This is a genomic window from Flavicella sp., assembly GCF_029238425.1.
In the GTDB taxonomy this organism is placed as follows: domain Bacteria; phylum Bacteroidota; class Bacteroidia; order Flavobacteriales; family Flavobacteriaceae; genus Flavicella.
The window spans coordinates 1-44,551 of record NZ_JAQWGB010000076.1 but is presented as its reverse complement, the minus strand read 5'-3'; the positions used below and the strand labels follow the sequence as shown (position 1 = coordinate 44,551).

The 44,551-nt window shown below is 33.8% G+C and carries 28 protein-coding genes and 1 pseudogene; 21 read left to right on the top strand and 8 right to left on the bottom strand.

The features are described from left to right. Positions 1 to 178: 178 nt before the first annotated feature. The 9 genes from P8H68_RS05670 to P8H68_RS05630 all read left to right on the top strand — a co-directional run bounded on the left by P8H68_RS05670 (position 179) and on the right by P8H68_RS05630 (position 14,409). Complete coding sequence (locus tag P8H68_RS05670) at positions 179 to 1,552, top strand: MFS transporter (protein WP_300322411.1); 1,374 nt, start codon at positions 179 to 181, stop codon at positions 1,550 to 1,552. A gap of 2 nt (positions 1,553 to 1,554) precedes the next feature. After that, entirely contained in the window at positions 1,555 to 2,208 is a 654-nt protein-coding gene (pgmB, locus tag P8H68_RS05665; RefSeq protein ID WP_300322410.1) for a beta-phosphoglucomutase, read from the top strand. Positions 2,209 to 2,341: 133 nt separating this feature from the next. Next, positions 2,342 to 4,666, top strand: coding sequence for a glycoside hydrolase family 65 protein (locus P8H68_RS05660; protein WP_300322409.1), 2,325 nt, complete (start codon positions 2,342 to 2,344; stop codon positions 4,664 to 4,666). 58 nt (positions 4,667 to 4,724) lie between these two features. Next, positions 4,725 to 6,545, top strand: a complete 1,821-nt coding sequence (locus tag P8H68_RS05655; protein ID WP_300322408.1) for a glycoside hydrolase family 13 protein — start codon at positions 4,725 to 4,727, stop codon at positions 6,543 to 6,545. A 3-nt stretch (positions 6,546 to 6,548) separates the two neighbouring features. Beyond that, on the top strand, positions 6,549 to 7,517 hold the full coding sequence (locus tag P8H68_RS05650; protein ID WP_300322407.1) for an alpha/beta hydrolase-fold protein: 969 nt from the start codon (positions 6,549 to 6,551) through the stop codon (positions 7,515 to 7,517). Between the two features lie 6 nt (positions 7,518 to 7,523). Next, positions 7,524 to 9,893 (top strand): TIM-barrel domain-containing protein, encoded by a 2,370-nt coding sequence (locus P8H68_RS05645; protein WP_300322406.1) that lies wholly within the window; start codon positions 7,524 to 7,526, stop codon positions 9,891 to 9,893. Continuing rightward, positions 9,884 to 11,548: an alpha-amylase family glycosyl hydrolase gene (locus tag P8H68_RS05640; protein ID WP_300322405.1), complete on the top strand. Its 1,665-nt coding sequence runs from the start codon at positions 9,884 to 9,886 to the stop codon at positions 11,546 to 11,548. Before P8H68_RS05645 ends, P8H68_RS05640 begins: the two co-directional genes overlap by 10 nt. A 3-nt stretch (positions 11,549 to 11,551) precedes the next feature. Next, complete coding sequence (locus tag P8H68_RS05635) at positions 11,552 to 13,408, top strand: alpha-amylase family glycosyl hydrolase (RefSeq protein WP_300322404.1); 1,857 nt, start codon at positions 11,552 to 11,554, stop codon at positions 13,406 to 13,408. Positions 13,409 to 13,554: 146 nt separating this feature from the next. Continuing rightward, a complete protein-coding gene (locus P8H68_RS05630) occupies positions 13,555 to 14,409 on the top strand; it encodes a BadF/BadG/BcrA/BcrD ATPase family protein (RefSeq protein WP_300322403.1) in 855 nt (284 codons plus the stop codon). Here the strand turns inward: P8H68_RS05630 and murF are convergent. Beyond that, the gene (gene murF, locus P8H68_RS05625) at positions 14,398 to 15,648 is read right to left on the bottom strand and encodes a UDP-N-acetylmuramoyl-tripeptide--D-alanyl-D-alanine ligase (protein ID WP_300322402.1); all 1,251 of its coding nucleotides are present in this window, start codon (positions 15,646 to 15,648) and stop codon (positions 14,398 to 14,400) included. The two genes, P8H68_RS05630 and murF, sit on opposite strands and share 12 nt — an antisense overlap. A 70-nt stretch (positions 15,649 to 15,718) precedes the next feature. After that, on the bottom strand, positions 15,719 to 17,425 hold the full coding sequence (gldJ, locus tag P8H68_RS05620; protein ID WP_300322401.1) for a gliding motility lipoprotein GldJ: 1,707 nt from the start codon (positions 17,423 to 17,425) through the stop codon (positions 15,719 to 15,721). A 197-nt stretch (positions 17,426 to 17,622) separates the two neighbouring features. Here gldJ and porU point away from each other — a divergent pair, with 197 nt between their 5' ends. The 3 genes from porU to P8H68_RS05605 all read left to right on the top strand — a co-directional run bounded on the left by porU (position 17,623) and on the right by P8H68_RS05605 (position 23,838). Next, positions 17,623 to 21,453 (top strand): type IX secretion system sortase PorU, encoded by a 3,831-nt coding sequence (gene porU, locus P8H68_RS05615; RefSeq protein ID WP_300322400.1) that lies wholly within the window; start codon positions 17,623 to 17,625, stop codon positions 21,451 to 21,453. Between the two features lie 20 nt (positions 21,454 to 21,473). Beyond that, the gene (gene porV, locus P8H68_RS05610) at positions 21,474 to 22,616 is read left to right on the top strand and encodes a type IX secretion system outer membrane channel protein PorV (protein WP_300322399.1); all 1,143 of its coding nucleotides are present in this window, start codon (positions 21,474 to 21,476) and stop codon (positions 22,614 to 22,616) included. Between the two features lie 157 nt (positions 22,617 to 22,773). Then, the gene (locus tag P8H68_RS05605; protein ID WP_300322412.1) at positions 22,774 to 23,838 is read left to right on the top strand and encodes a 3-oxoacyl-ACP synthase III family protein; all 1,065 of its coding nucleotides are present in this window, start codon (positions 22,774 to 22,776) and stop codon (positions 23,836 to 23,838) included. Between the two features lie 3 nt (positions 23,839 to 23,841). Here the strand turns inward: P8H68_RS05605 and lipB are convergent, their stop codons facing one another. Beyond that, on the bottom strand, positions 23,842 to 24,537 hold the full coding sequence (lipB, locus tag P8H68_RS05600) for a lipoyl(octanoyl) transferase LipB (protein WP_300322398.1): 696 nt from the start codon (positions 24,535 to 24,537) through the stop codon (positions 23,842 to 23,844). Between the two features lie 144 nt (positions 24,538 to 24,681). Between lipB and gldA the strand changes: the two genes are divergently transcribed. Continuing rightward, positions 24,682 to 25,575 (top strand): gliding motility-associated ABC transporter ATP-binding subunit GldA, encoded by an 894-nt coding sequence (gldA, locus tag P8H68_RS05595; protein ID WP_300322397.1) that lies wholly within the window; start codon positions 24,682 to 24,684, stop codon positions 25,573 to 25,575. Here the strand turns inward: gldA and tsaD are convergent. Continuing rightward, a complete protein-coding gene (gene tsaD / locus P8H68_RS05590; protein WP_300322396.1) occupies positions 25,568 to 26,602 on the bottom strand; it encodes a tRNA (adenosine(37)-N6)-threonylcarbamoyltransferase complex transferase subunit TsaD in 1,035 nt (344 codons plus the stop codon). The two genes, gldA and tsaD, sit on opposite strands and share 8 nt — an antisense overlap. A gap of 97 nt (positions 26,603 to 26,699) precedes the next feature. On the opposite strand from tsaD, the gene P8H68_RS05585 reads away from it, so the two are divergent. The 5 genes from P8H68_RS05585 (at position 26,700) to P8H68_RS05565 (ending at position 34,813) form a co-directional block, all read left to right on the top strand. Beyond that, the gene (locus tag P8H68_RS05585; protein WP_300322395.1) at positions 26,700 to 31,112 is read left to right on the top strand and encodes a translocation/assembly module TamB domain-containing protein; all 4,413 of its coding nucleotides are present in this window, start codon (positions 26,700 to 26,702) and stop codon (positions 31,110 to 31,112) included. A gap of 19 nt (positions 31,113 to 31,131) precedes the next feature. Next, a complete protein-coding gene (locus P8H68_RS05580) occupies positions 31,132 to 32,040 on the top strand; it encodes a sugar phosphate nucleotidyltransferase (RefSeq protein WP_300322394.1) in 909 nt (302 codons plus the stop codon). A gap of 266 nt (positions 32,041 to 32,306) precedes the next feature. Beyond that, entirely contained in the window at positions 32,307 to 33,293 is a 987-nt protein-coding gene (gene pfkA / locus P8H68_RS05575) for a 6-phosphofructokinase (RefSeq protein ID WP_300322393.1), read from the top strand. A 36-nt stretch (positions 33,294 to 33,329) separates the two neighbouring features. Beyond that, positions 33,330 to 34,328 carry a type I glyceraldehyde-3-phosphate dehydrogenase gene (gap, locus tag P8H68_RS05570; RefSeq protein WP_300322392.1) on the top strand — a complete coding sequence of 333 codons (999 nt, stop codon included), beginning with the start codon at positions 33,330 to 33,332 and terminating at the stop codon, positions 34,326 to 34,328. 122 nt (positions 34,329 to 34,450) lie between these two features. Beyond that, on the top strand, positions 34,451 to 34,813 hold the full coding sequence (locus tag P8H68_RS05565; protein WP_300322391.1) for a methylglyoxal synthase: 363 nt from the start codon (positions 34,451 to 34,453) through the stop codon (positions 34,811 to 34,813). Between the two features lie 19 nt (positions 34,814 to 34,832). Here the strand turns inward: P8H68_RS05565 and P8H68_RS05560 are convergent, their stop codons facing one another. The 4 genes from P8H68_RS05560 to P8H68_RS05545 form a co-directional block, all read right to left on the bottom strand. After that, positions 34,833 to 37,115 (bottom strand): transglycosylase domain-containing protein, encoded by a 2,283-nt coding sequence (locus tag P8H68_RS05560; RefSeq protein ID WP_300322390.1) that lies wholly within the window; start codon positions 37,113 to 37,115, stop codon positions 34,833 to 34,835. 8 nt (positions 37,116 to 37,123) lie between these two features. Then, positions 37,124 to 37,504, bottom strand: coding sequence for a Rid family detoxifying hydrolase (locus tag P8H68_RS05555; protein WP_300322389.1), 381 nt, complete (start codon positions 37,502 to 37,504; stop codon positions 37,124 to 37,126). A 97-nt stretch (positions 37,505 to 37,601) separates the two neighbouring features. Continuing rightward, on the bottom strand, positions 37,602 to 38,828 hold the full coding sequence (gene serB / locus P8H68_RS05550) for a phosphoserine phosphatase SerB (protein WP_300322388.1): 1,227 nt from the start codon (positions 38,826 to 38,828) through the stop codon (positions 37,602 to 37,604). Between the two features lie 32 nt (positions 38,829 to 38,860). Beyond that, positions 38,861 to 41,557: a putative LPS assembly protein LptD gene (locus P8H68_RS05545; protein ID WP_300322387.1), complete on the bottom strand. Its 2,697-nt coding sequence runs from the start codon at positions 41,555 to 41,557 to the stop codon at positions 38,861 to 38,863. An 82-nt stretch (positions 41,558 to 41,639) separates the two neighbouring features. Here P8H68_RS05545 and P8H68_RS05540 point away from each other — a divergent pair, with 82 nt between their 5' ends. The 3 genes and pseudogenes from P8H68_RS05540 to P8H68_RS05530 all read left to right on the top strand — a co-directional run. Next, entirely contained in the window at positions 41,640 to 42,752 is a 1,113-nt protein-coding gene (locus P8H68_RS05540) for an N-acetylmuramoyl-L-alanine amidase (RefSeq protein WP_300322386.1), read from the top strand. Positions 42,753 to 42,812: 60 nt separating this feature from the next. Beyond that, positions 42,813 to 43,778, top strand: a complete 966-nt coding sequence (locus tag P8H68_RS05535) for an MlaD family protein (RefSeq protein ID WP_300322385.1) — start codon at positions 42,813 to 42,815, stop codon at positions 43,776 to 43,778. A gap of 20 nt (positions 43,779 to 43,798) precedes the next feature. Continuing rightward, positions 43,799 to 44,551, top strand: a pseudogene (locus P8H68_RS05530) (Fe-S oxidoreductase); the annotation flags it as partial.

Below are 44,551 nucleotides of genomic sequence, written 5' to 3'. Positions count from 1 at the left end.
TCGAACATAGCGTTCATTTTTATCAATATTTCACTCTTCACACATTAAAATATAGATAAAGACGCTACTGTCCTTACTATATTTATATCACAAAATTTCACGTTTTCAAGAATCAATAAATTGATTTTTAAATTTTGAAATTGCTGATAACATTCAATTAATGTTAAATATAGATAAGATGAAGAAAAAAATTCTAAGTTTTTGGGAGATCTGGAACATGAGTTTCGGGTTTTTAGGAATCCAATTCGGATTTGCATTGCAAGGAGGTTTTATGTCAAGAATTTTTCAGACGTTAGGTGCTGATGAACATGATATACCTTTATTGTGGATTGCTGCCCCATTGACGGGTTTGTTGGTACAACCGATTATTGGATATTTAAGTGATAGAACATGGCACCCTCGTTTAGGGCGTCGTCGCCCGTATTTTTTAATAGGTGCGGTATTAAGTTCTATAGCTTTATTTTTAGTCCCTCATTCTCCTACTTTATGGATTGCAGCAGGTTTTCTTTGGATCTTAGATGCCTCTATTAATATTAGCATGGAGCCTTTTAGGGCTTTGGTTGCTGATAAATTAGATGACTCTCAACGATCTTATGGTTTTGTTGTTCAGACTCTTATTATTGGTATTGGAACATGGGTTGCAAGTAATTTGCCTTGGTTTATCACTTATTTAGGAGTGAGTAATGAGGCGGCACCTGGAATGTTGCCAATGTCTGTGAAAATAGCCTTCGGTATTGGAGCGTTTGTTTTTATGACCAGTATTTTATTTACCATTTTTACTACTTCAGAGTATCCGCCAGAAGACATGGAGGCTTTTGAAGAAGAGAAAAAGAAGAAAGGAACATTTATATCTGATATCAAAGAAAATATTGGAAGTATGCCTTCTACGATGCGAAAGTTAGGACTGGTGCAATTTTTTAGTTGGTTTGCGTTTTTCACGATGTGGAGTTTAGCAACACCTGCTTTGACAGAATTTGTATTTGATGCCCCAGCTCCGGTTGAAGCCATGTACAATATGGAAATTGAATCTGAAGCGGCTGCTTATTTAAAAGCAAGTGGAAGTTACCAGAGTGCAGCTGATTTGGTCGGTTCGTATATGGGAGTCTATGGGTTATCCTCTATGGGTTTTGCTTTGCTGATGGTATTGTATACTGCCAAAAAACGTATCAATAGAAAGATAGTTCACATGTCATCTTTGATTTTAGGAGGTGTTGGATTTTTATCCATGTATTTTATTCCTTCTCCATCGTGGTTGATTTTATCTTTTTCATTAATTGGAATTGCTTGGGGTAGTATTTTATCTATGCCTTATGCGATGTTATCTAGCTCTGTAGACCCAAAGAAAATGGGGGTGATTATGGGAATTTTCAATATGTTTATTGTTTTGCCTCAGATTACTGCTGCCTTGGGGGGTGTAAATTTTGCATATAAATTAATAGGAGATGAGTCTATTTACGCAATGGTTGTTGCGGGTATTAGTCTTATTGTAGCTGGTCTTTGTAATTTACTAATTACTGATAAGAATGCAATTTCTTATCAATTACCAGAATAATTATGGAAGGAAAAGGATTTATTTTCGATTTGGATGGCGTTATTGTAGATACTGCAAAATACCATTATTTGGCTTGGAAGGAGCTGGCAAATCAGTTAGGAATTAATTTTACAGAAGAGCACAATGAATTGTTGAAAGGAGTAAGTAGGGTGAAATCCTTAGAAATACTTCTTGGAGTGGGTGATGTGACTCTATCTGATACTGAAAAAGTTAGATACATGGAGGAAAAGAATACTCGTTATCTAGAGTATGTTGCTAAAATGGATGAAAGCGAAATATTACCTGGTATCAAAGAATTACTGGCATTCTTGAAAGAAAACAAAATCCCATTTTCATTGGGGTCTGCAAGTAAAAATGCTAGAGTTATCTTAGAAGGTGTGAATTTGTTGGATGCCTTTACCGCTATCGTTGATGGTAACGATGTTTCCAAAGCAAAACCAGACCCAGAGGTGTTTTTAATAGCTGCCGAGAAATTGAAGCTAGAACCAAAAAATTGTATTGTAATTGAAGATGCAGCTGCTGGAATTGAAGCGGCAAAAAGAGCTAACATGAAAAGTGTTGGGATCGGGGAAGAAGAAATGTTAGGTGCAGCAGATGTTTTGTTAGATAGTACGGCAAAACTGACAGTTGCTTTAGCAAAAGAATTATTGAATTAATCATATAAGTTTTATAAACTAAGATTTCAGGTCTAAGAAATTGTGAAATCTTAATAAGGTTGGATGTGCAAAAACGCATTCTGAGGTTAAACTTTGCCTTTATCTAACTATACAGGCAGTAAAAAATCTAGAAATGAATCAAAATTATATCATAGAAAACGAATGGTCAATCTTAGAAGAAGGTTTTGACCCTAAGAATGTTACTGCTTCAGAGAGTATCTTTAGTATAGGAAATGGAGTGATGGGACAGAGAGCAAATTTCGAAGAAAAGTATTCTGGTGAAACTTTTCAAGGAAGTTATATCGGTGGAGTTTATTACCCGGATAAAACAAGAGTTGGATGGTGGAAAAATGGATATCCTGAATATTTTGCAAAAGTATTGAATGCTCCCAACTGGATAGGAATCCATGTTTTAATTAATGGGGTAGAATTGGATTTGAATACTGCGAACGTTTCTGACTTTAAACGCGAACTGAACATGAAAGAAGGTTGGTTGCAACGTTCTTTTCAAGCAGAATTGTCAAATGGAAATATTGTTAAAGTAAACGCTTTGCGATTTTTAAGTATGACAAGTTCAGAAATTGGAGCAATTCGTTACAGTGTTACACCTTTGAATTTTTCAGGGGAGATTTCTTATACGCCTTATTTAGATGGTGGAATCAGTAATGAAGATACAAACTATGATGAATTATTTTGGGAGGTTTTAGATATTCAACAGGATGGGAACTATGCCTCTGTTTTGTCAAAAACTTTAAAAACAGAATATCACGTAAGTACAGGTATGCAGATTGAATTGAATCTGGGAGGTAAGCAAATAGTATTGGAACCTTCAGTGTCAAAGCAAGAAAAAAGTATTGCTCTTACTTACACAAGTAGTGTTTCTGAAAACGAAACATTTACTATCTATAAATATGGTGGCTATGTTCATTCTATGAATTATTCTATAGACGAACTAAACACCAAATCAAAACAAGGAATACATAAGGCTACCGCTAAAGGATTTGAAACTCTTTTGGAAGAGCAAATAGTATACTGGGCAAAGGCTTGGGAGACTGCTGATATTGTTATTGAGGGAGATGTAAAAGCGCAGCAAGCGATTCGTTTCAATATATTTCAATTGAGTCAAACTTATACAGGTGAAGATTCTCGTTTGAATATTGGTCCAAAAGGATTTACAGGTGAGAAATATGGAGGAAGTACTTATTGGGACACAGAAGCTTATTGTATTCCGTTTTACATGAGAACTAAGGATCCGGTTGTAGCTCGTAATTTATTAGTATACCGACACAATCAGTTAGGAAAAGCTATTGAGAATGCAGAGAAATTAGGGTTTACCAATGGAGCAGCTTTGTATCCAATGGTAACTATGAATGGGGAAGAATGTCATAATGAATGGGAAATTACTTTTGAAGAGATTCATAGAAATGGTGCCATGATTTATGCGATTAATAACTATGTTAATTACACGGGAGATTATAGCTATATTCCGGAGTTAGGAATGGAAGTAATGATTGGTGTTGCACGTTTTTGGCATCAAAGAGCTACTTTTTCTGAAGACAAAGATCAGTTTGTGATTTTAGGAGTTACAGGTCCAAATGAGTATGAAAATAACATCAATAATAATTTTTATACTAATTATTTGGCAAAATGGTGTATTGAATATGCTGTAGAGAATTTAAAGAAAATTGAAAAGGAATACACTAGCGATTATTCAAGAATCATTGCGTTGACTAATTTAACTGTTGAAGAAATAGAAGCTTGGTTAAAGGTGTCAAGCAATATGTATTTCCCTTATAGCGAAAAGCATGAAGTATTTTTACAACAAGATGGATTCCTTGATAAAGAATTGATTCCTGTTTCAGATTTATCTAAGGAGAATAGACCGATCAATCAAAAATGGTCATGGGACAGGATTTTAAGATCTTGTTATATCAAACAGGCCGATGTTTTGCAAGGGTTTTATATGTTCGAAAATCAATTCAATAAAGAAGAAATTGAGAAGCATTTTGATTTTTATGAGCCTATAACCGTTCATGAATCTTCTTTGTCTCCTTGTATTCATTCAATTTTGGCTGCATCAATTGATAGAATGCCAAAAGCATATGAGCAATATTTGAGGACTTCTCGTTTGGATTTAGATGATTACAATCATGAAGTTCATGAAGGTTTGCATATTACCTCTATGGCAGGAACTTGGATGTCTATTGTAGAAGGATTTGGAGGAATGCGTGTATGGGATGATGCTAGATTGACGTTCAATCCACAAATTCCACAGGAATGGAAATCTTATTCATTCAAAATCAATTTTAGAGGGTCTACTTTAATGGTAGAGAAGACTCAAAACGATTGTAAATTCACAAATGAATCTGATAAAGATGTCACCGTTTATATGGATGACAAAGAATTTATGGTTCCTGCTAAGGAAAATGTAATAGTTGTGGGAGAAATAGTTTCATAATAAAAAAATAATAATGAGAAAACCATTCACTGTATTCGTATTGCTAATTTCGATTGTTATGCAATCACAAATTATAAAAAAAGTTGAACCTGCCTTTTGGTGGGCAGATATGAAATACAATCAGGTTCAAGTAATGGTTTACGGAACCGGGATATCAAATTATACCCCGGTTGTGAAAGATAAGTTAGTTAGATTGGTAAGCGTGGATAAGTCTGAAAATAAAAACTATTTGTTTTTAAATTTGGACTTTTCACAATCTACTGCCATGAATTTTGAAATAAAATTCAAAAAGAAAGGTGTGTTGAATGACGTTACCATCAACTACGAACTAAAAAGTAGAAAGAAAAACTCTGCATTAAGGGAGGGCTTTGATAGTTCCGATGCCTTGTATTTAATCACTCCGGATAGATTTGCTAACGGAAATGTATCGAATGATATAGTAGCAGGGTTAAAAGAAGAAAAAATTGATAGAAAAGATAACTATGCTCGCCATGGAGGTGATATCTTGGGGATTATAGAACATTTAGATTATATTGAAAATATGGGATTTACGGCAGTATGGCCAAGTCCTTTACTAACGAATAACATGCATAAGCAATCTTACCACGGCTATGCAATGACAGATTTTTACGAAGTCGATCCTAGATTTGGTGATATGGAATCCTATAGATTGCTTTCAGAAAAAATGGAAGATAAAGGATTGAAATTAATCATGGATCAAGTATTAAATCATTGTGGTTTGGAACACTGGTGGATGAAGGATTTGCCTTTTAAAGATTGGGTAAATTACCAAGAGTATTTTGAAGAAGGAAAAGAATTGCCTTATTCAAATCATAAACGAACCACCAATCAAGATATATATGCTTCTGAAAAAGATGCAGAATTGATGACAGATGGTTGGTTTACACAGGAGATGCCAGACTTAAATCAAAAAAATCCTTTTTTAGCAAAATATCTAATCCAAAACAGTATTTGGTGGATTGAAACTATGAATTTAGCAGGAATTCGTCAAGATACCTATCCCTATCCAGATAAGAATTTTATGTCTGATTGGGCAGGAGCAATCATGGAAGAATATCCTAATTTTAGTATTGTAGGAGAGGAGTGGAGTTACAATCCGCTGTTAGTTGGTTATTGGCAAACAGGAGCGAATAACAAAGACGGTTATGAATCAAATCTGACCTCTACGATGGATTTTCCAATGCAAAGGAAAATTATTCAGGGGTTTAATGAAGAGGAAACATGGGAAACAGGTTTGGTAAAAATCTACGAAGGCCTGGCAAATGATTTTCATTATGCGACACCAAAAGATATTATGATTTTTGCTGATAATCATGATATGAGTCGTGTTTTTACTCAATTGAATGGAAATGTGAAACATACCAAAATGGCATTGGGATATATCTTATGTATGCCTCGAATTCCTCAAATATATTATGGGACTGAAATTTTAATGAATGATTTTGACAAACCGGGAGATCACGGTTTGGTAAGAACGGATTTTCCTGGAGGTTGGAGTGGTGATGAAAAAAACGCTTTTACTGGAGAAGGTTTAAACTCCCAAGAAAAAGAGATGCAATCCTTCCTAAAAACGCTATTGAATTATAGAAAGGATAGTCAAGCACTCCATCATGGGAAAACAATACATTTTGCACCTGAAGACGGGGTTTATGTTTTGTTTAGAAAATCTGAAGATGAAATATTGGCAATTATTTTGAATAAAAATAAGGAAAGTATAACACTTGATTTGAATCGATTTTCTGAAATTGGATTGAATGGAGAATCTGTGAAAAATATCCATTCCAAAGAAGAGTTTATTTGGGATAAAGAATTAAATTTAAGTTCAGAAGGAGTTTATATTATAACCACTAAATTATAATTTTTGAGAAAATTACTTGTTTTTTGCGTTGTGAGTGTCTTGTTTTTTTCTTGTAAGGAGAAACCTAAGAAAGCGTCCGAAAAAAATATTTCGATCGAATTTTCAAAGTATTCGCGACAACTTTCTAATGGACAAATAAAACGCATCGATAGTTTTCCTTCAAAATTTGTAAGACCTAGAAATGTGGATGTTTGGTTGCCTGATTCGTATAATTCAGAGAATAGATATGCGGTTTTGTACATGCATGATGGACAGATGTTGTTTGATAGTACACAAACTTGGAACAAACAAGAATGGAAGGTGGATGAGACCGTAGCTTCTTTAATGGCTCAAAATAAAATAAAAAACACCATTGTTGTTGCGATATGGAATCATGCAGATATTAGACATTCAGATTATTTTCCCAATAAACCGTTTGAATCGTTGGGAGAAAAGTTTAAAGATTCCATTATAAACAATGTAAAAAGAGGTTCTGAACCTATTTTTACGGAAGAAATCAATTCAGATAATTATTTGAAATTTATAGTAGATGAATTAAAACCTGTAATAGATGCTAATTTCTCAACATTAAAAGGGCCGGATAATACAGTTGTTTTGGGATCTAGTATGGGAGGTTTGATTTCTATGTATGCGATCAGTGAATACCCTCAAGTTTTTGGGGCAGCTGGATGTTTATCTACGCACTGGATTGGTATTTGGACTTCAGAAAACAATCCTATCCCAGAAGCTTTTTTTTCTTACATGTCGCAAAATCTACCTGATCCTGAGATTCATAAGTTGTATTTTGATTATGGAACAGAAACACTTGATGCATCTTATATTCCTTATCAATATAGAGTGGATGAGGTTTTAAAAGCGAAAGGTTATGCAGAATTGAATTATAGAAATTTAAAATTTGAAGGAGCCAGTCATTCCGAGAATTCATGGAATAAGCGATTGGCAGTCCCTTTAGAGTTTTTACTTAAAAAATAGAGATATATGAGATACTTTTTCTTGTCATGTTTGTTGTCTGTAACCTTGATGATTCAAGGGCAAAATTCGGATAGAGTGTACGAAAAATTTACGGAGGAAAATTCTGAGGTAAAAATTTACACCAATGATGGGGTGTATATTCTAAAGACTCTTTCAGAAGAAATTATTGAAACATCTTTTATTCCAGAGAAGGAATCTGAAATAAAAGAATCTCACGCTGTTGTACTGGAGCCAAAAAAGGTATCCCATAAAGTAAAAGATTCTGAAAATGTATTGGAATTATCTACAAAAGGTATCTCCATGAAACTGACAAAGTCCCCCTTTCAAATAAATTATTTTTATAAAGATCAAAAAATAATTTCTGAAGGAAAAGGTTATATAAATAAAGATTCCTTAGAGGTTTTGAATTTTAAACTAGACCCATCTGAAGCTCTTTATGGGGGAGGTGCAAGAGCTTTAGGGATGAATAGAAGAGGGCATCGATTGGAGTTATATAACAGAGCAGATTATGGTTATGAAACGCATTCTAAATTGATGAATTTCACGATGCCAATTGTTTTATCATCAAATAAATATTTGCTTCATTTTGACAATCCTCAAATTGGGTTTTTGGATCTGGATAGTGCTCAGGATAATACATTGAACTATGAAACCATTGGAGGGAAAAAAACGTATCAAATTGTCGTTGGAGATTCTTGGGAACAGATTTTAAATTCTTACACAAGTTTAACAGGGAAACAACCCTTACCACCAAGATGGGCTTTGGGAAATTTTGCTAGTAGATTTGGGTATCATTCAGAGCAAGAGGCTAGAGAAGTAGTGGCAAAATTTAAGGAAGATGAGATTCCTTTGGATGCTATTATTTTAGACTTGTATTGGTTTGGGAAAGATATCCAAGGGACTATGGGGAATTTTGAGTTTTTAAAAGATTCTTTTCCAACGCCTAAAAAAATGATTGCAGATTTTAAAGAGGAAGGTGTAAAAACGGTATTGATTACGGAGCCTTTTGTGCTGAATACCTCCAAAAAATGGGAGGAGGCCGTAGCAAAAGAAATTCTTGCAAAAAATAATAAAGGAGCACCTTATGTCTATGATTTTTATTTTGGAACCACTGGGCTTATTGATATTTTTAAGGAAGAAGGTAAAAGTTGGTTTTGGGAGATTTATAAGGAATTCACAAGCTGGGGAGTTGCTGGTTGGTGGGGTGATTTAGGAGAACCTGAAGTGCATCCTTCAGATTTGATGCATTCCACAGGTACTGCTGATGAGGTTCATAATGTATATGGTCATTATTGGGCAAGTTTGGTTGCTGAGGGCTATCAAAAGGATTTTCCTGAAAAACGCCCTTTTATTTTAATGAGAGCAGGCTATTCGGGGTCTCAAAGATTTGGAATGATTCCATGGTCGGGTGATGTGAACAGAACCTGGGGTGGATTGCAATCTCAAATGGAAATAGCTTTGCAAATGGGGATGCAGGGAATGGCATATATGCATTCTGACTTGGGTGGTTTTGCCGGTAATTATGAAGATGATGAGCTGTATACACGTTGGTTGCAATATGGAGTTTTTCAACCTGTGTTTCGACCTCATGCACAGGAAGAATTGGCTTCGGAACCTATTTTTAAAAAGGAAGAAACAAAATTATTAGCTAAAAGCGCTATAGAATTACGCTATCAATTGTTGCCCTATAATTATACTATTGCCTTTGAAAACAACCAGAATGGAACACCTTTGATGCGTCCGTTATTGTTTGAAGAGCCTGACAATACATCTATGTTTTCAGTTTCAAATACATATTTATGGGGGAAAGATATTTTAGTACATCCTATTGTCAAAAAAGGGCAGAAAAGCGATACTATATATTTCCCAAAAACAAATAATTGGTTTGATTTTTACTCGGATAAAAAATTCATCGCAGGTAATACGCATGAGGTAGTTTTAGTAAAGGAGCATATTCCTGTTTTTATCAGAGGAGGTGCTTTTATACCAATGATCAAAACGATTCAAACAACAGAGGACTATTCTTTAGAGCGATTTGATTTGCATTTTTATTATGATCAGGTTGTCAAAGAAAGTAATGGGGAATTATATCAGGATAATGGAAAGACTCCAAAAGCTTTTGAAAATGGGGTATATGAAATTATTAGATTTACAAGTGAGCTAAAGTCAAATGAAATTAATATTTCTGTGAAATCAGAAATAGGTAGTTTGAATAACAGAATTCCAAAAGAGATGACCTTGATCATTCATGCTCTAGAAAACTCTCCTAAAAAGGTTTTAGTAAATGGGAAAAAAGTAGCGTTTACTTACGTAGATAATAAATTGAGTGTAGTATCAAAAATTGAGAAAAAAGATAAAATTAAGATATGCTTGTAAAATATAAGAACATAAACTTTCTGACTTTATTACTGCTGAGTTTATTGATGACTTCTTGTGGTAATGAAAAAACGGATAAAGCTGAAGCTCCATTTGTTTGGGAAGCTGCAAATGTGTATTTCATGCTAACGGATCGTTTTCATAATGGAGATACATCCAATGATACTCATTTTGGAAGAGATTCAGAAACGGGTGTTTTAAGAGGTTTTGAAGGGGGAGATTTGAAAGGAATTACCAAGAAAATTGAAGAGGGCTATTTTGATAGGTTGGGAGTAAATGCTATTTGGATGACACCTTTAATGGAACAGGTACATGGTTTTGTGGATGAAGGGACAGGTAATACCTATGGTTATCACGGTTATTGGATGAAGGATTGGACTGTATTGGACCCCAATTTTGGAACCAAAGAAGATTTAAAGCAAATGATTGAAACGGCACATGCACATGGAATTCGTGTGTTGCTAGATGCTGTTATTAATCATACCGGGCCTAGTACGGAATTAGATCCTGCATGGGAAAGTGAATGGGTTAGAACAAGTCCAGCATGTACCTATAAAAATTATGAAACAACAGTGTCTTGCACTTTGGTAGAAAACCTTCCGGATATCAAAACAGAATCGGATCAAGCTGTTGCATTGCCTAAAGAATTAGTAGCCAAATGGAAGTCAGAAGGCAGGTATGAAACGGAAATGGCCGAATTAAAAGTCTTTTTTGATAGGACAGGTTTGCCAAAAGCGCCTAGGTTTTACATCATGAAATGGCTTACGGATTACATAGAAGAATTTGGGATAGATGGATATCGTGTAGATACGGTAAAACACACGGAAGAGTCTATTTGGAAAGAGTTTAAGGAATTATGTAATTATTCATTCGATGTTTGGAAAAAAAACAATCCAGAGAAAGTTTTAGACGATAATGACTTTTTTACGGTTGCTGAAGTTTATAATTTTAATATTAGCACTGCCACAGCTTTTGATTTTGGTGATAAAAAGGTGAATTATTATGATAATGGATTTAATAGTGTCATAAACTTTGAGTTTAAGTACAATGCTGAAAGTAGTTATGAAGAATTATTTTCAAGGTATAGTGCTATCTTGAATGGTGAGCTCAAAGGGAAATCAGTGATGAATTATTTTACATCTCACGATGATGGACAGCCTTTTGATGCGAAAAGGGAAAAAAATTATGAATCAGCGATAAAATTATTGTTGACCCCTGGGATTTCGCAAATTTATTATGGAGATGAGTCGGATAGACCACTGATTATTGAAAATACAAATGGGGATGCAACCTTGCGATCTCTTATGAATTGGGATGCCATTGAGAATGCTAAAGAAACCCAACAAAAAATAACTCATTGGGGGAAGTTAGGGAACTTTAGAACTCAGCACCCGAGTGTTGGTGCTGGTGTTCATACGATGATCACAGAAAAGCCATATAGTTTTTCTCGGATTTATAAGAAAGGTACCTATGAAGATAAAGTTGTAGTTGGTTTGGACCAACCTAAGGGAGTAAAAAAATTGAGTGTTGGATCTGTTTATGAAGATGGAGCTGTTTTGTTTGATGAATACTCTAATAGTGAGGTGACTGTGAGAAATGGGAGCGTTGAGATAGATTCTCCTTTTGATATTGTTTTATTAGCATTGAAAAATTAAATTATGAAAAAAGTAAGTAGCTGTTTATTGGTGTTATTGATATTTTGTGCGTGTACTATGGAAAGGTCTAAAAAAGAATTGTCTTCTGAAAAAGAGGAAAAAAAAGTAGTGTATCAAGTTTTTACACGGTTATTTGGGAATACAAATTCTACAAATAAGCCCTGGGGTACTCTGGAAGAAAACGGTGTAGGGAAGTTTGAAGATTTTACAGACAAAGCTTTAAAGGAAATCAAAGAATTAGGAGTCACACATATTTGGTATACTGGAGTATTACATCATGCGATGGTTACAGATTATACCGAGTTTGGTATTTCTAATGATGATCCAGATGTGGTAAAGGGTAGAGCCGGTTCTCCTTATGCCGTTAAAGATTATTATAACGTAGATCCTGATTTAGCTGTGAATCCTGAAAATAGAATGCAGGAGTTTGAGGATTTAACTGCAAGAACACATAAAGCGGGAATGAAGGTGATTATTGATATCGTACCAAATCACATTGCTAGAAAATATGAGGGTAAATCGAATCCAGAAGGAGTTGTTGATTTTGGAGCGAACGATGATACGAGTGTAGTGTATGCAAAAAACAACAACTTTTATTACGTAAAAGGAGAAGATTTTAAGGTGCCCACACCGTTAAATGATTACAAACCTTTAGGAGGAGAATTAAATAAAGATATTGATGGAGCGTTTTTTGAAAGACCTGCGAAATGGACAGGTAATGGTTCTAGACTGGCTCAGCCACATTTTTATGATTGGTATGAGACCGTGAAAATTAATTATGGAATAAAACCTGATGGGACGAAGGATTTTAAGTCCTTACCAGAAGGATATGATAAAGAATCTTACCAAAAGCACTATGCGTTTTGGAAGGAACAAGACATACCTGATTCTTGGGATAAATACAAGGATATCGCCCTTTTCTGGTTAGAAAAGGGAGTAGATGGTTTTAGATATGATATGGCAGAAATGGTACCCGTTGAGTTTTGGAGTTATATGAATTCATCCATAAAAATGAAAAACCCGAATGCATTTCTTTTAGCTGAGGTTTATAACCCGGCGTTGTATAGAGATTATATTCATAAAGGAAAGATGGATTATTTGTACGATAAAGTAGCTCTTTATGACACAATCAAAGGAATTGTTAGGGGTCATGGAAGTACAGATGCTATTCCGGAGATTCTTCATAGTTTAGATGATATTGAACATCATATGCTGCATTTTTTAGAGAATCATGATGAGCAACGTTTTGCGAGCCCGGATTTTGGAGGAGATTCTAAAAAAGTAAACCCAGCAATGGTTGTTTCGGCAACCTTGACAACATCACCTACAATGATTTATTTTGGTCAGGAAGTAGGTGAAAAAGCAGAAGAAAATGCTGGGTTTGGAACTCCAACGAGAACTTCTATTTTTGATTATATTGGTGTTCCTGCACATCAGCGTTGGATGAATGAAGGAGCATTTGATGGAGGTCAACTATCTGAAGAGGAAAAAAGTTTGCGAGAATTTTACAAAACGTTAATGAATTTTACATTGTCAAGTTCCGCCTTGATGGGATCGTATTATGATCTTCATACTTACAATAGAAAATTAAAATCGTACGATTCTAATAAAGTATTCTCATTTGCGCGTTGGTCAGAATTAGAACGTCTTTTTATTATCTCTAATTTTGAAAATTCGTCTAAAGAATTCAAAATGCTACTTCCAAAAGAGTTGATCGCTGAATTGAAATTGACGAAAAACTCTTATGAGTTGATAGATCAACTTTACGGAAACAAAACAGTATTAAAAATAGAAAATGGAGTAGGTATTATTCCCGTAAAATTAGATCCGTTAGGTTCCTTAATTTTTAAGATTAAATAAAGGTGTTTTAAACGTATTAAATACATGTATTGCATGTGTTTAAAGGCTTTTTATGTCGTTCGTAGTTTCGAAATCGATATAGTATCGATAGTTGTTGTCAGTTCAAATATGATATAATATATTTGATGAAAATTAAACGAAAACTTATGATTTTAATAGCAGACGGAGGTTCAACTAAGGTAGATTGGATTGCTTTAGATGAAAATAAAAATCAATTGTTTAAGGTAAGAACCCCTGGTTTGAACCCTGCAGTTGTTGAAGAAAAAGTTTTGAAAGAAAGAGTACTTTCGGCAAAAGAATTTTCTGAAAATTTAGATAAAGTAACGCAAATTTTCTTTTACGGAGCCGGATGTGGAACTGTTGTCGCAACAAAAATTTTGAAAGATCTTTTCGAAGATCTTTTTCCAAACGCTGAGGTTGTTGTTGAAGAGGATATGTTGGCTGCAGTTTATGCTGCTACAGGTAGTGATCCTGCAATTGTATGTATCTTAGGAACAGGCTCTAATAGCTGTTATTATGATGGTGAGAAGACACATATGAACACTGTTTCATTGGGTTATATGTTGATGGATGAGGCTAGTGGGAATTATTTTGGTAAAAGATTGATTCGCAATTATTATTATAAAACAATGCCGGATCATATTGCTAAAAAGTTTGAAGAATCTTATGATTTGTCACCAGATACGATCAAACATCATTTATACAAAGAACCAAACCCGAATACGTATTTAGCAGATTTTGCGAGCTTTATGTTTCAGTTTAAAGAAGAGCAATATGTAAAAGATTTAATGGAGTCCGGATTCGATGAATTCTTTATTTCAAGAGTGTTGCCATTTAAAAAGGATAAGTCAACTCCAATATATTTCATAGGTTCTATTGCACACTACTTTTATGATATTTTGGAAAAAGTAGCGGGCAAATATGAATTAAATTTAGCAGGTGCTATTCAGCGTCCGATAGATAATTTGATAAAATACCACAAAGAGTTTTTAATCAAATAACTCTAATGTTCTTTCTAAGGCCATACCTCTAGATCCTTTGATTAAATAGGTAGCTTTTTGAGGAATGAAAGAATTTTTGAAAGCTTCAAAGGTTGAATGTAAATTCGCTTTTGAGGCTTTTGTTTTATCAAAATATTGCCCAATTAAATGTATCTCACCAAAGTCTAGTGATTCAACTTTGTTAACAATTTCTTGGTGTTCAAAATCACTGGCATCTCCCAATTCAAACATGTCTCCCAGGATAATTACTTTGTTTTTAGCCACAGTTTTTTCAAAATTGTTCAAGGCAGCATCCATACTGGTAGGATTCGCATTGTAGGCATCCAATATTATTTGAGCAGATTTTTTTGAAATAATTTGTGATCTGTTGTTCGTTGGAACATACGCTTCAATTGCTTCTTTGATTTTTGAAGCTTCAATATTAAAGTATTCTCCGATAGCAATAGCTGCACTAATATTGGAGAAGTTATATTCTCCAATTAGATTCGTTTTTATTTCTAAGTCTTTATAGGAAATTTTTAAAAAAGGCGCGTTTTGGATTAGTCCCGTCGAACTTCCAAATGGAATGGTATTCATCCCTTGGGTAAGCTCTTTTTGAATTGTGTCATTTGTATTGACAAAAACCTTTTGATTGTTTTCTTTTATAAAAGTATATAGTTCTGATTTTCCTTTGATAACTCCTTCAATTCCGCCAAAGCCTTCTAAATGCGCTTTTCCGAAATTTGTGATATAACCAAAGTTAGGCTCTGTAATGTTTGATAAAAAGGCTATTTCTTTCTGATGATTGGCACCCATTTCAATAATACCAAATTCAGTTTGTTCCTTTAAAGATAAAAGGGTCAAAGGAACCCCAATATGATTGTTCAAATTACCAATCGTTGCTGTTGTTTTATGTTTTTGGGAGAGTACCGCATTAATCAATTCCTTAGTAGTTGTTTTTCCGTTACTACCGGTTAATGATAAAATAGGTATGTTTAGTTGTTTTCTATGGAAGTTAGCTAGTTTTTGAAGCGCTTCAAGAACATCAGCTACCAATATAGTTTTCTCAGAAGTCTTAAACTCTTCTTCGTCGATAATGGCGAAAGCGGCACCTTTTTCCAAAGCATTTTGAGCAAAAGCATTTCCATTGAAATTGTCACCTTTAAGAGCAAAAAATATGCTGTCTTTTTCTATGGTTCTCGTATCCGTTGTTATTCCGTGACTTGATCTGAAAAGCTCGTATAGTTTTGCCGTTTGCATATGTAGATGTATTTACCAAAAAAACCTTACTAATTTTAGTAAGGTCTTTTCTGTTGAATTATTGTAGTTGTTATTTGTTGAATTGTGTTTTTCTAGATTGAGTCATATTACCAACCTTATCTAATGCACAACGGAAGCCGATAAACTCTGTTGCCATGTATTGAGGCAAGTATCTTCTTTGTGCAGGGTCTAACCAAAATTCTCGATCTCTCCAAGAGCCTCCTTTGTAGACTCTTGTACGGTCTCCAATCAATGTAGATCGCTTTTTGTCATCATATTTAGTTTCAAATTCACCTGTTTCATAGTCAAATGTAGTAACAGGATCTAAAGGTGAATTGTACATTCTCGGAACGTTGTCTGTTTCTGTCAAATCAATACTATAATGTCTCGAATTCGAAAGGTCTCCATCTCCTAAACTAGAATTGTCCGATTGTGTGTAGTTTGATCTAAGTTGAGCATCCTCTTTTGTGATGGGCTCATAGATAACTTTTCCAGGGACGTTTTTCGAAATAATTCTACCGTTAGGAAGTGTATCATATATAACATCCTCATAATCTGCAATAATTACATTTCCATCTGCGTCAATTGATTTTTTCATGAAAAGATTTCCCCTAACATAATTAAAATCGTTCATTTCAGTATCAATATGGGGTCTGTAAACATCATACACCCATTCGGCAACATTCCCGGCCATGTCATATAAACCAAAAGCATTCGGAGGATACGATTTTATTCTGTTGGTGATGTCCGCACCATCATTACTCCATCCGGCTAATCCACTATAATCACCTCTTCCTTGTTTGAAATTAGCTAATTGATCTCCTCTGTTTTTAGTTGAATTATTACGTGTATATCTTCCTTTCCAAGGATATTTTTTTCTTCCTCTTAAATTGTTGCGGTCTCTGTTCTCAATTTGAGCTTTTGCAGCGTATTCCCATTCCGCTTCCGTTGGAAGTCTAAAATCAGGATATAAAATTCCGTCACTTGGTTTTACGTGACGCCCTGTCATTCCTTTTCTACCAGTAATTGTATCCTTCTTTATATCGGATCTTCTAATACTTTTAAGACCTTTGTCATAAATTGTTGGATCTCCGTCAAATAATAAATTTGGATTTGAGTAATACGCTTCTGTATTGAAATGATTTTTACCTTCTACAACAATGGAATCCTCGTTAAATAAATTTTTAATCAATCCAAGATCCATTAATATTTTTTCGTTTACACGATCCGTTCTCCATTCGCAAAAATCATTTGCTTGTGACCAACTTACACCAACTACTGGGTAATTTGCATAAGCAGGATGTCTCAAATATGTTTCACTCAAAGATTCATTACTTCCCATTGCATTTCTCCAAACCAATGAATCTGGAAGGGCAGCTTCATAAATATGGCTGTAGTCATCTACCCTAGGAGGAAATACTCTTTCTAACCATTTAAGGTATAGCAAATACTCAGAGTTTGTAACTTCCGCTTCGTCCATATAAAAGGAACGAACTTGCATTCTTCTAGGAGTCGTATTCCAGTCAGACATAATATCATCTTGAACACTACCCATGGTGAAGGTACCTCCTTCAACCAATACCATTCCTAATGGTGTTTTTTGCTCTTTGTATTTGTTGTTAATCGCAAATCCCCCATAATCAGGATCGTTAAATTTCCAACCCGTTAATGTAGAGGTAGTTGAATTTGTGTTTGATGTAGAACTTTCGCTACAACTCACCATGCTTATTGATAATAGGGCAATGGCTAAATATTTTATCTTAAACAAATTTTGCATATTTGATATTATATTACGGGGTATTCTAATCTTGTCGCAATTTACACTAATTATGGTTTTTTGCAATAAATAGATGTTAAAAATCCTATTGTTTTAATTAGAATAATTGGTTTTAATGTCTTTTAATAACGATTCGTTTATTTCTTTATTATGTCATATCTTGCAGACCTGAACAAATTTGACTATTTTAATATAATATGGCGGGAAAAATCATCAAAATTTTATACATATTTCTATTGTTCTTCTCTTTGAAAAGTTTTTCTCAGAAAACGATAAGAAAGTCCATTTCATTGGATTGGGAAATGAGCAAAGAATTGGAAGTGTCAAATGGTATAAAATTGACATACCCACTTGTGAAAGGTAATTTTCTGGATGCTTCTGGAATTCCTTCTTTTTACGAAAATTGGTTAGTTCCTGCAAATGTTTCAGGGGTAAATCATTCCTTAGAAAATGTAGTATATGAGACGGTTGATTCTCGGTTTCTTCAACAGATAAGTATAGAAGCTATACCATTTTCTTTAAAAAGTAGTTTGAATATATCGTATGCGAATGAGATGCGCTCAGCTTCCTTTTCAATAACACCAATGATAAGAGAAGGGGATATTGTGAGAAAAATTGTGTCTTTTGATTTGTTGTATACATTAAACACTCAAGCAAAAAAAACAGAAGCTTTATCAGATTTTTCTGATTCTGTTTTGACATCTGGAACATGGTTTAAATTTTCGATAGACAAAACAGGTGTTTTTAAAATGGATAAGACTTTTTTAAACAGTTTGGGAGTTTCAACGGATGGATTAGATCCTAGAAATATAAGGATTTATGGGAATGGAGGTGAAATGTTGCCAAATTTAAATTCTGATTTCAGGCATGATGATATTCAAGAAAATGCAATTTTTGTAAATGGGGAAGCTGATGGTGTTTTTAACGATTCGGATTATGTTCTTTTTTATGGACAAGGAGCTCACGATTGGATAAAAGAAAATGAGAATACAATTTCTCATAGAAAAAATATTTATTCCGAAAAGGCCTTTTATTTTTTAAATGTTGATTTAGGACCAGGAAAAAGGGTTGCAGATGCCCCAGAAGTAACAGAGACCACCACAGATATAGTTTCAACATTTAAAGACCATTTGTTTAACGAGGTTGATAGAGTGAATTTAATTGGAGCAGGACAACAATGGTTTGGAGATTCTTTTTTAGTTCAGAATACTAGAAATTATTCTTTTTCCTTAAATAATATTGACACCGCAAAAGATGTATATTTTAAAGTGAGAGCTGCATCAACCGCAACAACCGCAACTAGCTTAAATGTGTCGGTAAACAGCACTGCTTTATTTAATTTGAGTTTTTCTGCAATATCGGGAATTACCAAAGCTAGAGCTTCGGTTAATAGTGGGGAATTGGATATAGATGACGCTTCATTGAATATTCAGTTGGCGTATAATAATAACGGAAATCCAGGTGCTGAGGCATTTTTGGATTATATTGAAGTTATAGGGGATAGATTTTTAATTGCTGATGGAAATCAATTTGGATTTAGAAATTTTATATCTCAAGAGCCGTCGAAGGTTTTAGAGTATGTGGTTCAGAACAAAAATCAAGTCAATATGATCTGGGATGTTTCAAACCCTTTAGAACCTCAGAACTTAATAAATCAAACTGGCGGAGATGATTTTCGTTTTAAAAAGAATTCAGGGAGCTTGGGAGAGTATCATATAGTTAGTAATTCTAATTTTTATTTGCCTGAAGTAGTTCAGCAAGGTGCAATTTCCAATCAAAATTTACATGGCTTAAGAGATATTCAATATCTACTCATAACAAAAGAAAACTTTGTGAGTCATGCACAACGATTGGCAAACTATCATTCTTCAAATTCTAATTTAAGTACTAGAGTAGTTTCGTTAAATCAGATATATAATGAATTTGGATCTGGGAGTCCTGATGTAACTGCAATTAGGGATTTTGTCAAATATTTATACGATAATGCCACTAGTGATGATAATAGAATAAAGTATCTATGTACGTTTGGAGATTCTTCTTATGACTATAAAGATCGTATTTCGGGCAATAATAATATAGTTCCTGTGTATTTGGCTTATGAGAGTTTTGATCTTGTGAATTCTTATGTGACGGATGACTATTATGGTATGATGGATAGTAATGAGGGGAATATGACATCTACCGATAAGCAAGATGTTGCTACCGGAAGAATTTTGGTTTCTGATGATGCTCAAGCAACGATAGTTGTTGATAAAATCTTGGCTTATTATAATAATAGTTCATTCGAGAATTGGCATAACCAAATAACTTTGGCAACGGATGATTTAGATAATGCTAGTGAATTTGTGTTTCAAACGGATATGGATGAAATAGCAGAATCTATAGTTTTAAATAAACCACAATATAATATTAAGAAAATTTATTCTGATGCATATGTGAAGCAACAAACTACGGGAGGAACCAGATATCCTGATGTAAATGCTGCCATAACGAATTCATTAGAAAAAGGAACGTTGCTTTTTAATTATTTTGGGCACGGTGGAGAACAAGGATTTGCATCTGAAAGAATTTTTACGATTCCTGATATCAAGTCGCTTGTTAACTTTGAAAAATCTCCTTTGTTTATTACAATCACTTGTGATTTTACCAGATTTGACAACCCGGCGAGATTTACTGCTGGAGAAGAAATGATTACCAGTAGGATTGGTGGAACTGGTAATATGATATCCACAACAAGGGAAGTGTATATTTTTTATGGAAGGAATTTTAATAAAATTCTGATGCCAAAAATCTTAGGTTACGATGGTAATGATAATACCATTGCTGAAAACTTGATGGATTCCAAAAACGAGGTAAGCCCAAGTTTAAGTCAAAGGTTTTTTATTTTTTACTTAGGAGATCCGGCAATGAAATTAGCCAGACCTGGACCAAGTGTTGCGATCACTCATATAAATGGTGTGGATATAAGTCAACCACGTGATACTTTAAAGGCCTTATCAAAAATTAATATTGCTGGTGAAGTTAGAGATTCAGAGGGTAATATTTTGACAGGATATAACGGAAACTTATCTACAACTATTTTCGACAAACCTACAAATAGAGAAACGTTAAACAATAAAGGATTTACAGATAATAGTGGAACTCCATTGATTATGGAGTTTGAAACACAAGAAAATGCCGTTTTTAAAGGGAAGTCTGAAATTAAGAATGGAGTCTTTAATTTCGATTTCATTGTTCCAAAAGATATCAAAATTTCGTATGGTGCAGGGAAAATTAGTTTGTATGCATTCGATGACGAAGCAGGAAAGGGAGGCTATGACTTGGCAACTGTTGTAGGTGGAGTAAATGATGATGCAGAGGAGGATCTAGTTGGTCCGAGCATTGAATTGTTTTTGAATGACGATTCATTTCAAGATGGTGGAAATACAAGTGCGATACCGAAACTGATAGCTAAATTATCTGATGATAGTGGGATAAATACATCTTCTGGTGCTATTGGACATGCTATTACGGCTGTTATAGATGGAGATGAAGGAAATCCAATTCAGTTAAATGAGTTTTATGAAGCTGAAACTGGAGATTTTACAAAAGGAAATGTAAATTATACATTGAGAAAATTGGAGCCTGGAGAACATTCTCTGAAATTAAAAGTTTGGGATACATACAATAATGCATCTGATAAAACGTTAACATTTACAGTTACAAGTAGTGATGAGTTTGTACTGGAGAATGTATTGAATTATCCAAACCCTTTTGTAAATTATACGGAATTTTGGTTTACTCATAATCAACCGAATGAATTATTAAATGTGAAAATATATGTGTACACAGTTTCAGGTAAATTAATTAAATCAATATCTGAAGTTGTGCAAACAACAGGGAGTTTGTCTAGAACTATTTCTTGGGACGGGAAAGATGATTTCGGAGATAAAGTTGGTAAAGGAGTTTACGTATATAAAATAGAAGTTACAAATGTTATTAGTGGCGTTAAGGCCGAGAAATTTGAAAAATTAGTATTGCTTCAATAAACATAAATTAAATAAATGATATGAAAAGAAAAATAGGGGTATTTTTGATTCTTTTGGGAGTTGTTTTAAACGTTAAAGCACAGGCTCCTGAGCCAAATCCAATCCAAACTGGAGTTCCATTACTATTGATATTATCTGATGCAAGAGCTGCGGGCCAAGGAGACGTTGGGGTGGCAACTACATCAGATGCCAATTCAATTTACCATAATTCTGCCAAAATGGCTTTTAATACCTCTGAGTATTCGGTGGGGGTGAACTATACTCCATGGCTACAAAGTTTAGTGGATGGTTTATTTGTTGGAGGAGGATCTATTATTAATAGAATTGATGAAAGAAGTGCCTGGGGTGCTGATATTAGATATTTTTCTTTAGGGGATATTGATTTATACGATGATGGAGGAAATAGTACGGGAAGTGCAAATCCATACGAGTTTTCTGCATCTGGATCTTATGCTTTAAAATTGAGTGATTATTTTTCAATGGGAGTAGCGTTGCGTTATATGCGTTCTGATTTTAAAATTACCGGAACAGATCAAAACTTGAATACAGTCAATGGGTTTGGGGTAGATGTATCTGGTTTTTATCAGTCAGCGGAACGAAACTATGGAAGCTTTAATGGTAGAATTCGTGCAGGTTTTAATATTTCAAATATGGGGCCAAAAGTATCTTATACAGCAGGAAGAGAAGATTTTATTCCTACTCAATTACGTTTAGGAGGTGGATTTGATTTTATCATAGATAACTATAATACACTGGCATTGACATTACAGTTGTCTAAATTGTTAGTGCCAACACCACCAATTAGAGATGAAAGTGGAAATGTTATCAAAGGAAAAGAAGACAACGTAGGTTGGGTAGAAGGAATGTTTCAGTCCTTTGGAGATGCACCTTATGGATTTGGAGAGGAAATGCAAGAAGTCAATATTGGTTTTGGTGCAGAATATGTTTACAATGATTCATTTGCTTTACGTGGTGGATATTATCATGAGAGTGAAATGAAAGGGAATAGGCAATATTTTACTATGGGTGGTGGCTTAAAAGCGAAGGCCTTTAATATAGATTTATCATATTTGGTAAATGCTGCCTCGGCATATAACCCATTAGAAAGTACGTTACGTTTTTCTTTGTCATTTGATTTAGGAGATATTTACGATAACTTCTAAGTAAAATTGGTTCAAAAATATTGAAATATCTTAAATCATTCGGGTTTCCTGTTTGGTTTAAGATATTTTTTTTTGATGAAATGTTGGTGGCTTTGCTTATGTGCGTATTTTAGCGTTTCTAATTTCAATTTTGTTGATTAAATAAGATTATATGGCAATTTATTCTGTAATTACTGGGACTGGAAGTTCTATACCTTCAAAAATTAAAAAGAATAGTGATTTTATGAATAGTACTTTTCTTAATGAAGACGGTACTCCCTTTAAGAATGATAATTCAGTTATTATTGATAAATTCAAACAGATTACCGGGATAGCGGAAAGGCGCTATGCAGTAGATTCTCAAAATGCTTCTGATTTAGCTTCTATAGCAGCTGAGAAGGCAATTGAAAATGCTGGAATCAACAAAAATGACATCGATCAAATAATAGTTGCTCATAATTTTGGAGACGTAAAAAAAGGGAGTGTTCAAGGGGATACATTGCCAAGTTTAGCATCCAAGGTTAAAAATAAATTAGGAATTTTAAATACAAATTGTGTTGCTTATGATTTGTTATTTGGATGTCCTGGTTGGGTGCAAGGTATTATACATGCAGAAGCTTTTATCAAGTCGGGTATGGCAAAGAACATACTTGTAATCGGAACAGAAACTTTATCAAGGGTGGTTGATGATTATGATAGAGATTCTATGATTTATGCAGATGGTGCTGGTGCTGTTATAATTCAAGCTACTGAAAGTTCTGATAAAAAAGGAATTATTAGTTACGGTGCAAAAACCTTTACTGAGGAGGAAACGAATTATTTGTTTTTTGGAGAATCCTACAAAACGGATGTAAAAGCCAACACGTCATATATTAAAATGCATGGGAGAAAAATCTATGAATTCGCTTTAAATAATGTGCCCAATGCAATGAAAGAGATTTTAGATGCAAGTGGGTATAAGATATCAGATGTAAAAAAAATATTGATACACCAAGCGAATGAAAAGATGGATGAGGCAATTATCAAGCGCTTTTATCGATTGTATAAATCTCAAGCTCCGGAAGGAATTATGCCTATGAGTATTCATGAATTGGGAAATAGTTCTGTTGCAACGGTGCCTACTTTATTGGATTTTATCTTAAGTAATAAAATGGAAGGCCATAAAATTGAGCAAGGAGATGTAGTCATTTTTGCTTCTGTAGGAGCAGGGATGAATATAAATGCAGTGGTGTATAAATTTTAATCTTTATACAAACTGTATTTCAAAGAGTTGCGCAAGATGTTTCGTGATTTTTTGCTTTACTTCAGCTTCCGGAATTTTTCTACCAAGTTCCGCTTCCATTGATGTCACAGCTTTACCTTTTATTCCGCAAGGAATGATATTATCAAAATAACCTAAGTCGACATTTACATTTAGTGCAAACCCATGCATGCTAACCCATCGACTGCATCGAACACCTAACGCACAAATTTTTCTAGCGAACGGAGTCTCTGTATCAAACCAAACACCGGTTTCACCTTTACTACGCTCAGCATTTAATCCATATTCCTTTAAAGTTAATATAATGGCTTCTTCAAGAAATCGAAGATATTTATGGATGTCAGTAAAAAAATTTTCCAAATCTAAAATTGGATAACCAACAATTTGCCCAGGGCCATGGTAAGTAATGTCTCCACCTCGATTGCTTTTATAGAAGGTAGCTCCTTTCGCCTCCAACTGTTTTTCATTTAAAAGCAAATTACTAAGGTCTCCACTTTTTCCTAAGGTATACACATGGGGATGTTCAACAAAAAGTAAGAAGTTATTTGTAGGGTTTTCAGTTTTATTATTTCTATTCTGCATTTTTGTGGCAACAATCTCGTCGAATAATTCTACTTGATAATCCCACGCCTCTTGGTAACCTTTTAAGCCTAAATCCTGTATCTGTACTTTTTTGTTCATGTAACTAATAAAATGCCTGTTTTGCAGATTGCAAAGGTCTGAAAAATAACTGACTTTCGCTGACTTTGGTAAAGACTAGTTTTTTTAAGGTTTTCATAAGAACTCAATTTGTTTAAAAGTGTATTTTTGTACAAAACGGATTTCATGTCAATAGAAGTAAATAATATATCAAAGAGCTACGAAAGTCAAAAAGCTCTTGATCATGTGTCTTTTAAAATAGCCAAAGGTGAGGTTGTTGGTTTCTTGGGGCCTAACGGAGCTGGGAAATCGACATTAATGAAGATTATTACAGGGTATATTAATTCTTTTGATGGTGAGGTTTTTGTTGAAGGTGTCTCCGTAAAAAAAGATTTAAAATTTGTTCAGAACAATATTGGGTATTTAGCAGAGTCTAATCCATTATACAATGAAATGTATGTATTGGAGTATTTAACTTTTATCGCTGAAATTCATGGAGTTGATAAACAAGAAATTCATACTTCCATTGCAAAAGTTGGATTGGGGTCTGAGTCTCACAAGAAGATAAAGGAACTTTCCAAAGGATACAAGCAAAGGGTAGGGATTGCTGCTGCCTTGATTCATGATCCTGTGATATTGATTCTTGATGAACCAACCACAGGATTGGATCCGAATCAATTGATTGAAATTAGAACTATGATTAAGGAACTTGGGAAAACCAAGCTAGTATTGCTTTCTACACATATTATGCAAGAAGTTGAGGCTGTTTGTGATAGAGTGTTAATGATAAAAAAAGGTAAAATAGTTGCCGATGAATACTTGAAATCGTTAAAAGATAAACAAGATCAAGTTATTGATGTTGAGTTTGATTATCAGATTGAAGAACGTTTCCTAAAAAGTATCCCGAATATTAAAAATATAAAATCTCTTGGAGGATCAGCGTGGCAATTAAGTTTTGTTATTAAGGAGGATATGCGTTCTGAGGTTTTTGATTTTGCTACAGAAAATGGGTTGAAAATCATTCAAATGAATACTCAAAATAAAAACTTAGAGTCTTTGTTTTATGAGTTGACTAATTAATGTCATTCACTTTCATTCTTGCATTGGCTGAAACTCCAGATTCGCTAAAATTATTTTGTAAATATTTATAATAGCCAGCAATAGCGATCATACCGGCATTGTCAGTCGTATATTCAAATTTAGGAATATAGGTAGTCCATTTGTATTTACTTTCTGTTTCTTTTAAACGTTTTCTAATTTCTGAATTGGCAGAAACTCCACCGGCGATGGCAACGTGTTTGATTCCTGTTTCTTTGACAGCATTTTTAAGTTTATCCATTAAAATAGTCACTATCGTATGCTGTAAGGAAGCGCAAATATCAAAAAGATTTTCTTCAATGAAATTGGGGTTCTCTTTTTCTTGTTTTTGAATAAAATATAAAAAAGCTGTCTTTAATCCGCTAAAACTAAAATCCATTGGACCTACTTTTGGCTTCGTGAATTTATAAGCCAAAGGGTTTCCTTGTTTTGCGTATTTATCAATCAGCGGTCCGCCAGGATAAGGAAGGTTTAATATTTTGGCCGATTTATCAAAGGCTTCTCCAACGGCATCATCAATGGTTTCTCCTAAAACGGACATCTTAAAATAATCTTCAACTTTTACAATCTGAGTATGGCCTCCACTTATGGTCAAACAGATAAACGGGAACGGCGGTTTTTTAGAATCTTCTTCATCAATAAAATGAGCAAGAACGTGGCCTTGCATGTGATTTATATCTAATAGGGGAATGTCTAAAGATAAGGCCAAAGACTTGGCAAAAGAAGTCCCGACTAACAAAGATCCCATTAATCCAGGTCCTCTTGTAAAAGCTATGGCATTTAAGTCTTTTTTGTCGATATTTGCTTTTTGAATTGCTTGTTGAACTACCGGTACTATATTTTGTTGATGTGCACGAGAAGCAAGTTCTGGAACAACACCACCATATTCTGCATGAATTGCTTGATTTGCAACGGTGTTTGAAAGAACTTTGTCATTACAGATCACGGATGCACTTGTGTCATCACATGAAGATTCAATAGCGAGTATATAAACGGGTGTTTTAGACATAATAAAAATATTTAGGCATCCTTTTTGCAAACAGGAAACAAAGTTAAAGCATATCGTACGAATAAGAAAAATACTAACTAGAATTTTAGCAATTGTTTTGCTTTTATTACTTGTTTTAAGTGTTTTGCTAGCGCAACCTTCCGTGCAGACAAAAGTAGGATCTAAAGTAACTGAGTTTTTGTATACTACTTATGATGCGGATATATCTGTTGAAAAAATAAAAATTTCTGTACTTGGTAAAGTAGAATTAAAAGGTGTACTGATTAAGGATCACCACAAGGATACTTTAATTGCAGTAGAAAAAATAAGTTCAGAACTTTTAAAAATAAATTCTCTTTTAAAAAATAAACTTATTTTAGGAGAGTCTGAATTGTTTGATGGAGTTTTTCATATGAAAACTTATGCAGGTGAGGATACTAATAATCTTACCATTTTTTCAAGAAAATTTAATAAGAATAAAAAGGCACAAGCTAAAAATCCATTTAGATTATTTTCACCCTATATTGGCCTTCATGGGGTAGATTTTGACATTGTAAATGAAAATAAAAAACAAGATCCTTTGATTGTTTATTATTATGGGATAGAGGGTGTCGTAAAAGAATTTGAGTTAAACGGGGCTCGTGTTAATTTACGTGTTGAAAACACTTCTTTTATTGATGACCATGATTTAATAGTTGAAAACTTAACAACTTCATTTTCTTATACTAGGCATAAGATGCTTTTTCAAGAAGCTTATCTTAAGACCTCACATTCTACCATAGATGCCGACGTTATTTTTAATTATGATGGTGATGATCTTCAGGATTTTAATAATAAAGTGGCAATAGAAGCTGTTTTAAAGAATTCAAAAGTTTCTTTGGTTGATCTTAAAAAGCTGTACAAAGAGTTTTCCGGAGATGATTTGTTAAATGTTAGTACGACTTTTAAGGGTAGAATAAATGACTTTAAATTATCTCATTTTAATCTGTCCTCTGGAAAAGATTTTAAAATAAAAGGGAATTATCATTTTAAGGAAGCTTTGAGTCAAGGAAGTCAATTTTCTATAAATGGAGTCAGCGATGAATTGAGATCTGATTATGGACAGTTAAAAAACTTCATGCCAAATGTGATTGGGAAAAACCTACCGTCTGAATTGAAGAAAATTGGTGTTTTTTCTGTTTCAGGTGCTACCTTGATTACAAAACAAAAATTAGACCTTGCGATTGATATTCGATCAAAAATGGGAAAGGCCAGTGTTGATTTAGAATTGACAAATATTGATAATATTGACGAAGCCACTTATGATGGTTATGTAAACGTAACAGATTTTGAATTGGGTAAAATGATAGGTGATCCTTTGATTGGTCAGTTGTCTTTTGAAGGGGAAGTGGAAGGAGAAGGATTTAAATTAGAAAATATCAATACTTCATTGATTGGTATTGTTTCCAAACATGAATATAAAGGCTATACTTATAGAGGTGTTCAAATTGATGGTGTTTTACAGAATAAGTTGTTCAATGGTCATTTGATGATAGATGATCCTAATATTAGCTTTGATTTCACAGGACTTGCAGATTTATCTAAGGAAGATTATGAGTTCGATTTTAATGTAAAGGTAGATCGTTTTGATTTGAAGACACTTCATCTTTTTGAGAGAGATAGTATTTCTGTGATCAAAGGAGATGTTGATATCGATTTAGTAGGAAATTCCATTGATAATATTATAGGGAATGCTAGTTTTAAAAATGCCTCGTATACCAATGAGTATAAAGTCCATGAATTTCAAAACTTTTCTCTAAAGTCTGAAAAAAAGAGCGATTTAAGAACAATTGAATTTGATTCTGAGGATATCATTGACGGAAAGTTACAAGGGAATTTTAAGTTTGCTGATATTGGTAAAATGATTCAAAACTCTTTGGGTAGTATGATGGCAAACTATAGTCCAGTTGAGATTGAAGGTGATCCGTTTGTGGAGTTTGATTTTGAGATATTTAGCCCAGTTATACCAGTATTGTCACCAAACCTAAGTTTGTTATCTAGTGCAAGGCTTCAAGGAAAGGTGATAGAAAAAACAAATGATTTGAAGATGTTGTTTTCAACACCAAAAATCAAATTGAATAATACGTTTATAGATAGTGTAAATATTAAACTGGATAATAAAAATCCGGCCTTGAATACCAATATTTCCATAAAAGAGCTAAAGTCGCCTCAGTATACGGTTAGAGATTTATACTTGTATAATAAAAAGGTTAACGATACTTTATATTTTAGGTCCGATTTTACTGGTGGAAAAAATAATGATGAGAGATATGGTGTGGTGTTTTATTATACGATAGATAAAAATAAAGAATCCGTTTTAGGGATTTTAAAGTCCAAAATTTTATTCAAGGAAAAGGAGTGGATGATCAATCCTAATGATAATAAGAATAATAAACTGGTTTTTAATTTTAAAAAACAGGAATACGAAATTAAAGAAATCGAGTTGCTTACCGAAGGGCAGCGAATTAAATTTGAAGGAATTATTAGAGATTCAACCTATAAGGATCTAAAGATGGAATTTGATAATGTAAATCTTGATGCCATTATGCCGAAAGTAGATTCGCTTTCTCTTGGCGGAGTTCTTGATGGTTCCTTGAATTTTAAACAGGAGAATGGAATATATAATCCACTTGGTAATTTAAATATTAAAGAATTCACTATAAATGGTTCCTTACAGGGGGATCTGAATATGCATGTAAACGCTAATGATTCCTATAAAAAATATAAGGTTGACGTATCCTTACAAAATGAATCTTATAAGCAATTAGATGCTGTTGGATATATTGATATTGGTCCAAAAATTCCTTTGATTAATTTAGATGTTAAATTGGATGGGTTTTATTTGAATGCTTTTAGCCCATTAGGAAAAAATGTATTGTCGCAATTGCGCGGAGTAGCAAATGGGGAGTTCCATGTAGTTGGAGCATTGTCAAATCCGGATATGAATGGGGTGATTGAATTAGAAAATGCTGGTTTTACCTTTCCTTATTTGAATGTAGATTATAATTTAATTAATGATCCTAAAGTGACTTTGAGTAATCAAACATTTACTTTTAATAATTTAATCGTTGAGGATACCAAGCATAAAACAAGTGGTGTTATTAATGGAACCATAAAACATTCTTACTATAAAAATTGGAATTTAGATCTGAACTTGAAGTCGGATAGAATTCTTGTTTTGGACACAGAAGATGGAGATAATGTTAGTTATTATGGTACCGGTTTTATACAAGGTTTGTCAAATATTTCTGGGACTACAAATGATTTAAATATTGATGTAAAAGCAAAAACATTAAAGGGTACAAAATTCATCATACCACTGAATGATGTGAAGGCTGTTGAAAATTCCGGTTTGATTCACTTTAAATCAGATGAAAAGAAAGACTTTGAAACCACACTATTTGATAATGAATTTTTAATCGAGAAATTCCAAGGATTGTCTTTAAATTTTGATATTGATGTGACCCCAGATGCTGAGGCGGAAATAGTGATTGATAGAGTGTCGGGGAGTTCTCTTAGGGGTACTGGTGCTGGAAATTTACTGATTGAAATCGACACCAAAGGTAAATTCAATATGTATGGGGATTACTTGATTGATCAAGGATTTTATAACTTTATTTATGGAGGTTTGATCAACAAACCTTTTGAGATTGAAAAAGGCGGTTTGATTTCTTGGGATGGTGATCCAATGAATGCAAACCTTAATATTAGAGCCATCCACAGGGTAAAGGCAAACCCGAAAGTTTTGTTAACGGATTTAAATACCAGTAGAAAAATTGCGGTTGATCTGATAACTGACATTACCGGGAGCTTATTTAATTCTCATGAGGATTTTAGTATTGTTATTCCTAATTCAAGTTCTACTGTTGCGTCGGAGCTCTCGTTTGTTTTAAACAATGATGATGAGAATGCTACATTGCGTCAGTTCTTTTCTCTTTTGTTGGCAAAAAGCTTTTTTAACGAGGAGAATGTGGCTTCTAGTGGAGGGTCTTTTGTATCCGGAACAACTTCAGATATTATTTCAGGTGCACTTTCTGATATTTTCAACGAAGATGGTGATAAATTTCAGATAGACTTGGGTTATACTTCTGGAGATCAAAGTGATGTAGAAGAATACAACATAGATAATCAGGTAGATATTTCCTTAAAAACACAGATCAATGATAAAATTTTAATTGATGGTAATTTGGGGGTTCCTGTTGGTACTAAAACACAATCTAATGTAATTGGAGAAGTAAAGGTTGAGTTTTTGGTGGATGATGAAGGGAGGTTAAGGTATACAGTGTTTAATAGACAAAATGAAGTTCAATATTCACAAGAAGAAGAAGGTTATACCCAAGGAATTGGATTGGTATATCAAATTGATTTCAGTAGTTTGAAAGAAATGTTTTCAAAATTTGGATTTGGAAAGAAAAAAAGAAATACTTTTGACAACCTTGATGTGGAACAAATTTCAGATGATTTGATTCTTGTTGTTCCGTCAATACTTTAAAATTAAAAAAAAACAAAAAATGAGTAAGCATACTTTAGTAATTCTAGCTGCCGGGATGGGGAGCAGATACGGTGGGTTAAAACAATTGGATAAAATGTCTGCGGACGGAGATACCATTATTGACTTTTCTCTTTTTGATGCTATTGAGGCAGGTTTTAAAAAAGTTGTTTTTATCATTAGAGAGTCTTTTAAAGATGATTTTAAAAAGATTTATGATGAAAGACTAAAAGGAAAAGTTGAGGTTGAATATGTATGTCAAGAGTTAGATAAAATCCCTGCGGGATATGAGGTTGATTCAGAACGTGTAAAGCCATGGGGAACAGGACATGCAACATTGATGATAAAAGAAGTTATAGATGGGAATTTTATCGTAATCAATGGAGACGACTTTTATTCTAAAGGTGCTTTTAAAACTATTATAAAGGAGTTAGATAATTTGGATGTGAACTCCTATAATATGTGTATGGTTGGGTATAATTTAAAAAATACCATCTCAGAAAATGGATTTGTATCAAGAGGGGAGTGTTTTGTGAATGAGGAGCAAGAATTGACAAACATAATTGAGAGAACTCATATAGAAGAAGTTGACGGACAAATTAAACGTAAGGACGACAATGGTAATTTTGTCTCAATGTCTCAGAATACAATTGTCTCGATGAATTTTTGGGGATTCACACCTAAATATTTAGAACAATTAGAATCCGATTTTAAATTGTTCTTAGCGGAACGTTCTAAAGAATTGAAAAGTGAATTTTTTATTCCTACCGTTGTAAATAATATTATTGAATCGGGGAAGGGTGCTGTTAAGGTATTGACCTCTGATGCAAAATGGATGGGAGTAACCTATGCTGAAGACAGACCAACCGTTGTTTCAGCAATAGATTCCTTAAAAGAACAAAAAATTTATCCTAAAAATCTTTGGGAGTAGATCATAATAAAAGGTGCAATTACATTTATAAAAATAATTCTAGTAGCTTTTTGTTACTAATTAGTTAATTATAAGTTGTTTCTGTGATAATTAAGTATATATTCAGTAATAAAAACTTAATTTAGTGTTCCTAATATTTAGGACTAGATTTTAGCGATTTAATCAGTAAAAAACATGTGTTTTAGCCGAAAACGTTTTCGTATAAAACTTGTTAATTTACTTCCATAACCTATATTAATAGTAATTTTATACAATATTATAGAAAGATGAATATACAGTTAAAAAAGATAGCAGTTATGACCTCAGGAGGAGATTCTCCAGGGATGAATGCAGCGATTAGATCAGTAGTTAGAACCTGCGCTTACCATGAGGTAGAGTGTGTTGGTATCTATCAAGGATACCAAGGAATGATCGAAGGGAACTTCGTAAGTTTAAATGCAAGAAGTGTAAATAATATCATCAATAAAGGTGGTACTATGCTTCAATCGGCTAGGTCTATGGAGTTTATGACTCCAGAAGGTAGAGCTAAAGCATATGAGAATTTAGTAGAAAAAGGAATTGAAGGATTGGTAATTATTGGAGGAGATGGTACTTTTACAGGAGGTATGATTTTTAACCAAGAACACAGTTTTCCAATTATTGGAATTCCTTGTACTATTGATAATGATATTTATGGAACTCAATTTACATTAGGATACGATACAGCCTTGAATACTGTTGTTGAAGCGATCGATAAGATTAGAGATACAGCCTCTTCACATAATAGATTATTTTTTATTGAAGTAATGGGTAGAGATGCTGGGTTTATTGCATTAAATGCAGGTGTTGGAGCTGGAGCAGAAGAAATTTTAATCCCTGAAGAAAACATCGGATTGGAAAAAATGCTTGCGTCTCTTATTAAAAGTAAAGAGTCTGGAAAAACATCAAGTATTGTAGTAGTTGCAGAAGGTGAGAAAACAGGAAAAAATATATTTGAATTAGCAGAATATGCTGAAGAGAATCTACCTGATTATGACATCCGTGTATCTGTATTAGGACATATGCAAAGAGGAGGAGCACCAAGTTGTTTTGATAGAGTTTTAGCGAGTAGATTTGGAGTAGCAGCGGTTGAGTTGTTGTTGTCAGGATCTTCTAACTTAATGGTAGGTTTTGTGAATAACGAAATCAAATACACACCTTTAGAAAAGGCGGTAAAAGAACATCATAAAATTGATGAAGAGCTTTTAAGAGTTTCTGACATCATGACTACATAAGAAATATTGAATAAGAATAAATTAAATTTAGATAAGATGATTAAAATAGGAATTAATGGATTTGGAAGAATCGGAAGATTTGCTTTCAGATCTGCAGTAGCAAGAGAGAATGTACAAGTAGTTGGAATCAACGATTTGTTAGATGTTGATTATTTAGCATACATGTTAAAGTATGATTCAGTTCATGGGCCTTTCCAAGGAACTGTTGAAGTAGCTGATGGAAAATTAATCGTAAACGGAAACGAAATCAGAATTTCTGCTGAGCGTAATCCTGCTGACTTAAAATGGGATGAAATTGGAGCTGAGTACATTATCGAATCTACTGGATTCTTTTTAACAAAAGAAACTGCTGGAGGTCACTTAGAGGCTGGAGCTAAAAAAGTTGTTTTATCTGCACCATCTAAAGATGATACACCAATGTTTGTAATGGGAGTAAACAATACTGAGTTAAAAGCTGATGAAGCAATTTTCTCTAACGCTTCTTGTACTACAAACTGTTTGTCTCCAATCGCTAAAGTATTGAATGACAACTGGGGAATCGCAGAAGGATTAATGACTACTGTACATGCTGCAACAGCAACTCAGAAAACAGTTGATGGACCGTCTATGAAAGACTGGAGAGGTGGACGTTCTGCTATCCACAACATTATCCCTTCGTCTACAGGAGCGGCTAAAGCTGTTGGAAAAGTAATTCCTTCATTAAACGGAAAATTAACAGGTATGGCTTTCCGTGTACCAACTATGGATGTATCTGTTGTTGATTTAACTGTAAAGTTAGAGAAACCTGCAACATATGCTGAGATTTGTGCAGCTATGAAGTCTGCTTCTGAAGGATCTATGGCTGGTGTATTAGGATATACTGAAGACTTAGTAGTATCTCAAGACTTTGTTGGAGAGACTCGTACTTCTGTATTTGATGCTAATGCTGGTATCGCATTGACTGATAACTTTGTAAAAGTTGTTTCTTGGTACGATAACGAAATCGGATACTCTACTAAAATTGTTGACTTAATTGAGTACGCAGCTACTTTATAAGCCACTATTTTATTATACATATTAAATATCCCGATTTGGTAACGAATCGGGATATTTTTTTTAAAATTGGATATTAATTCATTTGCAGATTGTTTAATTTGCAATCAAATAAAACTCATAAAATGGAAATAGCAATTATCGCGCATGATGGAAAGAAGGCTGATATGGTACAGTTCTTAATGCAGCATAAAGAATTATTAAAAGCTAAAGATATAAGTTTGATATCTACGGGTACTACGGGGTCTAAAGTAGAAGCAGCAGGGTTGAATGTTCACAAGTATCTTTCAGGTCCTTTGGGAGGTGATGCTCAGATTGCAGCACGTGTTGCAGAAGGTAAGACTGGAATGGTAATATTTTTTAGAGATCCTTTAGAGAAACATCCACATGAACCGGATATTTTTATGTTGATGCGTTTGTGTGACGTGTATGATGTGCCTTTAGCAACAAATCCTTCTACCGCAACACTTTTGATAAAATCAGTTTAGTAGAGAAATAAGTGGGGATTTAATCCTTTGATTTTTTGCCAAATAATTTGCTGAAAAATCCTTTTTTCTCTCCTTTTTCCTTCTTTGGTTTATTTTTGTTTTTATCAAATAAGTCGAAGAGTTTTTCTAAGGTGTTTTCTTCTCGGAAAAATTCACAGTCGCAAGCTTCAATAGTAGTTTGATTAAATTCTGGGAATCCAGCAGAGAGGGATTTGTTGACCTGTTTATCTTTGTATGTTTTAGAGATAACTTGGCCTGCAATAGGAAGTGCAGCAATTGAACCACCACCGCTACCAGGTGCTAAATTTATGATTGGATATTTACAGCCTACCCAGGTTCCGATAATAAAATCAGAATTGAATGCAATAAACCAAGAATCACTATAGTTTTGAGAAGTTCCTGTTTTTCCTGCCCAATCACCGTTTACTTTATATTTTGTTTTGAGTCGGCTTGCAGTTCCTTTGTCTACAACTCCTTTTAAAAGGTACTGCATTGTTTCAAGTGTTTCTTCGGAGATGTAATCATCCTCTTGAGTGTCATCGATTTCTAACTTGATTTTATGAGTATATATGATTTCTCCACTTGCGGATTTAATAGAACTGATGTAAAACGGTTCTACAGGTAAGCTTTTCGTAGCAAATGGAGTATAGGCTTGAACCAAACTTTCTAAAGAGTAATTGGTAGCACCCAAAGCTGTCGAAGGAAGATCATTTAACTTTTTTGTCAAACCTAGCTTATCAACTGTATTCTGTAGATTTTTGTTTCCAACGTTGATGTAGGTCTCAATGGTTGGAATATTCATGCTTTTTGCCAAAGCCCCGGGCATAGAGAAGTATCCTCCTTCAGAATGATCGTAATTTTCGGGTTTCCAGTCGTCGTATTGAGCATAGGTTTTTACTTCGTTATTGATCCAATCACAAGGTTTTTGACCGTTTTCTAAAGCAGCTGTATACACAAAAGGCTTGAATGTTGAAGCAGCTTGTCTTTCACTGGTGATAAGATTGTAAGGTAAGTATTCATAACTGTTACCACCGACATAAACTTGCACAGCTCCAGTTTTGATATTCATTCCGTAAACAGCAGCGCTAACCATTTTTAAATAATGATGAATAGAATCTATTCTAGAAATGCGTTTATTAGATTCTTGCCAGTCGAAAACAAGTCGTTTGTCTTTTGCTTTTGCCGAGTCAATGATTGTGTTATAGTTGAGTTTTAATTTTTTATAACGTTTGTAGTCTTTGGTGGCTTCCCATTCTTTTTCAATGATTTTTTTGATGGCTGGTTTCTTTTTAATAATTCCCCAATAATAATCCATAGATTTTTGGAGTTTCTTTAGGTGAACTTTACGAGCTTCTAAAGCTGCATTTTGCAGTTCTGAATTTAAAGTTGTTTCAATGATAAGTCCATCTTGTTCTAGAATCCATTGAGATCCATCAGATTTAACCTCTTCACTTAAAATATTTCTGGCTTTTTGTTTTATCTTTTGTAGATAGTATCCATTGGGATTCTGCAATAACAAATTTTTGTAATTTGTTTTTAGCGGTTCTAAGCTTGCCTTTTCATAAGTATCCTCTGAAATAAAATTAGCCTTGAGCATTTGGTTTAAAACTACATTTCTTCTTCTTAAAGCATGATCAGGGTATTTTCTAGGATTATAATAGGTGTTAGCCTTTAACATTCCAATAAGCACGGCTCCTTGAGCAACGCTTAAGTGTTTTACGGAACTAGAGAAATATCTTTGAGCGGCTGTTTCAATACCATACACGCCTTCCCCGAATGGAACTGTATTTAAATACAGTGTTACAATATCACTTTTGTTGTAAATGTGTTCCAGTCTATTGGCCAATATGGCTTCCTTTGTTTTATTGACTGGCATGGAAAGGTAAGAGAAGTTTTTCCTATGAAATAAATTTTTAGCCAGTTGCTGAGAAAGTGTGCTTCCTCCTCCTGCAGAACTATTTCCTAAAATAATAGTTTTTATTAAAACTCTTAACATGGCAATCTTGTCGATTCCGTCATGCTCATAAAAGCGAACATCCTCGGTAGCAACTAAAGCTTCTATGATATGTTTTGGAATCTCTGAATAAGAAACTTGAGTTCTGTTTTTAAAGAAAAATTTCCCTAATATTTCTTGGTCAGCACTATACACAATGCTGGCTTCTGATTGTTTGATTACCGCTAAGTCTTTGGAGCTAGGAATAGGACCAAAGCCTCCAACCAATACCGTTCCAATAAATAAAGCAAGTAAAACAGAACCAAGAAGTCCTAGTTTTAAAAGGAAAATAATAATCTTTTTAAACATGTTTCAATTTACAATTGTGCAATCATAGATATTTCTACGTTTACGTTTTTAGGAAGCTTAGCAACTTGAACCGTTTCTCTGGCAGGAGCAGTTTCTTCGTTAAAGTAACGTCCGTAAATTGTATTTATTTTAGAAAAGTCATCCATGTTGCTAATAAAAATAGATGATTTTACTACCTTTTCAAAGGTCATCTTCGCTTCTTGTAAAATAGCATTTAAATTTTCCATCACCTGAGTTGTTTCCTCCTCAATTGTATTTAAAACAAATTCATTGGTTTTAGGGTTGATTGCTATCTGTCCAGATATATAAAGGGTCTCTCCAGAAAGTATTGCTTGATTATAAGGTCCTAATGGAGCAGGAGCATTGTTGGTTTTGATAATTGTTTTCATAATCTTGATGTTTTCGTTAAAAGTATGAAATTCTAATGTTTTAAAAATGGTGTAAAAAAAAAGTAGTTATTTGTTATAACCACTTTTTTTAAGAAATTTATTCCTCAACGAGGTCAATATGTCTATCATGATATCCTAATAGATAAAGTACGCCATCAAGACCAATACTTGAAATGGAACTTTGAGCGTTGTCTTTTACTTTAGGCTTGGCATGGAAAGCAATTCCTAAACCTGCAAGATTCAACATAGGTAAGTCATTAGCACCGTCACCAACTGCAATTGTTTGGCTGATGTTAATACCTTCTTTCTCTGCGATTTCTTTTAAATATTCTGCTTTTTTGTTTCCATCAACTATTTCACCCAAATATCCTCCTGTTAACGCACCATCTTTAATTTCTAATTGATTGGCATGCACATAATCAATACCTAGTTCTTTTTGTAGGTACTCACCAAAATATGTAAACCCTCCAGATAAGATAGCAGTTTTAAAACCGTAGCTTTTCAAGGTTTTTATCAATCTATGAGCACCTTTAGTAATAGGAAGGTTTTTAGCAACTTCTTTCAATACATCTTCACTCAATCCCTCTAAAAGAGCCATTCTCTTTTTGAAACTTTCGTTGAAGTCAATTTCACCTTGCATTGCAGATTCAGTAATGGCTTTTACCTGCTCACCAACTCCCGCCAATTCAGCAAGTTCATCAATTACTTCTGTTTGGATCAAGGTAGAGTCCATGTCGAAACAAACCAATCTTCTATTTCTTCGATAAATATTATCTTCTTGGAAAGCGATGTCTACATCCAAATCTCTAGAAATCTGCATAAACTTAGAAGTAACAGCACCTTTGTCTTTTATTTCACCACGAATTGATAATTGAATAGAAGCTCTAGGGTAAGGGTCTTTTTTGACAAGAGAAGTACGTCCAGTCAATCGTTTGATAGAGTCAATGTTTAAATTGATATCAGAAATAACACTTGTTACAGCAGAGATTTGTTCAGCCGCTAGTTTTTCTCCAAGGATGGTTACAATGTATCTGTTTTTTCCTTGAGTGGAAACCCATTGTTCATATTTCTCTAAAGTAATAGGTCTAAATTTAGCCGTGATTCCAAGTTCGTAAGCTTTGAATAACAAATCTTTTAAGACCGGAGCAGAATTAGACTTGGCTTTTATTTCAAATAAAATACCTAATGAAAGAGTATCATGAATATTGGCTTGACCAATATCAAGTACTTTTGCACCATATTCTGCAAGAACACCAGTCAAACTAGAAGTAAGACCTGGTTTGTCTTGTCCTGAAATGTTTAATAAAATGATTTCTTTTTCCATTATATATGAGTTTACTTTTGTTCTATTAAATTTTAAAATAATCTTTGATCTGGAGCACTTCGTTTTTCATATTTCAGATCACTTAATATTGGAGATTTTACACCTATGTAAAAGTAGTAAGAAGTTCTGGGACCAAAGGGTACCCAGTTAAAGTTTACTTTCCAACTGTCTAAATCTCTTGAAAATCTAAGTTGTGTATAGGTAAATCCTTTGTTTACAAAATCAAAACCAGAAGAAGCACCTACTTTCCATTTAGGTGTCAATTCTACGTCTCCTGTAAACATTAAACTACTGTTGGTTATTTCGCTTTCTCTATTAGAATTGGAGTAGGTTCCAGAATAAGAGAGTCGAAGCGTCCAAGGTATTTTGTTTTTATACAGTTGCACCTTTTCATCTTGTCTAGAATTTTCATCGTCCTTAGAAGGATTGTTGAAATCATTACCTCTAAAATCATTCGTCATGCTTTGTCCAAACAAATCCGTGTTTTGTTCGTTCTGCATTTCATCTTTTTTGTCCTTTTTATCCTCACTTTTATCAAAATCCTTATTAGATAAGGAATAACTCATGGTAAGGTTTGCCCTGGTTAAACGAAAAAGGCTACCGTTATTATTTAGGTTGAAAGTGTTATAACGTTGTCCATTTGCATTGATTGCGTAAGGGTCAAGTGTAGCACCACCATTGATGCTCATTTTATTGTTTAAAATTTGAGTTCCAGCAGTAACGTTCACCGGACTCCATTTCAAACTATCAGCAACAATATTGTAGCTGGTAGAAAAGTTTAAGTTGTTCAAGAGGGTGATTTTTTTAAATTCTTCATCCCCTGTAGGTTCTCTGTCTCTCACTTTGGCCTCCAGATTGTTATTAAGTGACATCCCAACAGATTGAGATTCATTTTTAGAAGGACTACCATAAGCACCACCGTCGAAAGGAGAATATTCCTGATAGTCATAAAGTTCATCAGGACCAGTTTGTACGGTTTGGTAATAGTGACTAAAGTCTGGTTTGTAATTATAAGAAACGGATGGACGCATGGTATGACGGATGGCTTTCAAACCATTTCCTTTAAACTTGAACATACCATAAATATTGGTGGATATTGAGGCTCCTGCAGAGTATTCTCTAAAAGATGTAAATCCATCAATAGTATCTGTAACAGCTTCTTGGCTGTCTTCATCGTAGTTTTTGTCAATGGATTTGAAATACCAAACCTCCTTATAATTTGCATTAGGAGAAAGCGTAAAGTATTTCATTAATTTCATGTTGGTACTAACAGAAACATCTTGCTGAACACCGGCTTTTGCTTCATCAAACATTTTTGGTTTGAAAAAATCTTCCTCGGTAACTTCGATTTTATTTTCAGCCTTTAAACCGTAATTCAATCCAATTTTTTGAAAAGCATTTTTTTGAGTTCCGGATTTTGGTGCAAAAGGATAAATCCTGTCCATATTTAAAATAAAAGAAGGAAGTGTCATCGATATAACCTCGGTGTTCGTGTTTTGAGAATGAGAGGCTGATGCTGTAAAATTAAATGGCGTTCCAACAAGTTTTCTATAATACGAGACAGAAGAACTTAAGGTGTTTGTCAAGGAATTCGCGTTGTTATATTCGTTCAAAGATTGGCTATAATAATTGCTACTACCTAAGTTTACAGAAGCTGATAGTTTTGAATTAGGATTGGCTTTTGAGTCTTGCGTATGTGACCATCTGATATTATAATTCTGGCTTTTGCTATAATCGTCAAAACCTTGAACACTATAAATAAGACTTTCGTAGTTGAAACTCATATTTCCAGAAAACTTATATCTTTTTTTATAGGAAGTGGAGGTGCTTACACCCCAACTACCATTGGAATAAATATCTCCCAAAACGGTCAAGTCAAAATAATCGTTGCCTGCAAAATAATATCCCCCATTTTGCATAAAAAAACCTTGGTTTACCGATTGTCCATAGGTTGGTACTACAATACCCGACGTTTTAGTGGTTGTTAAAGGGAGGTAGGCAAATGGCAAAAATACAGGCGTTGGAACATCAGCAACAACAAGATGCGTGAATCCAACAATGATTTTTTTCCCAGGAACAACTTTGGCCTTACTCGTTTGTAGATAATAATCAGGGTTTGCTTTGTCTGAAGTAGTGAATCGAATTTTACGAACAAAAATCGTAGAATCATTCAGCCTTTTCATCTTTTCACCAAGTGTGTAAATTCCATCTTGTTCTGTGCTTAATCCATATACTAAGGCCTTTTCAGTTTTAAAATTAAATACAATGGAATCTTGGGTAGATTCTTCCCCCCCTTGTTTGAAAACAGGAAGTTGAGAATATTCCCCTACACTATCTTTAATTCCTTTAGCTGTAACGGTATTTGTTTCATAATCAATTTTGATATCTCCTGCTTTGATGTTTACATCTTTGTAAGTGATTTCAGCGTTGTCATATAAATATATTTTTTTGTTGACTACATCTTCAATGATATAATCATCAGCGGTATGTTCAATAATAGCATCTACAGCTTCCTTTTCTTGAGGAGGAAGACTATCATTTTGAATACTGTCATTTTGAATACTGTCATTTTGAACTAAATTTTCAAGAGCCGGGATGCTGTCACTTAAACTTAGTTTAGGTTCCGGTTTTAATTGAGGTTCATTCTCCTTATCTTGAGCATAGCTTTGCGTTATTCCAAAAAGGATAAAACCTAGAAATAAAAGTATGTGGTTTATATTTGTTCGCAATGCTATATATGCTATTTTTGTCTAATTAGTACGCTAATTTTATAGCGAGCCATAAGTTGCCAAAATTAATTAAAAAATATTGATGAACTTGTTACATTCTCTTAAAATTACCTTTAAAATAGAACAAATTTTTTATTTGCTTTTAATTTTCCAATTATTTGGTTTTTCATCGGTTGTAAATGCACAAGATAAAATCTTTACAGTAGTACTAGATGCTGGTCATGGAGGTAAAGACCCGGGTAAGGTTGGTTATAAAAAATACAAGGAAAAAGACATTGCATTGGATATTGTTTTGAGGATAGGTAAAAACCTTAAAAAGGAGCGAAATGTAAATGTTATTTATACTCGAAAAACAGATGTATTTATTGATTTATGGGAGCGAGGAAGAATAGCGAATAGAGCGGATGCAGATTTGTTTGTGTCGGTTCATTGTAATGCACATAATTCACAAGCTTCGGGTTCAGAGACATGGGTTTTAGGATTGCATGCGAATAAAAGAAATTTTGAAGTAGCTAAGGTGGAGAATGAGGTGATTTTATTAGAGGACAATTATCAAGAAAAATATAAGGGTTTCAACCCGAATTCTCCAACGTCAATGATTGGGTTGACACTCGAACAAGAAGAAAATTTAGATGAGAGTATTTCTTTGGCTAGTTCTGTTCAAAAAAACTTTCATGGTTCTTTAAGAAGAACTGATAGAGGTGTAAAGCAAGCGGGTTTTGTGGTGTTGCATCAAACCTATATGCCGAGTGTTTTGATTGAAACAGGATTTTTAACAAATAAAAAGGAAGGTGCCTATTTGCATTCTAGCAAAGGGAAATCAGAAATGGCATTGGCAATTTCAAACGCTATTAGTAAACATATACAAGGAGTTAGATTGAATACAGTTTCAGCAGTTAGTCCTGCGCAGTATATGGAAGAAATACCTAAGAATCATGGGGATAGTCCTTATTTTAAAATTCAAATAGCATCCGGTAAGACTAAAATTAAAACTGCAAGTTATAACTTTAAAGGATTGAAAGGGGTAACAAGAGTTCCTGTAGCAGGGTATTACAAATATTACTTAGGAAACACCAATAGTTATAACGAGGCAAAGGATTTATTGAAAAAAGCTAAAAAAGCGGGGTATAAATCTTCTTTTATTGCTGTCTTTTTAGGAGAAGACAGGATTCCATTACAAGATGCAATAAAGTGATATAATATTTTTACTAACAGATATAATTAGTAATTTTGCTAGCATATTAGAAGAGATTTTATGATTAAGAATTCTAGAGAATTGAAAACAGGAGCAGTTGTTATTTTAGTAATAATTGTCTTTATATGGGGATTTAATTTTTTGAAGGGACACAATGTTTTTGATGGAAGATCCAATACCTATTTTACGAGATATGCAAATGTTCAAGGTTTAAGTACTGCTAGTCCGGTAACAGTTAACGGCTATCAAATAGGAAGAGTTATAGATATTAGTTTTGATGAAGTTCCTGAAAGAAGAGGGGAGTTGGTCGTTAAGTTTAGTATTGAGAAATCTTTTGATTTTGGGAAAAGCAGTATCGCAAAAATCTATAGTGCTAGTCTGATGGGCGGAAAATCTTTAGCGATTATTCCATCATACGATAGTGAGATTGCAGAGTCGGGTGATTTTTTAAAGGGTGAAATAGAATCGGATATTTTTTCATCAGTTGGAGAAAAGTTAAATCCATTACAAGCAAAACTAGAGAGTGTTATTACAAGTGCAGATTCTTTATTGGTGAACATCAATCAAATATTGGATGTGGATTCTAGAAATCATATAAAAAGTACAATTGCTAGCTTAGATGGAGCAATGGTTAATTTAGAAAGGTTAACTTTAAATTCGGAGTTATTAGTGATTGAAAATAGAAAGAGCCTTAGAAGTTCGATGGAGAACGTTGAACATGTTACTAAAAACTTTTCTTCATTGTCAGATACACTTGTAGAGGCAAACTTAGGAGGACTGCTTGCTAAGATTGATTCTACTATGGCGAACTTGAATTCAATTTCCATGAAAATTGATAATGCAGATGGAACGATTGGGAAGTTTGTGAATGATCCGGCAGTGTATGATAATCTTGATAAAGCAACCAAAGAACTTGGGGAGCTGTTGGAAGATTTAAAATTACATCCTAAGCGATATGTTCATGTTTCTGTTTTTGGGAAAAAAGAGAAAGAATATGTATCGAATGATACGATAGAGAAAAAATAGAAAATTAAAATAAAGAGCATATGCAATTTATACCTAACATAATTTTTGCCTTGCTAGCGATTGCAAGTATTGGTTTTTTTGTTAAAAATATATCTAAACTAAAGCGAAATATTTTTTTAGGAAAAGATATTGATAGGTCTGATAATCCAGAGGAGCGTTGGGCTAATATGGCTAGAATTGCTTTGGGACAATCAAAGATTGTAAAAAGACCAGTATCAGGAGTATTGCATGTTATTGTTTATGTCGGTTTTATCATCATAAATATTGAGGTGTTAGAAATTATTTTGGATGGATTATTAGGAACACATAGATTGTTTTTACCGATGTTGGGCGAAGGATTTTATGGTTTTCTAATTGGAACTTTTGAAATTCTTGCTTTGTTGGTTTTGGTATCCGTAATAATTTTTTGGGCAAGAAGAAATGTTATTAAAATCAAACGATTCTGGAATAAAGAGATGACGTCATGGCCAAAAAATGATGGGAATATTATTCTTTATTTTGAAATGGTTTTGATGAGTTTGTTTCTATTAATGAATGCAACAGATATTCATTTTCAAGAAATAAATGAAGGAAATCCGATAAGTCAATTTATTACTCCTTTGTTTTCTGGAATGTCACTTGAAACAATTCACTTTATAGAAAGATCAGCATGGTGGATTCATATTTGTGGGATTTTTGCTTTTTTAAATTATTTATACTACTCAAAGCATTTACATATTTTATTAGCTTTCCCAAATACTTTTTACGCGAATTTAAATAGCAAAGGAAAATTT

Excerpts from the sequence above, each read along its gene's own strand:
- P8H68_RS05670 (WP_300322411.1), top strand. The coding sequence starts at position 179 with ATGAAGAAAAAAATTCTAAGTTTTTGGGAGATCTGGAACATGAGTTTC.
- pgmB (WP_300322410.1), top strand. The coding sequence starts at position 1,555 with ATGGAAGGAAAAGGATTTATTTTCGATTTGGATGGCGTTATTGTAGAT.
- P8H68_RS05660 (WP_300322409.1), top strand. The coding sequence starts at position 2,342 with ATGAATCAAAATTATATCATAGAAAACGAATGGTCAATCTTAGAAGAA.
- P8H68_RS05655 (WP_300322408.1), top strand. The coding sequence starts at position 4,725 with ATGCAATCACAAATTATAAAAAAAGTTGAACCTGCCTTTTGGTGGGCA.
- P8H68_RS05645 (WP_300322406.1), top strand. The coding sequence starts at position 7,524 with ATGAGATACTTTTTCTTGTCATGTTTGTTGTCTGTAACCTTGATGATT.
- P8H68_RS05640 (WP_300322405.1), top strand. The coding sequence starts at position 9,884 with ATGCTTGTAAAATATAAGAACATAAACTTTCTGACTTTATTACTGCTG.
- P8H68_RS05635 (WP_300322404.1), top strand. The coding sequence starts at position 11,552 with ATGAAAAAAGTAAGTAGCTGTTTATTGGTGTTATTGATATTTTGTGCG.
- P8H68_RS05630 (WP_300322403.1), top strand. The coding sequence starts at position 13,555 with ATGATTTTAATAGCAGACGGAGGTTCAACTAAGGTAGATTGGATTGCT.
- murF (WP_300322402.1), bottom strand. The coding sequence starts at position 15,648 with ATGCAAACGGCAAAACTATACGAGCTTTTCAGATCAAGTCACGGAATA.
- gldJ (WP_300322401.1), bottom strand. The coding sequence starts at position 17,425 with ATGCAAAATTTGTTTAAGATAAAATATTTAGCCATTGCCCTATTATCA.
- porU (WP_300322400.1), top strand. The coding sequence starts at position 17,623 with ATGGCGGGAAAAATCATCAAAATTTTATACATATTTCTATTGTTCTTC.
- porV (WP_300322399.1), top strand. The coding sequence starts at position 21,474 with ATGAAAAGAAAAATAGGGGTATTTTTGATTCTTTTGGGAGTTGTTTTA.
- lipB (WP_300322398.1), bottom strand. The coding sequence starts at position 24,537 with ATGAACAAAAAAGTACAGATACAGGATTTAGGCTTAAAAGGTTACCAA.
- gldA (WP_300322397.1), top strand. The coding sequence starts at position 24,682 with ATGTCAATAGAAGTAAATAATATATCAAAGAGCTACGAAAGTCAAAAA.
- tsaD (WP_300322396.1), bottom strand. The coding sequence starts at position 26,602 with ATGTCTAAAACACCCGTTTATATACTCGCTATTGAATCTTCATGTGAT.
- P8H68_RS05580 (WP_300322394.1), top strand. The coding sequence starts at position 31,132 with ATGAGTAAGCATACTTTAGTAATTCTAGCTGCCGGGATGGGGAGCAGA.
- pfkA (WP_300322393.1), top strand. The coding sequence starts at position 32,307 with ATGAATATACAGTTAAAAAAGATAGCAGTTATGACCTCAGGAGGAGAT.
- gap (WP_300322392.1), top strand. The coding sequence starts at position 33,330 with ATGATTAAAATAGGAATTAATGGATTTGGAAGAATCGGAAGATTTGCT.
- P8H68_RS05565 (WP_300322391.1), top strand. The coding sequence starts at position 34,451 with ATGGAAATAGCAATTATCGCGCATGATGGAAAGAAGGCTGATATGGTA.
- P8H68_RS05560 (WP_300322390.1), bottom strand. The coding sequence starts at position 37,115 with ATGTTTAAAAAGATTATTATTTTCCTTTTAAAACTAGGACTTCTTGGT.
- P8H68_RS05555 (WP_300322389.1), bottom strand. The coding sequence starts at position 37,504 with ATGAAAACAATTATCAAAACCAACAATGCTCCTGCTCCATTAGGACCT.
- serB (WP_300322388.1), bottom strand. The coding sequence starts at position 38,828 with ATGGAAAAAGAAATCATTTTATTAAACATTTCAGGACAAGACAAACCA.
- P8H68_RS05540 (WP_300322386.1), top strand. The coding sequence starts at position 41,640 with ATGAACTTGTTACATTCTCTTAAAATTACCTTTAAAATAGAACAAATT.
- P8H68_RS05535 (WP_300322385.1), top strand. The coding sequence starts at position 42,813 with ATGATTAAGAATTCTAGAGAATTGAAAACAGGAGCAGTTGTTATTTTA.